This window comes from Neisseria sp. HMSC065C04 (genome assembly GCF_001815375.1).
GTDB lineage: Bacteria > Pseudomonadota > Gammaproteobacteria > Burkholderiales > Neisseriaceae > Neisseria > Neisseria flavescens_D.
This window is the reverse complement of sequence record NZ_KV820381.1, coordinates 1-43,802: the sequence shown is the minus strand read 5'-3', so window position 1 is coordinate 43,802 and position 43,802 is coordinate 1. Positions and strand designations below refer to the sequence as shown.

Here is a 43,802-nt window from a genome sequence, read left to right as displayed (position 1 = left end):
TTATACCACCCAACTGCCAACGTTCACGCAAATCCATTTGGGCGGCAACGATAATGTGTTCAACCTGATGTTGGCGCTGTTCTCCATCGGCATCGCCATCGGCTCGGGATTATGCGCCAAACTCAGCCATGAGCGCCTGATTTTGGGCTTGGTTACCATCGGCACGCTGGGGCTGACGGTCTGTGGATTATTGCTGGTGTGGCTGACCCAAGGCCAACGCTTTACCGAATTAAACGGCATTATTTGGTTTTTATCGCAAGCAAAGGCGTATCCGATTATGCTCGTGATGTCGGCCATCGGCTTTTTCGGCGGTTTCTTCTCCGTACCGCTCTACACTTGGCTGCAAACTGCCAGCAGCGAAACCTTCCGCGCCCACGCTGTTGCTGCCAACAACATCATCAACGGCATATTTATGGTGTCGGCCGCCATTTTGAGCGCGGTTTTGCTGATGTTGTTTGACAGCATCACGCTGCTGTATTTGATTGTTGCCGTGGGTAATCTTCCGTTGATTGTTTACCTCATCAAACGGGAACCAAAATTTATCGGGGATTTGACCGCTTTATTGAAAATCAGCAAATAAGGCCGTCTGAAATATATCCCCACCATGCACATTTTCACTGTTCAATCGCGTGGACAGCTTGTGCATAAATCAGATTACTGTCTGATTTAACATTAAAAAACACATCTGCCTAAATTTTAAGCACAACTTTACTCCCAAACAAAATGCACATTTTCCCCAAACAAGCGTGTGCAAAGGCTGTTAATAAGTAAGCTTAATAATTGATATTTCAAAGTAAAAAAATATTTGATTAATTTTTAGGCAGTTTATTAAAGGCCGTCTGAAACCTTTTTCAGACGGCCTGAGAGTATAATAACTACCTACCTAATAGTTCCCAAACGATATGATTTACCCATGGCATGAAACCCAATGGCAACAGCTCGCCGCCCATTGGCAAAACCGTCCCAACGCCTGGCTGTTTACCGGCAAAGAAAATACCGGCAAAACCGAGTTTGCCCGCTTTGTCGCGCAGGCATTGCTGTGCGAATCGCCCAAGTCCGGCCATGAGCCATGCGGCGAATGCGCTTCGTGCCATTTGTTCAGCCAAAACACCCATCCCGACTTTTACGAACTCACGCCGGAAATTCCCGAAGGCGAGGCAACAGGACGCAAACTCCTGCAAATCAAAATCGATGCCGTGCGCGATATTGTGGAAAACATTTACCTGACCGCTGTCCGTGGCGGCCTGCGCGTGGTATTGGTACACCCGGCAGAAAGCATGAATACACAGGCTGCAAACGGCTTGTTGAAAGCTCTGGAAGAGCCGCCGCAACACGTCGTTTTCCTACTCGTTACCCATGCGCGCGACAAACTCCTGCCTACCATCAAAAGCCGTTGCCGCCAGATGGTGCTGCCCTCGCCTACCCATGAGCAGGCTGCGGCATACCTGCGCCAACAGGGCGTAGAAAATGCAGAAGCCTTGTTGGCATTCCACAGTGGCGCGCCTTTATTCACACCGACTCCCGAATTGGACGCATTGCGTGAAGAGTTACTGACGCTGCTGGCCGCCCCGCGCCTGTTGGCCATACTTGACTATGCCGCCGCGTTCGACAAACAAAAGCAACCGCTGGCCGTTTTCATCGACTGGCTGCAAAAGTGGCTGATGGATGTCGGCTTGGCACAACAAAATATGGCGCCGCTTTATTATCCGCACCATGCCCAAGCCCTGCTTCAGACGGCCTCTAAAACCGATTCACGCAAGCTGTTTGCCCTATTGGGCCGTCTGAACGCGCTCAACCCTTACGGATACCATACCTTGAGTGTTAAAATGCAGCTTGAGTATCTGCTTATCGAATATTTAGATTTTTGGCAAAACAAACCCTAACAGGTAATAAATGATGAATAAAAAAGACATTCCGGCGAAGATGTTGGCCTTGCAACTCAAAGACCCCAATCTGTTGTACAACTGCTATATGCCGTTTTTAGAACACGGCGGCCTGTTCGTACCGACAGATGACGTGTTCTCCCTAGGCGAAGACATCCTCTTGGCCGTAGAAATCGCCGACTATCCCAAACGCTTCCTGCCAACCAAAGTTGTTTGGATCAATCCGGCGCGCACTTCAGCCCACCGTCCCAAAGGCGTAGGCCTTGCATTCTCCGAACACGAAAGCTGCCTACAGGCAAAAAACCTGATCGAAGCCGAACTTGGTCCGCGCCTGCGCAGCGACCGCACTACTTTTACCCTATAATACTATGTATTTAATCGATTCACATTGCCATCTCAACTTTGACGGCTTAAAAGACCGCCTACCCGAAGTCTTTGCCAATATGGAAGCGCAAAGCGTCAAACAGGCGCTTGCCATCAGCGTCAGCAAACAAAGTTTTGCCGAAGTCTTCGACATTGCTCAGGCAAACGACTACATTTACTGCACCATCGGCATACATCCCGACAGCCAAGAAGCGGAAGAATTTACCATTGCCGAAATGGTAGAAGCGGCCAAACACCCCAAAATCGTCGGTATCGGCGAAACCGGTTTGGACTATTACTGGTGCAAAGGCGATTTGTCATGGCAACATCAACGCTTTGCCGACCATATCCAAGCCGCCAACGAAAGCAGCCTGCCCGTTATCGTCCACACGCGCGATGCGGCCGAAGACACGTTGCGGATTTTGAAAGAGTGCCACACTAATTCCGGCGTGATTCACTGCTTCTCTGAAGACGTCGCCTTTGCCAAAGCTGCTTTGGATTTAGGCATGTACATCTCCTTCTCCGGCATTGTGACGTTTAAAAATGCGCCGCTGATTCAGGAAGCCGCCAAATACGTCCCTGCCGATAGAATCTTGGTAGAAACCGATGCGCCCTTCCTCGCGCCGGTTCCCAAACGCGGCAAACAAAACGAGCCGTCCTACGTCCGCTATACGGCTGAGTTCTTAGCCAATCTGCGCGGCGAGAGCTTGGAAACATTGGCACAAAACACCAGCGACAATTTCTATCGCCTGTTTAAGAAAGTACCCGATGGCCGTCTGAACAATGGCTAGGTCTCAAAGTCTCTAAACATTGGCTCTGCCAATCCGTCATCAGGATTCTGCCTCAAACTCAACGGTAAACTCGAAATGGCTTGAGACAGAAACGCAATCGGCTTGCGCTATCTTCCGAACGGCAGACTTTTGAAGAATGGGAATTTTCCCATCAACACAATAAATAAGTTTAAATTCAAAATATTGCTTTCCTAAGCCCAACAAAACTCAAGGCCGTCTGAAAGTATTTTCAGACGGCCTCTTGCTTATTTTACCGATAGGATGTAAAACCTATCCTTCGAAATAAACGGTTCATCGAAACCGTACATCAATCGACACAATATGGACACAAACTCCGAAATGCACACCCACCCTAATTTTTACGCTATGCTGACTGCAGCCTGCCAAAAAAACGGTAAAGGCACGGTCATTTTCAACGACAAAGAAAAAATCAGCTATTCCTCCCTCAAACGTGAAGTAGAAACCGTCGCCGCCTATCTGCAACACCAAGGCGTACAATATGGCGACAGGGTTGCCCTTGTCGTTTCCAACTCTCCCGAATTTATTGCCGCCTATTTCGCCATTACCTCTATCGGCGCGGTAGCCGTCCCACTCAACGTCTTTTTGAAAAGCGAAGAATTTTCCTACATCCTCAATGACTGCGGCGCACGCTTTATGTTCGCCTCCGCACCGTTGGCCAAAGAACTCAAAAACATTAAAGCCAAAACCAAAGTCAATAAAATCATCTGGATTGGTGAAACCAACGCCGCCAGTGGCGATGACAGCTATTTCGATGCCGCGCGTACATTCCCCGGCAAGCCGAATCTGAGCCGTCAGCCGTCCGTCAACGATTTGGCGCACATTATCTACACCTCCGGCACAACCGGCCACCCCAAAGGCGCATTAATCAGTTACAGCAACCTGTTTTCCAATCTTTCGGGCATCGAACAAATTTTCCAAATTTCGCAAAAAGACCGCTTCGTCGTCTTCTTGCCCATGTTCCACAGCTTTACGCTGACCGCCATGGTTTTGCTGCCGATATCTCAAGCCTGCTCGATTATTTTGGTCAAATCCGTCTTCCCGTTCTCCAACGTGTTGAAACAGGTTTTGCTCAAACGCGCTACCATTTTCCTCGGCGTACCGGCTATTTACACTGCCATGAGCAAAGCCAAAATTCCTTGGTATTTCAGATGGTTCAACCGCGTCCGTCTGTTTATCAGCGGCGGTGCGCCTCTGGCCGGACAAACCATTGACGACTTCAAAGCCAAATTCCCGCGTGCCAAATTGCTGGAAGGCTACGGCTTGAGCGAATGCTCGCCCGTCGTGGCCGTCAATACGCCCGAACGCCAAAAAACCGCCAGCGTCGGCGTCGCCCTGCCCGGCCTGACCGTGAAGGCCGTCGATGACGAATTGGTCGAAGTGCCGCGCGGCGAAGTGGGCGAACTCATCATCAAAGGCGGATCGGTCATGCAAGGCTACCTCAATATGCCTGACGCCACAGATGAAACCATCGTCAACGGTTGGCTGAAAACCGGCGACTTCGTCACCATAGACGAAGACGGCTTCATCTTTATCGTCGACCGCAAAAAAGACCTGATTATCTCCAAAGGCCAAAACGTCTATCCGCGCGAAATCGAAGAAGCCATTTACAAACTCGATGCCGTGGAAGCCGCCGCCGTCATCGGTGTGAAAGACCAATACGCCGATGAAGAAATCATTGCCTTTATCCAACTCAAAGAAGGCATGAAGCTGGAAGAAGCCGAAGTCCGCAGCCACCTGCGCGGCCTGTTGGCAAACTTTAAAATCCCCAAACAAATCATCTTCCAAGACGAGCTGCCACGCAATGCCACCGGCAAAGTGTTAAAACGCAAACTCAAAGAACAGTTTCAAGACTAAACCGCTGTTTCAGACGGCCTCTTGATTCATGCAGGCCGTCTGAAAACAACCTGTATTCCACAAACCTTTTCAGACGGCCACGACCATGACGACACCTATACTCGAAATCGAAAACCTAAACGGCTCCTTTCCGAGCAAGCAAGTCCTGCACAATATCAACCTGACCTTGCAACCCGGCCGCAAGCTGGCATTGGTCGGCGAGAGCGGCAGCGGCAAAACCGTATTGTCGCAAGGCATCATGCGCCTCAACCCGATGGTTAGCTTTGAAGGCCGTCTGAAATATTGCGGAACCGACCTGCTGACCCAGCCCGAACGCGCCCTGCAAAAACTGCGCGGCCGCGAAATCGGCATGGTGTTTCAAGAACCCATGACCGCCCTCAACCCCGTGATGCGCGTCGGCGAACAAATCGCCGAAGTCCTGACCCTGCATTTGGGTTTGGATAAAAAACAGGCATGGGCACGCGCCATCGAACTTCTAGACGAAACCGGCATCCACCAGCCCGAGCAAAAAGCCCAGGCTTATCCGTTCCAACTTTCCGGCGGCCAACGCCAGCGTGCCATGATTGCCATGGCCGTATCCGCCCAACCCAAGCTCCTGATTGCCGACGAACCGACCACCGCATTAGATGTTGCCGTTCAAGCCCAAATCCTCGACCTGCTCTCACGCCTGCAGGAAGAACACGGCATGACCATGCTCTACATTACGCACGACTTAAACCTCGTGCGCCGTTTTGCCGACGATGTCGCCGTTATGCGTAACGGCCGCATCCTTGAAACCGGCAAAGCAGCCGAAGTCTTCGCCAATCCGCAACACGAATACACCAAAATGCTGCTCAACGCCGGCACAACGCGCCGAGTGGCTCCATTGCCTGAAAACCCTGCCACCGTCCTTAAGGCCGAACAAATCGCCTTTTCCGTCAAAGAATCAGACGGCTGGTTTAAAAAACGCGACAAAACCATTCTCAACCCCGTTTCTTTCGACCTCAAATCCGGCGAAACATTGGGCATCATCGGCGAAAGTGGCTGCGGCAAAACCACGCTGGCCAAAGCCGTTATGCACCTTATCGATTCCGAAGGCAGCCTGAACATCAACGGCGAGCCATGGCGACATGAATTGCGCCGCGAAATCCAAATGGTGTTCCAAGACCCGTTCGGCGCATTCAATCCGCGCATGAACGTCTTCGATACCGTTTCCGAAGCCTTACGCGTGCACGAACCTGAAATGCCGCGCGAAGAAATGCGCCGCCGCGTTCAAGAAGTCCTCAAACAAGTCGGTCTGCCCAAAGACGCACTCGAACGCTATCCGCACGCATTCTCCGGCGGCCAACGCCAACGCCTCGCCATCGCACGCGCCATCATTGTCCGCCCGAAAATCCTCGTATTGGACGAACCAACCAGTGCGCTCGATGTCCAATGGCAGCAACAAATCCTTGAATTGCTCAGCGGCCTGCAAAAAGAATACGGTCTCGCCTTCATCATCATCAGCCACGACCTCGCCGTCATCCGCGCCATTTCCCACCGCGTAATGGTATTGAAAGACGGTCAAGTCGTTGAAGAGGGCGAATGCGAAAGCGTGTTTGCCAATCCGGCCAGCGACTACACGCGCCATTTGATTGCCCACTCCGGCCACATGGTTCAAGAGGCCGTCTGAATCTTTAAGGATTACGATAGGCGCATTTCAAAAAAACTATTACCTAGTGGCGGCACTTGAAATTTTCCCTGTCTGCCACTATTCTGAACAACATATTTTTAATCTCGATTCAAAAGGAAACAAACATGAGCAGCGAATTGATTATCCACGCCAGCGATGCCAGCTTTGAACAAGACGTTTTGAAATCCGACGTACCTGTATTGCTGGACTTCTGGGCACCATGGTGCGGCCCTTGCAAAATGATTGCCCCAATCTTGGACGACATTGCCTCCGAATTCCAAGGCCGTCTGAAAGTCGTTAAAATCAACATCGACGACAATGAAGCCACTCCTGCCAAATTCGGCGTTCGCGGCATCCCTACCCTGATGGTGTTCAAAAACGGCGAAAACGTTGCCACTAAAGTCGGTGCATTGGCTAAAGGCCAACTGACTGCATTCGTTGAAGCTTCTATCGCTTAAGTCTTAAAGCATATAAAAAGGCCGTCTGAAAATTGTTTTCAGACGGCCTTTTTTGTATTCATTAAGCAGCCAATGGTTTCAAAGTCAGGCTGGCATTTTCAGCCCTCACTTTAAACAGCAAATCAATATTCGGATGTTTGCCCGGATTGACTTCGGCATCGGCAACATGTTCGGCAAACCAGGCCAGGCCGCGTTCCGCCGCCGCTGCGTCCAGCTTGCCGTCAAACTCTTGCGCCAAAGCATGGTAAAGCTTGAGCGAGCCTTGTTTGCCGGGTGCATTGGGAATGTGATGAACCACATTGCCCTCTTTGTCGAGAATATCCAAGCCGCTTAAATGATCGATGGCAGGCATGGCGGCCAGATTGTCTTGGAAGCTCATGATTGTCCTTTCTGATGTGGGTTTTAAAGCAAACCATATAACAAGGCCGTCTGAAAGTTTAGGTTTGACACTTTTCAGACGGCCTTAAACATTTCAATTAACGTGTACCGAAAATCTTATCGCCGGCATCGCCCAAACCGGGAATGATGTAGCCGTGTTCGTTCAAGTGGCTGTCGAGCGCGGCAGTGTAAATGGTTACATCAGGATGCGCTTCGTTGACAGCTTTCACGCCTTCCGGCGCGGCAACCAATACCAATGCTTTGATGTTACGGCAACCTTTGGCTTTCAAAAGGTCGATGGTGGCAACCATAGAGCCGCCGGTCGCCAACATCGGGTCGATAATCAGCGCGGGACGTTCGTCCATGCTGTCGACAAATTTTTCAAAATAAGAAACCGGTTTCAAAGTTTCTTCATCGCGCTGCAATCCGACAACGCTGATTTTGGCAGTCGGAATCAGGTCGAGTACGCCGTCGAGCATACCCAAACCGGCACGCAAAATCGGGACGACGGTCAGCGTTTTGCCTTTGATGCGGTCGCCTTCGATAGAGCCGCACCAGCCGTCAATAATATATTTTTCAATTTCAAAGTCACGGCTGGCTTCATATGCCATCAGACGTGCCAACTCGGTGGTAAGCGTGCGGAATTTGTAAGTGCTGCAATCCGCTTCACGCATCAGCGTGAGTTTGTGGCGGACTAAAGGGTGGTTGATAACGGTAACGTTCATGTTGATTTTCCGAATTGCGTTGATGGAGGGGGATTATACTTTTTTTCGCATGGCGCGCAAAGTGCGTATTCATGCGAAAGGCCGTCTGAATCAGGGTTTCAGACGGCCTTTGTCAACAATTTTACATTGCGTGAATATTTAAAATGCTTAAGCTTTCAACAATTCTTGCAATTCGCCGGCTTCGTACATTTCCATCAAAATGTCGGAGCCGCCGACAAATTCGCCGTTAACGTACAGTTGAGGAATGGTCGGCCAGTCGCTGTATTCTTTAATGCCTTGGCGTACGGCATCGTTTTCCAATACGTTGACGGTTACATAGTCGGTGCAACCTGCCGCATTCAGGATTTGTACGGCACGGGAAGAGAAGCCGCATTGCGGGAATTGCTTCGTGCCTTTCATGAACAATACGACGCGGTGTGTGGTAACGACTTCTTTGATTTGATCGTGGATAGAGGACATGGTGTGTTCCTTTTTACTAAATCGGTTGTTCGGGAAAAATCAAATTTCCCGCCATTATACGCAAATTGATGAAGTTGAGGGGCGTTTATCAACGTCGGATCTGACCGTTGCCGTTGATGTAGAACTTGGTCGAAGTCAGCGCTTCCAAACCCATCGGGCCGCGGGCGTGCATTTTTTGGGTGGAAATCCCGATTTCTGCGCCCAATCCGAACACAAAGCCGTCGGTAAACCGAGTGGACGCATTGACATAAACCGCCGCCGCATCAATGCTTTCTTGGAAAAACTCGGCATGGGCAATGCTTTGGGTCACAATCGCTTCCGAATGATGCGTCGTATGGCCGTTAATCCAATCAACGGCTTCTTCCACTGATTTCACTATTTTGACCGACATAATATAGTCAAGAAACTCGGTACTGTAATCTTCCTCGGTCGCCAAAACAGCATTTTTAAACATACGCAATGCTTCTTGATCGGCTCTAAATTCGACCGGATGCACTTTGGCAACTGCTTCTTCCAGTTTGGGCAAAAACGCTTCCGCTATCTTTTCGTGGACAACCAAAGACTCCGCAGCATTGCACACGCTCGGACGCTGCGTTTTCGCATTGACGACGATATCGACCGCCATCTCCAAATCGGCACTGTCATCCACATAAATATGGCAATTACCGACTCCGGTTTCAATGACGGGGACTTTCGATTTCTCTTTCACCGTCTGAATCAAGCGCGCGCCACCGCGCGGAATCAGTACATCAATATAATCAACTGCCTGCATCAATTCCTCGGCAGCAGCATGACTGGTATCTTCAACCAGCTGCACTACATCGGCATCCATTCCCGCTTTTACCAAAGTCTGCCTGATCACGGCAATCAATGCGGTATTGGAATAAATGGCATCGCGACCGCCGCGCAAAATAATGGCATTGCCGGTTTTAAAGGCCAGAGAAAACGCATCGACCGAAACATTGGGGCGGCTTTCAAAAATCATGGCGACCACGCCCAAAGGCACGCGTTTTTGAACAATCTTCAAACCGTCCAAATTGGTATAGCCGCGGACAACCTGCCCAATCGGGTCCTGCAAATCGGCAACCTGCCCAACGCCTTCCGCAATGCCTTTAATGCGTTCGTGATTCAAACGCAGCCTGTCGAGCATAATGTCCGAAATGCCGTTTTCTTTTGCAGCGGCCAAATCGCGGGCATTTTCCGCCAAAATCATCTCAGTCTGTTCAACCAACGCCGTTGCAACCTGACGCAGCAGATTGTTTTTTTCCATGCTTCCCAAGCTGATCAACGTTTTACTGGCTTTTTGGGCATTCTTGCCCAACTGTTCGATATAGCTCATCAAACCTCCCTATTTCTCTTGTGCAAACCACGTTCCGATAGGCACGCCATCTAAAACCTGAAGAATATCGCGCGGATTGGCGCTGTTCATCAACACCATCTGGCCGTGATGTTCAAACATCATCTGCGCGCTCTTAATCTTACTGAGCATGCCGCCCGTACCAAACTTACTGCCCGATCCGCCGGCAGAAGCAATAATTTCTTCGGTAATATCAGCCACATGGCTGCGCAGCTTGGCATCGGCGTGAACAGCCGGATTTTTATCAAACAAACCGTCTATATCGGACAACATAATCAGCAAATCGGCTTTAACGATTTTCGCCACGACTGCCGACAAACGGTCGTTATCGCCAAATTTGGTCGCATGGTCCATCTCGTCCACGCTGACCGCATCGTTCTCATTGACAATAGGGATGACGCCGATGGAAAGCAGGGATTCAAAAGCATTGGTAACGTTTGCCAAACTTTCCGGATATTCGACCACATCACGCGTCAGCAGGATTTGCGATACCGTCATCCGATAATGGGAAAAAATCTGCGAATAAAGGCTCATCATGGCCACTTGGCCGACGCTGGAAACAGCCTGCTGCTGCGCCATTTCCGCCGGACGTTTTTCCATGTTGAGGACATTCAGCCCAAAGCCCATCGCGCCGGAAGACACCAGCACAATTTCTTTGCCCTTACTGACCAAGCTGGAAATGACAAAGGCCAGTTGGTCGATTTTTGCCAAATTGATTTTGCCATTTGGCAACACCAAAGAACTGGTTCCAATCTTAATGACAATGCGTTTTACTGCTTCAAAATTTCGTTTCATTATTCTCCTCTGCTTTCTATTTTTATGATTGCACGCGGCATTATTTCAGCCAAACGTATCCACATCATAACTGCGAAGCAATAGAAAATACAGACAAAATTAAAAACGCTTCCTTTAAAAGCCGTATTTCAGCTTTTATCCGAACCCGTTAACAACAAAACAAAAGGCCGTCTGAAACCCTATTTCAGGTTTCAGACGGCCTTTTACCGATTGTTGAGAATCCGGCCTGCCACGATAAATACAGACCGTTCCCTACAAACGCTTATTGGTGTTCAGAAATAATTTTCAGCATTTGCGCCAATACTTTAGGATTGGCCGCAACGATATCGCCGCTTTCCAACCAGCCTTCATCACCGGACATATCGGTAACGATACCGCCTGCTTCTTGGACAATCAATGCACCGGCTGCAATATCCCAAGGTTTGAGGTTGAACTCGAAGAAACCGTCCAAACGGCCGGCCGCAACGGCACACAAATCCAAAGAAGCCGCGCCTTCACGACGGCCGCCGGCGGTTTTGGCCAAGAAATCTTTCAAAATCGCCAAATACTTGTCCATCATGCTTTGATCGACAACAGGGAAACCGGTACCGATCAGGCAGCGGTTCAATTCGATGCGGTTGGAAACGCGGATGCGGCGGTCGTTGAGCAACGCGCCTTTGCCGCGGGAAGCCATGTATACGTCGTTGCGCTCAGGTGCGTACACCAAAGCTTCTTGCAACACGCCTTTGTGCAAAAGAGCCATAGAGATGGCGTATTGAGGATGGCCGTGGAGGAAGTTGGTTGTGCCGTCGAGCGGATCGATAATCCATTCGTACTCGGCGGTGGCTTTACCGTGGGAGCCGCCTTCTTCGCAAGTGATTTTGTGGTGAGGATAGGCCTCTTTGAGCGCGTCCACCAAAATCATCTCGGAGCTGCGGTCAACATCGGAAACGAAGTCGTTGAATGCTTTGCTGTCTACTTTGACGGCATCCAGATTGCCGGCGGCGCGAATCATCATTTGCCCTGCTTTACGGGCGGCTTTGAAAGCGGTATTTAAAAACGGATTCATGGTTTTCTTTCTAATTCAGGTAAAATACGCCCTAATGCGCCAAACAAGGCACACAAGAGGCTGTTAATCGTTTCCGATGCTGTTAAAGAACATTTCAGACGGCATGGAAAAAGGCCGTCTGAAAACAAAAAGATGGCGCATTATACCTGATTCCCGTACAAACAGAAAACAAAACATGACTTCCGAAAAACCCGCCCTGCCCGCTTATCTGGACAACATCCGCATCATCCTCACGCGCACCAGCCATCCCGCCAATATCGGCTCCGCCGCCCGCGCCATGAAAACAATGGGCCTGCACAAACTGACCATCGTCGCCCCCAATCTGATGGCAACTCCGATGACGGAAAATCCGCCCGTATTCGATCCGGAGCATCCGCAATCGTTTAAATTACCGGAAGAAAGTTTCATCCTCGCTTCCGGTGCGGCAGACGTTTTGGAAAATGCCACCATTGCTGCCTCTTTGGACGAAGCCCTTGCCGACACCACCATCGCCTGCGCCCTGACCAGTCGCCGCCGCGAAATCACCGCGCCGCTGCAAACCCCGCGCGATTTGGTGCCCGAATTACTGCAGGCCGCCAACCGAGGCGAGAAAGTGGCGCTGGTTTTCGGCAACGAGACTTTCGGCTTGAGCATCGAAGAAGTCCAAGCCTGCAACCGACTGATGACCATCAACGGCAATCCCGACTATTTCTCGCTCAACCTCGCCCAAGCCGTGCAGGTCGTGTGCTACGAAATCTTCAGCCAAACCGATTCGCCCATGACCCATCTTCAACAGGAAGACCACGCTGCGACCCATGAGCAAATCAAAGGCATGGTCGCCCACATGGAAAGCGTGATGAACGACATCGGCTTTTTCAACCGCCGCAACGGCGAGCGCCTGATGCGCCGTATGCAGAGCCTGTTCGGACGCGCCAACACGCAAACCGAAGACATCGACATCCTGCGCGGTTTTTTCAATACCGTCAGCCACCGTATCCATAAAAAAGACTGATTTAAGGCCGTCTGAAAACATTACAAGCTTTTTCAGACAGCATGACTGATATTCGGATAAGCATGAATTACGCCCTAGACGCATTATGGTGGAAACTCACCAGCCAACCCGTCCGTGACCTCGCCTCGCTGCTGACTGCGCCGCCTTTGTGGCAAAGCGGCTGCGAATTGAGCGTGCGCGAACTATTGGGGGAACACGGTTTCCGTTACCTTTTGGCATTGGATGCCGATCCCACGCTGCTGAAGGATTACCTCGCCCAACGCGCCCCATTCGGACACCGTCTCGGCATTTATGCCGAAGAGCTGCTGGCTTTCTGGTTTGCCAACGCGCCGCACGCCAAACTGCACGCATACAATCTGCCCGTTTTTTCAGACGGCCAAACCTTAGGCGCCGCGGATTTTGTCGTTTCCCTCAACCAACAGCCCTACCATATCGAGCTGGCGTGTAAATACTACGGCGGAGACCAAGCGCAAAACCTGCGCGGCCTCAACCCTAAAGACACGCTGACGGACAAAACCGCCAAACTGGTGCAGCAATCCCAGCTGCTGCATACGCCGCAAGGCAAAGCAACCTTAGCCGCACAAGGTCTGCCTGAAAATCCGCTCCCCGTTTCTATCGTGCGCGGCATCGGATTTTTTCCACAAGGTTTCCATGCTTTTGAGCCGCCACTTAATCCATACGGCTGGCGCGGCGTCTATATACAAGACTGGGCGGAATATAAGTTTGAACGCCAAGAAGCCCGCTACCATCTGCTCGACCGTATGGCCTACCTTGCACCTGCGCGTGTCGCCGAAACCGAAACATTGAACGAAACCGAAATCCGCCGTATCGACCAAGGCTTGATTGCTGTTTTGGAATTACGGCCGGACGGCTTTTGGCACGAAATCGAACGCATCATGAAGGCCGTCTGAAACCATTTACTAACTTTAAGAGAACCCATTACATTATGAACGCCGCACAACTTGACCATACCGCCAAAGTTTTGGCTGAAATGCTGACTTTCAAACAGCCTTCCGATGCCGTCCTCTCTGCCTATTTCCGCGAACACAAAAAGCTCGGCCGCCAAGACCGCCACGAAATCGCCGAAACCGCCTTTGCCGCGCTGCGCCACTATCAAAAAATCAGTACCGCCCTGCGCCGTCCGCACGCGCAGCCGCGTAAAGCCGCTCTCGCCGCACTGATTCTCGGCAGAAGCACCAACATCAGCCAAATCAAAGACTTGCTTGATGAAGAAGAAACAGAGTTTCTCGGCAATTTGAAAGCCCGTAAAACCGAGTTTTCAGACGGCCTGAATACCGCCGCAGAATTGCCGCAATGGCTGGTGGAACAACTGCAACAGCATTGGAGCGAAGAAGAAATCCTCGCCTTCGGCCGCAGCATCAACCAACCTGCCCCGCTTGACATCCGCGTCAATACCTTAAAAGGCAAACGCGACAAAGTATTGCCATTGTTGCAAGCCGAAAGTGCCGATGCGGAGGCAACACCTTATTCGCCTTGGGGCATCCGCCTGAAAAACAAAATCGCGCTTAACAAACATGAGCTGTTTTTGGACGGCACGTTGGAAGTCCAAGACGAAGGCAGCCAGCTGCTTGCCTTATTGGTGGGCGCAAAACGCGGCGAAATCATTGTCGATTTCTGTGCCGGCGCCGGCGGTAAAACTTTGGCTGTCGGCGCACAAATGGCCAACAAAGGCAGAATCTACGCCTTCGACATCGCCGAAAAACGCCTTGCCAACCTCAAACCGCGCATGACCCGCGCCGGACTGACCAACATCCACCCCGAACGCATCAGCAGCGAACACGATACCCGTATAGCCCGACTGGCAGGCAAAGCCGACCGCGTATTGGTGGACGCGCCCTGCTCCGGCTTAGGCACGCTGCGCCGCAATCCCGACCTCAAATACCGCCAATCCGCCGAAACCGTGGCCAACCTTTTGGAACAGCAACACAACATCCTCAATGCCGCCTCCAAACTGGTGAAACCGCAAGGCCGCTTGGTGTACGCCACCTGCAGCGTGTTGCCGGAAGAAAACGAGCAGCAGGTCGAACGTTTCCTGTCCGAACACCCCGAATTTGAACTCGTCAACTGTGCCGAACTTCTGCAAAGCCTAAAGGTCGATTTGGATACCGGAAAATACCTGCGCCTCAACTCCGGAGAACACCAAACCGACGGCTTCTTTGCCGCTGTATTGCAACGTAAGGATTAAGGTTGAAAAAAGGCCGTCTGAAATCCTTTCAGACGGCCTTTTTGATAGATTTTTTACATTAAAATCATTAGATACGATAGTCGCGCTCTGCAATAATATACTTTAAGGCATGTATCTCGACCTTTTATCAGAATATTGTGAAAAGCTGGAAAAAATGCTTTATGCTTTGTAAATGTATGTGTTCTCGTTCAAAATTCGCCCGGTCATGCCTCAGGCGATACCCGATACAGACAACGATAATATATAAATCATTTGGTTAAAAATCATGTCGCATATTTATTCTTTCCCCACAAAGCCCCGTTTCTTGTCATCGGCCATTGCCGTCGCCTGCTGTCTGCTACCGTTTCAGACGGCCTCTGCATACAGCCTGCAAGACATCCTCAGGGACGCTTTAATCAGCGACCCGATTGTGCGTGAAGCCAAAGCCACTCAAGAAGCAGCGCAAAGTACAACCAAAGCCACGCGTGCGCGCCATTATCCTGTCGTTACCCTGACCGGCACGAAAGTGCTGGCGCAACACAATAAATACAACAGCAACGACATGGATGACGGTATCGGCGTGCGCGGCAGCGTAAACATCTACTCATGGGGTGCGATTGAAGCCGCCGTCCGCCGCGACCGCAGCCGCGAAGAATACTATCAACACAAATACACCGAAAGCCAAGAGCAGCTGGGCAGTGATATCGGCCGCCTCTACCTGAGCGCATTGCGTGCAAAAGAAACCCTGATTCTCAACGAACAGACTTTGGCGCGCCACAACAACCTCTTAAAAGACTTGGACACCATCGTCAAATATGATGCCGGCCGCCGTTCCGAGCTGATTGAAGCGCGCGCGCGCCAACTACAAGTGGCAAACATCATTGCCCAACAACGCCGCACCATGGATTTGGCCCTGAGCCGCCTGTCCCGCTATACCTCGCGCCAACTGACCGCCAACGATTTGGAAGATCCGTTTAAAAACGACACAGCAAAATCCATCAGCGAACGCTTCAACAACCCCAACCGCAATAATAATCCGTCCTATCAGGCGCAATTGGCCGAGCGCGACAGCGTCCGTGCCGATTTGGACGCTTCCAAAGCCGAACGCCTGCCTGCCCTCAATTTGGAAGGCAGTGCAACGCGCAACACCAGACAGCTTTATTTAAACGTTGCATGGAATGTGCTGGATATTGCCGCACGACACAATGTGGAACGCAATGCCAAATCATTGATTGCCGCAGAAGCCAAGTCCGAACAAATCCTGCGCGACATGAACGAACGCGTTCAAACTTCCGCCATCGATATGCAGGAAAGCGAACAGCGTACCGCGCTGACGGCGCAACACATCGCCGCCCAAAAAGAAGTCATCAAAGTGTACGAATTGCAGTTTAAAATCGCCCGACGTACGCTGACCGACGTTTTGAGCGCATACAGCGAGTTATCCTCCATCGAACAGGATTACGTTGCCGCACGCAACGATTTCCGCGATGCGGCACTCGACTATTTAAATACCCAGGCCAAAATCTCCGCTTGGGTCGGTTTGGCGCAAAAATAAAGCCATATCCGCCGGTTAAACCAAAAACATTACGCGAAAAAATATGAAAGCCATCATTGAACACATCGTTTTAGTGACCCGCCTTTTGGGTGCGCCCGTATCCGAAGCCGCTTTGTCCGCCGAAGTCGTGCGCGACAAAAAGCTCAAGGTCAACTATCACTCACTGGTCGAAGTCCTGCGCAGCCACGGCTTTGAAAACACCTTATCCAAACGCAATCTGGAAGACATCCCCTCGCTCGCCGTGCCGGTCATGATTATCCTGCACAACGAAGAAGCAGCGGTCATCACCCAAATCGAAGGCTCCGGCCAAGAGCGCAAATACCATATCCGCCAGGTTGACGGTTTGGAACAAGAACTCAGCCACGAGCAGCTCTCCGGCCTGTATTTGGGCTACTGCTGGTTTATCAAACCCAAAATGGCTACCGATATGCGCTCGGAGCTGCCTGAATACCATTTGCCCAAAGCATGGTTTTGGAAAGTCATTTGGCGCTTCCGCAGCTACTACTACCAAGTCATCTTGGCCACCATCATCATTAACTTCCTTGCACTCGTCAGCTCCCTATATGTGATGAACGTGTACGACCGCGTGATTCCCAACCAAGCCTATGAAACCTTGTGGGTATTGAGTATCGGCGTGGTCTTGGCGATTTTGTTTGAGTTTGCCGCCAAGATGATTCGCGGCCACTTGACCGATATTGCCGGCAAAAAAGCCGACCTGATCATCAGTTCCGCCCTGTTCCGCCGCGTGATGGCATTGCGTCTGGCAGACCGTCCTGCATCTTCCGGTTCATACGCCAGCAACCTGCGCGAATTTGAAGCCGTGCGCGAGTTCATGACCAGTGCCAGCTTGTTGACCATTGTCGACTTGCCTTTCCTGTTGCTATTTATCTTCGTAATTTCCATGGTCGGCGGCAAACTGGCACTCGTTCCCCTAACCATCATTCCGATTGTCGTGATTGTCGGTTTTGTCGTACAACGCCCGCTCTCTCGCCACATCAACGAATCAATGAAAGAAGGTTCGCAACGCTCCGGCCTTGCCGTTGAAGCCATCGAAGGCATCGAAACCCTGAAAACCAACAACGCCACATCTTGGGCGCAACAACGTTGGGATGAATACACCGCCAAAACTTCTGCTTCTTCCATCAAAGTCAAGGACACCAGCAACTTCATGGTCAACTTCGCCGTTGCCATGCAGCAGCTCAATACTGTCTTTTTGGTCGTTGTCGGTACCTATCTAATTCATGCCGACAACCATGCGGAACGAATTACCATGGGTGCTTTGATTGCCTCCGTGATTCTGTCCGGCCGCGCCTTGGCGCCGTTGGCACAAATCGCTGGTTTGGCCACCCGCTTCCAACAGGCCAAACTTGCCCTCAAAGGCGTAAACGACATCGTTACCCGCCCTATCGAGCGCAATCCGGAACGCAAATACATTACTTTGGACAACGTTCAAGGCAGCATTACCTTTGAAAACGTATCGTTCAAATATCAAGCCGACAACAACAGCGCCGTCGAAGATTTGCGCCTGACCATCAAACCGGGTGAAAAAGTCGGTATTTTGGGCCGTATCGGCAGCGGTAAAAGCACCATGCTCAAACTGGCCAGCGGCCTGTACGATACCGAAAAAGGCAACGTTACCCTTGACGGCGTCGATATGCGCCAGCTTGACCCCAACTTCCTGCGCGACCAAGTCCTACTGTTGAGCCAATCGCCACGCCTGTTCCTTGGTACATTGCGCGAAAACATGGACTTGGCGCGTACCGGCAGTTATTCTACCGACCAAGACCTGCTGATTGCGCTCAACCGCTTCGGCCTTGACAAAATCATCCGCAACCATCCGCGCGGTTTGGATATGCCTTTGGGTGAAGACGGCTTGGGCTTGTCCGGCGGTCAAAAACAAATCATCGCCCTAGCACGCATGACCTTGCGCAATCCGAAAGTCGTCCTGCTGGACGAGCCGACCACCAGCCTGGACCAGGCTACCGAACGCATGGCGCTCAATGCCATCGCCCAATGGGGTCGCAACCGCACCATGCTTTTGGTAACCCACCGTCCGCAAGTACTGCAAATCGTCAACCGCATCATTGTGATGGACAATGGTAAAGTCGTGATGGACGGCCCGCGCGACCTGGTATTGCAAAAACTCATGCAAAACGAACAGGCCAAAGCAGCCAACGTCAAACAACAGCAACAAGCTGTCAACGCCAAACAGCAACAACAAGCCGCCGCCCCTCAATCGGCAGCACAATAAAGCAAAAGGCCGTCTGAAAACCTACTTACCCTTTCAGACGGCCTGCCCTAATGGTTAAAATCCACCAAACACAATAAAGACACACGATTATGAGCCGCGAAAACAACGTCAAATCCAAAGACCTACATCTCATCAACGACCTCAACGCCGCCCTTCAAAAAGAAAAACACAGCGGTCAATTTTGGGTCATCATCCTTTTCTTCATTTTCCTGGTTGTCTTCGTTATTTGGGCTTACAACAGCCCGGTCGAAGAAGTGACCCGCGGCAATGGCAATATCATTCCCAGCAGCCGTGAGCAAGTGATTCAAAGCCTCGACCCCGGCATCGTAACCGAAATCATGGTTAAAGAAGGCGATATGGTCGAGAAAGATCAGATTCTGATGAAACTCGACGACACGCGCAGCTCCGCCGTTTTGCGTGAAAGCGAAGCCAAAGTCGAAAACCTCGAAGCCACTGTTGCCCGCCTGAAAGCCGAAGCCTACGGCACCAAGCTCTCCTTCCCTGACAGCGTGGGTCCCGAGCTTCGCCATCGCGAAATCGCCGCCTACAAAGCACGCCGTCAAGCCATGACCGACGCCGTCAGCGGCCTTTCCCAAAGCAAGGCCGCACTTGACCGCGAAATCACCATTACCGCCCCCATGGTTGCCGAAGGCGTGGTTTCCGAAGTCGAACTTTTAAGAATGCGCCGTGAGTCTGCCGACTTGGCCACCCAAATTTCCGAGCGCCGCAACCGCTACAAAGCTGATGCCAACAACGAACTTTTGCAAGCCGAATCCGAGCTGGCGCAATCCAAAGAAAACGTTGCCATGCGTGCCGACCCGGTTGAACGCTCGCAAATCCGCGCACCTATGCGCGGCATCGTCAAAGGCATAAAAGTCACCACCATCGGTGGCGTTGTGAACGCAGGCGAAGACATCATGCAAATCGTCCCGGTTGACGACAAACTGCTGGTCGAAGCCTATATCCGCCCGCAAGACATCGCCTTTATCCGCACAGGCCAACCTGCATTGGTTAAAGTCAGTGCCTACGACTACTCCATCTACGGCGGTTTGGAAGGCAAAGTTACCCTCGTTGGTGCAGATACCGTCAGCAATTCCATGCAAAACCGTGCCAATGACTTGAAACTCGACCCGAACCAAGTCTATTACCGTGTTCTCGTCCAAACCGAAAACAACTCCCTGAAAGACAAAAACGGCAAACCTATGCCGATTATTCCGGGCATGGTTGCAACGGTGGACATCAAAACCGGCGAAAAAACCATCTTCCAATACCTGATCAAACCGATCACGCGCATGAAACAAGCGTTAAGCGAACGCTAATCGATAAAACGATAAAAGGCCGTCTGAACGTTTTCAGACGGCCTTTGATTTATGTTTTCACTATGCCTGTTTATCCGGCAGATAAATTACTTCTCCTTAAAAACAGCTCCGACAAACGTCCTTTTCGGATTGCCGCGCTCAACTTGATAGAGTTGCGCGTGCTGCTCCTGCGCAAAACTTCCAGCTTGTCCGGCATGATGCTCCGCCAGCTTTTGCGCCAATAACATGACCGCCAATTTTTTATTGGCGTGCTGGCTGCGTTCGCTCTCGACCCGCACGGAAATGCCGCTTTCTTTATGGGTGGCGCGGACGGCGCTTTCGGTTTTATTGACGTGTTGCCCGCCCTTGCCACCTGAGCGGCAGGTTTGAAACTCGATTCCGTTTTCAGACGGCATCTCATACATCTGCGGCATATCGGGCAAGCGAAAAACGCCTATATACCAATTTTTACGCGGATGTTTCGGACGGACAGGGCTAGGACATATCCATTGGAGCGTCCCCTGCCAAGTTTGCGCCAAGCTTTCGGCTTGCTGCCCTTCCAATTTGAGCGTTGCCGACAAAATGCCGTGCTTATCGGCGGTTTCGGTAACAAGTTCGGCATCAATGTCTTTTGCTTGGGCTTCGGCAAGCAGCTTGCCCAAGACGAAACGGGCAAATATACGGCACTCTGCCGGCCCTTGCGCAGTGGAAATTTGCAGATAAATCACTGGTGTATTCTGTTTCATCTTTACGCCCCACACTCGCCGCCGGTTTTATAAGTCAAAACAGGCTTGAACCGCGCGACCAATTCAATCAAACCTGCGTTTTTCATGGCGGCAATAACGCTGTCAATACTTTTATAAGCCTGTGGCGCTTCTTCAAAAATCAGGGCCTTATCCTGACAAACGACTACGCTGCCAAACTCGGTCTGACGCAGGCTGTCGGCAGTATATTTGTGCGACAGCCTGCCTTTGCATTCGCCGCGCTGCCACTTCCGACCTGCGCCGTGAGCCAAGGTGTTCAACGAAATTTGGCAATCTTCGGCAGGTCGGACCAGATAGCTGTAATCGCCGCGCGAGCCCGGTATCATGACTAAGCCTTTATCGGTGGGCGTTGCACCTTTTCGGTGCAGCCAACCGGTTATGCCGTCAATCTCGGTTTGCTCCAAAAAATTATGGTGGACATCGAGCAGGCATGTTCCTTCTGCACGCCAACGGTCAAGCATTCTGGCCGCAATCAAACGGCGGTTAAGGCTGGCAAATTCAAGGGCTGCTTGGTGTTCGGCAAAATAGGCTGCCGCCGCTTCGCCCTCTTCCGCCAAACCTTGATGTCCAAAGGCGGCAATATGGCGTTGCAAAATCTGCTGGCCCAATCCGCGCGAACCGCTATGCACCAACAGTTGCAGATGGTTTTCATCAAAATCAGGCGGAAGCAAATCGGCGCGATAAACTGTATCAACGGTTTGCAACTCGGCAAAATGGTTGCCGCCGCCAATCGTACCTACGGCAAGGCCGTCTGAAAATTGGCGCGTATCGACAGCGTCGCCTAACAAATCAACCTGTTCGTCTTTGTCCAACGGCGTATCGATATTGCCCAGCTGTTTGGCGAGTTTGGCCGGTTTGAGTTTGGCTGCGCGTAAATCGGTCTGCCAAAACGCCATGCCGCAACCGATGTCGTTCCCAATCAGGGCAGGATAAAAATGACGGTCGCTGAAAAATGCCGCGCCAACCGGATAACCGCGCCCTGCGTGTAAATCCGGCATTCCGGCAACGCGCAGCATATGCGGTAATCGGGCGGTGGTTTTGAGCTGTGCGACAGCGTTGCCTTCAATCCATGTATTTGAATCGGCAATAATTTGAATATGATGGGGATAATTGCCCATGTGTTTATGCTTTCTTTAAAACGGATAGAAACCGACAACAGATGGCAATAAATATCCATCGTCTGTGAAATGTTCAGACGGCATGGTTTCTAGCCGATAATCGTAGGGAAAGCAGCCCGAAGCGGGCGACATGGAATGCGAAAAGCGTTATCCGAAAGTCAGACCGACGCTTGGGCTGCAAAGAATGTGATTGAGCGGATTGAAGTATTGCGTGTCATGACTTGCTCCTTTCTTTGCATGAAAATATTAAAAACGTTCGGATTATAGAGTGTTCATTTCCAATCATGCAAACTTACTGACATCAATCTGCCAATAATGTTGCATAAATGGCAACTATTGAGAACATAATTTAGGCCGTCTGAAAACTTTTCAGACGGCCTTTGATACCCAATAATCCTTACAAAACAACGGTCGGATAAGAGCCGACAACTTTCACGAAGGAAGCGCGTTCGCCCAAAAGCTGCAAGGCTTTTTGGACATTTTCATCGCTTTGGTGACCTTCGATATCGATGAAGAACAGGTATTCCCACAAAACCGATTTGCTTGGGCGGCTTTCAAATTTGGTCATGGAAATGCCTAATTCGGTAAAAGGTTGCAACAACGAAGTAACGGCACCGGCACGGTTGGGTGCGGAGACGACCAAAGAGGTTTTATCGTTGCCGCTGCGGCCGGTTTCTTGATGGCCCATCACTAAGAAGCGCGTGGTGTTGTTCGGTTCGTCTTCGATACACTCGGCGGCAAAGCTCAACTGATAAATTTCCGCGGCGATACGTCCAGCAATGGCGGCTACATTCGGGCTGTCAGATTCAGCAACCAAACGCGCTGCTTCGGCATTGCTGGCTACGGCGATACGTTCGGCATTGGGCAGATTGCGGCCGAGCCAGTCGTTGCATTGCGCCAAGGCTTGGGCATGGGCGAAAACTTTGGTAATGCCGCCGATTTCGTGGCTGTCTTTACGCAACAGGTTGTGATGAATGCGGACAACCACTTCGCCGCAGGCTTTTAACGCGGTTACGGCCAGCAAGTCCAAAGTTCGGCCCACCGAACCTTCGGTCGAATTTTCTACCGGTGCCACCAAATAATCGGCTTGGCGCGTTTCAACTTGTTTGAAGCAGTTGTCGATGGTGGTACACGCCATGGTGTGTGCGGCGTGGCCGAAATGTTTGATGGCAGCTTGCTGGGTAAATGTTCCCTTCGGGCCCAAATAGGCAATCGTCAGCGGACGCTCCACCGCCAAACATTCGCTCATAATCTCGCGAAACAGCCGGGTGACCGATTCATCCGGCAAAGGGCCGTGGTTCAAATCCTGAATCCGGCGCAAAACGGCCACTTCCCGTTCAGGACGGTACACCGCGCCTGTCCCTTTCAATTCTCCGATAGCATGCGCATGACCAGCTCGCTCATTGAGCAAACGGAGGATTTCCGCATCGATGCTGTCGATGGCATTGCGGTGCGGTAATAATTGTTCGTCTATGGATAAAGGCATAAGCTGTCTCACAATTTTGTGGGGGATATTTTCATTTTAACATTAAAGGCCGTCTGAATTCCGTTTTCAGACGGCCTCAACACTATCTTTATCTAACTTTATCGTCTATTAGGTTTGCAAACGCCGCCAATTCCATCATAATTAAGCCTTTTGAACGACAAGGCCTATTCCATGCACTCAAACGGACTGTACACCCGTTTTCTGCCCGATGAAGAAGCAACCCTGCAACTGGGTGAAGAATGGAGCAAGCAGCTTTCCGCTCCGCTGACCATCTATCTTGAAGGTGGGCTGGGTGCAGGCAAAACCACGCTGACACGCGGGATTTTGCGCGGACTGAGGCATACGGGCGTAGTCAAAAGCCCGACTTACACCATTGTCGAATCTTATCCGCTGGATACATTCACCCTCCACCATTTCGACCTCTACCGCTTTACCATGCCCGAGGAATGGGAAGATGCAGGTTTGGACGAATTGTTTGCGCCCGACAGCGTCTGCCTCATCGAATGGCCGCAGCAAGGTGGGGAATTCACGCCTCCGGCAGACATTACCATTACATTGACGTACACCGATAAGGGCAGAACCTGCACCTTTTCCGCCCACACAAACCAAGGCCGAAAAAGTTTAGAATCATGGTCAAATTAACTAGAAGACACATTCTCCGTCAAGGCACAGGACTATTTCTCACCCTCACGCCCGTTGGTGCCGCATTGGCCAAACCGGCCTCTCCTGCGCAATTCCTTGCCGTCCGCATTTGGCCGGCGAACGCCTACACACGCGTTACCCTTGAGAGCAACCACTCGATGAAATACCAACATTTTATGTTGGACAACCCCAGCCGGTTGGTTGTAGATATTCAAGGAGCGGAAATCAACAGCGTCCTGCAAGGCATTTCCAGCAAAGTGCTGTCTAACGACCCTTTTATCCGCAGCATTCGCGCCGGTCAAAATACGCCCAATACCGTGCGTATCGTTATCGACCTTAAACAAAGCACCCATCCGCAAGTCTTCGCACTCGCCCCCGTCGGCAACTTCAGAAACCGCTTGGTTATCGACCTCTATCCGCACGGCACAGATGCCAACGACCCGATGATGGCCTTGCTCAACGGCAATGTTCCCAAACAACGTCAAAATACTAATATCGCATACGACACCCCTGCCCCTAAAAACAATCGCGGCAGCGGTGGCAACCGCCGTCCCGTGATTATGATCGATCCCGGTCACGGTGGCGAAGACCCTGGAGCAATAGGCCCAAGCGGACTTAAAGAAAAAAACGTCGTACTCTCCATCGCCCGCGAAACCAAAAAACGCCTTGAAGCCTTGGGTTACAACGTATTCATGACGCGCAACGAAGACATCTTTATCCCATTGGGCGTACGCGTTGCCAAAGGCCGTGCGCGCAATGCCGACGTATTCGTGTCCATCCACGCCGATGCCTTTACCAGCCCTTCCGCTCGCGGTACCGGCGTATATATGCTCAATACCAAAGGCGCAACCAGCTCGGCAGCAAAATTCCTTGCCCAAACCCAAAACAACGCCGACGCCATCGGCGGTGTACAATCCAGCGGCAACCGCAACGTCGACAACACGATTTTGGACATGACCCAAACCGCAACCTTGCGCGACAGCCGCAAGCTCGGCCATTCCGTCTTGACCGAATTGGGCAAACTCAACCAACTGCACAAAGGCCGCGTTGACGAGGCCAACTTTGCTGTCCTCCGCGCGCCGGATGTTCCGTCCATTTTGGTGGAAACCGCCTTCCTCTCCAACCCTACCGAAGAGCGGCTACTCGGCAGCGAATCCTTCCGCCAACAATGCGCCCAAGCCATTGCCACCGGCATTCAAAAATACATCAATACCGCCGTTTTACGCCGCGGTTAATGGCTACAAGAAACAAAGGCCGTCTGAAAATTTTTCAGACGGCCTTATCTTTTCAAGCAATCTATTTAACCGCATTTCCCTACCGCGGCCGGATAGACGGATACCTTCGTTTGAGTCAATGCAAACAGGTTTTCCAACTGCATTTGCGCCTGACGGTTGGCATGTTCCAAAATCTCAGCCTTACATGCGCTTTGCAATACCTGCCGTTTCGCTTCTTCCTGCACCGTCTTAAATACAGACTTATCCATAGGCAGCAAATTAAACGAGCCGGTCTGAATATCGTACACTTCGATATTTTCCAAATCCACGCTCAAGATTTCCACCGCCGGCAGGCTAATCAATACCTTGTCGTCCACAATATTGACATTGTCCGCGCCTAACTTGTCCAAATCCAAACCGGCCAACACCTTACCGCGCACAATAAAAATACCGCTTTGAGAATCCTGCCAAAGCCTGCGCCAATCCCCTTTTTTCTCCGTACGGATAATCGTATCGATATAAAATGCCGTACTTTCCAAGCGGTTCATCTGCTTAATCTGCATCAAAACCCCCTCACGGGACAAAACCTGATGTTCTTCGTTCTGACCATGCAGGGCATAAAACCAGCCGCCTGCAGCCGTCAACACACACAACACCAGCACGACCAATCCGCGCCCAAACATTTTCATTTCAAATATCCCCCGTTAAAATAATCATCAAAACATTCCCCATATTCTCCCAAAACCGTCAATTTCAAGCCATACCCAGGCCGTCTGAAACATTAAAACTTATTACCAAAAAGTAATAAAAAATCCCAATAAACAAAGTTTGCCTTTTGGTAAAGACAAGACTACAATCCATTACACACAATTCAATTTCATCTCATCATGAATACCACCAACCTGCGCCGCCACAACCTGCGGCAATGGATAACACAACACCACAACGGCCAGCAGACCAAGTTTGCCCAAGCCATCGCCATCAACCAAGGCGAGCTGTCCGCACTGCTGAAAAACAAATCTTTCGGCGAGAAAAAAGCCCGAAAAATCGAGCAGGCAGCCAATATGCCTGACATGTGGCTGGATCAAGACCACCAAGACCGCCACACCCCCACCATCAGCCAAGAAAGAAATACCATGTCCCACATCTCCACCATCCCCGAAATCCTAGCAGACATCAAAGCCGGCAAAATGGTCATCATCACCGATGCCGAAGACCGCGAAAACGAAGGCGACTTGCTGATGGCCGCCCAATTCGTTACCCCAGAAGCCATCAACTTCATGATCAAAAACGCACGCGGCTTGGTCTGCCTGCCGATGGACGGCGAAATGGTCGAAAAACTCGGCCTGCCCATGATGACCCAGAAAAACGGCGCACAATACGGCACCAACTTTACCGTCTCCATCGAAGCCGCCCTCGGCATTACCACCGGCATTTCCGCCGCCGACCGCGCCCTGACCATTCAAACCGCCGTTTCCCCATCCGCCAAACCAGAAGACATCGTCCAACCCGGCCACATCTTCCCACTGCGCGCCCAAAAAGGCGGCGTACTCGTCCGCGCCGGACACACAGAAGCCGGCGTTGACCTGGCACAAATGAACGGTCTGATTCCTGCCGCTGTCATCTGCGAAATCATCAACGACGACGGCACCATGGCGCGTATGCCCGAACTGATGAGGTTCGCCGAAGAACACAATCTCAAAATCGGCACCATTACCGACCTCATCGAATATCGCAGCCGTACCGAAAGCCTGCTTGAAGACATGGGCAACGCACCCGTACAAACCCCATGGGGCGAGTTCCAACAACACGTTTACGTCGACAAACTCTCCGGCGAAACCCACCTCGCCCTCGTCAAAGGCACACCAACCGCCGACGAAGAAACCCTCGTCCGCGTCCACGAACCCTTCAGCGTCATGGACTTCATCCAAGCCAATCCGCGCCATTCATGGTCGCTGCCCAAAGCCCTTGAGCGCATCCAACAAGCCGAAAGCGGCGTAGTCATCCTCCTACACCGTACCGAAGACGGCGCCACCCTGCTCGACCGCACCCTGCCCAAAGGCGCAAACCAAGCCTACAAATGGGACAGCAAAAGTTACGGCATAGGCGCACAAATCCTCGCCGGCCTCAACGTCAAAAAACTGCGCGTCCTCGGCCAGCCATCATCCTTCACCGGCCTCACCGGCTTCGGCTTAGAAGTCGTCGGTTTTGAAGAAGCTGAAAAATAATCTTGCTTGATTGATTCTCAAAGTAAATGAAACAAAAGGCCGTCTGAACATTTTCAGACGGCCTTTTCATATTTCTATTTATCTGAATATTATCCAAATAAAATTATGATAAAAACGACTATTTATTAGATTATTTCAATAATGATAAGAATAATCAATTATGATATAAATATTAATAATATTTAAAAATTTTATATTTTTTATATAAAAGAGTATTTTAACCTCTTATATTAAGTTCTTAACAAAGAGAAACTATGTCTACTTTTACTCCCAAACCCAAAATAATTATTCTCAGCCTTGCCAGCGCATTCAGTACATTAACCGTTGCCAATGCCATCGAAACCTCAGCTCGACCAGAACAATACCAGGAATTGGATACCGTTGTTGTCAGTGGCAAACGTACCAACGACCAAAAAGGCGCGGACGACGTGTATTACAAAAACGTCTCCAACGCCTATGTCGGCAAAGAATACCTCGAACGCTACCGCGTCCAATCCGCCGGCGACGTGCTCAAAGGCCTAAACGGCGTGTACAACATGAACACCCGCACCGCCGGCGGCGCGATTACGCCCAACATACGCGGCATCACCGGCAAGGGCCGCATCCCCGTAACGTTGGATGGCACGGAGCAAACGGTCGATGTCTGGCTCAACAACTACGGCGTGGGCGACCGCAACTACCTCGACCCCGCCCTGTTCCGCAGCATCGCGGTGGAAAAAAGCCCCGCCATGACGCGCGGCGTGAAATCGGGCGTGGGCGGCGCGATGTCCATCCGCACCATCGAACCTTCCGACATCATCCCCGAAGGAAGAAACTGGGGGATCGAAGTCAAAACCGAGTTTTCCGGCAACACCGTGGCGCAGAAAAACGACCTGCGCCAATTCTTAGGCCGCGACTACCGCACCCTCTCGCCCATAGGCGCGACGGCGGACGGGGTATCGGGTATGCCCGATGTATTAACCGGCTATACCGGCAAACCTTCCCCCACCGCCCTGTTGTTGGACGAAGGCATAGCGGGTACGAAGTATGCGGGTGGCAAAAGCCACACCAACTTCAAAGACGACAGGCAGCTGATGTTGTCCGCCGCCTTCAAAACCGACATTACAGACGGCCTTGCCGCATATAGCCACCGCCAAAAAGGTAACTACTACGCGGGCAAACGCGGTTATCAAAGCTACCTCAACAACCCCATTTACGGTGCAGATGCCTGTTACGATCAGTATCCCGACAAATCGCAACTGGAAAAAGACATACTCTGCAAATCGTCTTCCAGTCTAGTACCCAATATGGCCGTCCTGTTCAGGCCGGGCGAAGAAATCATGAACAGCCACACCGACACCAAAACCCTGCTGCTGAAAAACAACTGGTATCTGCCAAGCAACCAAAAAATCAGCCTGCAATATATGGACAACAAAATCGGCTTCGGCGAAATCAATCCCCTGATAACGGCATGGATACTCGGTTTCGCCGAGCAATCCCTAGACGAACCCGCGCAGCAGGCTCCGGGCATAGGCACGAAAATTGACAGCAAAACCTACAAAATCGGCTAAGAATGGAAGCCGCAGTACAACAAATGGATAGATTTTCAGGCCGATATGTGGCGGGTGAAGACCGACAGCAACCGCCATCAGAGCGGCGGCCCCGTCGTCGGCGTCATTACGCCTGACACGGACTACGACATCTGGTACTGGTGCAACATACGCAAACAGCCCTCGCCCAACCTGCGGGGGGAAAGCTGCGAAGACGCGATGACGTGGAACGCCTACGGCTCGGCGCGAACCCATGAAGAAGTGCTGCGCATGATAGAAGATACGCCCGACAAAATCGCCCGCAAGCTGGCAGAATACGATGAAAACAACCGTGCAATTACAGACCGTTGGATGGGACATACAGGCGGCTACTACGCCATCACTCCTGCCGACAAAAATGTGATGACCGACCAGACCAACCAAATCGGCAAGATGATGAATCTAGCGGAGCTGAAGCAAAAACTAAACCAGGAACGCTACTACATCGAACACCCGGACCGCATCATCGTTCCCGGCGCGCGGCAGCGTACCGACGTCGTCCGCAACGGCTTCAACCTCAGCAACCGCTTCCGCCTTTCCGACAAACTCAGCCTCACCCTTGCCGCCGACTACCAGCGCGAAACGCTGGAAGAGCGCACCGATACCGCCGACAGCAATGATTTGATGAATACTTTCGGCGTACTGACCCGCATGGCGGCCTTGGGCGGCCCTCAGTCGGCGAAAAAGCGCGAATGGGGCGCGAACCTGGTCTTCGACTGGAAACCAACTTCCCGCCTGAACATACAGGCGGGCGTTCGCTATCAGAACTATAAGGGGAACAATATCGAACTGGCGCGGCAGCGTGCCGCACGCAACCCCTGGTATCAGTACGGCCTGGGTTCGGACAGCTATGTTACCGGCCTGATGATGCCGTATTTTGAATTGGCGGATGAAGAAGATATTGCCAACCAGCAGCGGATGTTGCAGCTTTATGATCCCGATAGGATCGGGGGTCAGGTTGCAGAATATCAAGACCTTAACCGCCGTTTTAAGGAAAAAAATGGTTACGATTTTGATCCGCATGATACTCTCGTTGGTCAGGATACTCGGTTTTACGCCAAATCTGATGGAAATTTTGTTCAGTATACGGACGGTAATAAAAATACCGATGTACTATATGTACTGCGCCGCAAACAGATCATTCCAATGAATGTAGGAAAATTTGCCCCCGACAAAGTACAAATTACGCCGGAAATGTACCGCGAGAGAGTAAACAACCCGCAAGGAAAACGCGGCAGCTACCGCCGTTATATTCCCGGATCACATATAGGCATAACACCCGGTTCGGTAAGCGAAACAACGGACCGTATGGCCAATGAAAACCAACTACCATCAAAAACCGGCAATGATCAAGCACTGGAATTCAATAGCGACCTAAACCGTACCGCTTGGATCCGGCATCAATTCAGCGAAGCCGAACGCTGGCGCATGCCGCAGGAGCAGCACGCGTATTCCTGGTCGCCCATGCTGTCGGTCAGCTACGATATTGCCGACAACCACCGCCTCTTCGCCCGCTATGCCCGCATGAGCCGCTTCCCCAGCCTCTACGAACTGACCGCCGCCACCGGCAGCGGCGGGCTGTACGGCAGCCAAACCGTGGCCGAATACAGCCTGAAGCCGGAAAAAAGCACCAACTGGGAAGTCGGCTACAACTTCAATTTCGCCCCGCATTTCGCCAAACTGCGCCAAGGCGACCTCCGCCTCACCTACTACAGCAATAAAATCAAAAACCAAATCGACACCTCGAATATGGACGGCGGCATGATCCAATACGACAAGGCAATCAGCAAGGGGGTGGAGCTGCAAAGCCGCCTCGACAACGGCCGCTTCTTCGCCTCTCTCGGCGGCACTTACCGCTTGAAACATATGGTGTGCGACAAGGGCATCGCCTTCAAATTCGACTATTACCTGCAACGCGTACCCGAATGTCTTGAAGGCGGCTTCGGCCTCAGCCGCTTCTTCCAGTCCCTGCAGCCGAAATATTCGCTTACCCTCGATGTCGGTACACGCTTCTTTAATGAAAAACTGGAATTGGGCATGCGTGCCATCCATCACAGCAAAGCGGAGCGGAAAAACTACGACAAGCTGATTGCCGACGGAGCGGGGCAGGTGTATGAGCGCAACGGCAAACCCTACGGCTGGCACGCCGCCACCCTTTTGGATGCCTATGCCCGCTACCGCATAGGGAAACATATAGACTTGAATTTCGGCGTTACCAACCTTGCCAACCGCTATTATCTAGACCCGATGTCCAGCACCCCTGTCCCCGGCCCGGGCAGGACAATTACCTTCGGCATCAAGGGCAGGTTTTAGGGTTTGAATACATCGTACTCAGCAATACAGCACATTACCGCTACCGTCAGAATGAATGGCTACTAAATTTTAAATACCGATTTTAAATTGAGTCATTTAGCAATACACTAAAACAGCGATACAACCATACTGTTTTACTCGTTTCTATATCATGCCGTCTGAAAAAAAGCCGATACACCTTCCTGATGTATCGGCTTTCGCTATCTGCTCAACGCTTAATTTCTGCTGGGCAGTTCTTCTTCGCTCAATGGTTTGATGTACCAAATATCGCGGCAGTAGTCGGCGATGGAGCGGTCGGATGAGAAGAAGCCCATGTTGGCGATGTTGATCAAGGCTGATTTGCGCCATGCGGATACGTTGCGGTAGTGCTCGTCCGCTTTGTATTGCGTGTCGATGTAGCTGCGGAAATCGGCCATCAGTTGATAGAAGTCGCCGTATGGTTGCAACACGTCGTTGTAGCGGTTTGGCTCTTCCGGAGAGAAAGTGCCTTGGCTGATTTGGTTGACGACGCGGCGCAGGTCGCTGTCTCGCTCGATATAGCTCAATGGGTCGTAACCGTTGCGGCGGATTTCTTCGACTTGCTCGACGGTGTTACCGAAGATATAGCAGTTGTCCGCGCCGACTTTTTCCAAAATCTCAACGTTCGCGCCGTCCAGTGTACCCATACAGATTGCGCCGTTGAGGGCAAATTTCATGTTGCTGGTACCGGATGCTTCTGTACCTGCCAGTGAAATCTGTTCGTGCAAATCGGCGGCTGGGATGATGATTTGGGCAAGGCTGACGCTGTAATTCGGGATGTAAACGACTTTAATCAGGTTACGGATACGGGTGTCATTGTTGATGACTTTGGCAACATCATTAATCAGACGGATGATTTTCTTCGCCATGTAATAAGCGGAAGCGGCTTTACCGGCAAAGATGAACACACGCGGCTGCCAATCGAAATCCGGATTTTCCAGGATTTTGTTGTAACGGTCGACGATGTGCATCACGTTCAATGCTTGACGTTTGTACTCGTGGATACGTTTGATTTGGATGTCGAAAAGTGCATCGGTGTTAACTTTGATGCCCAGCTCGGTTTCGATGTATTTGGCAAGGCGCTCTTTGGCGGCTTTTTTCACTTCGCCGAATTCTGCCTGTACGGAGGCATCGTCCACTTTGTCGTTGAGCTTGGTCAGGTTATCCAAATGCAGACGCCAGTCTTCGTCGCCCAGATGTTTGTCCAAGAATTTGGTCAAGCCCGGGTTGGCGATGTTGATCCAGCGGCGCGGAGTTACGCCGTTGGTCACGTTGGTAAAGCGTTCCGGGAACACTTTGGCAAAGTCGGCGAAGATGGATGTGGTCATCAAATCGGAGTGGATTTTTGCCACGCCGTTGACTTTGTGCGAACCGATCACGGCAAGCCATGCCATGCGGACACGACGGCCGTGGGTTTCGTCAATGATGGATACGCGGCGGACAAAGTCGTCGTCGAAGTTGCCGATGGCGCGTAAGGCATTGAGGAAGTAGGCGTTGATTTCAAAGATGATGTCCAAGTGGCGCGGCAGCAGACGGCCCATCAGGTCAACCTGCCAAGTTTCCAAGGCTTCGCTCATCAATGTGTGGTTGGTGTAAGAGAAAATCTTACAGCACATATTCCATGCTTCAGTCCATGCGATGCCCTCTTCATCAATCAGGATGCGCATCAATTCAGGAATAGCGAGCACCGGATGGGTGTCGTTCAAGTGGATGGCGACTTCGTCTGCCAAAGTGTGGATGCTTGGGAAACGGCATTTGTGGCGGGCAACAATGTCTTGAACAGAAGCGGAAACCAAGAAGTATTCTTGCTTCAGGCGCAATTCGCGGCCGGAATCGGTAGAGTCGTTCGGATACAGAACGCGTGAGATGTTTTCGTCACTGTTTTGTGCGCGAACGGCAGAGGCATAATCGCCTCGGTTGAAGTCGGCAAGGTCGAACAGGTTGCCTGCGTGTGCAGTCCACAAGCGCAATGGGTTGGCACATTCGCCGCCATAGCCCGGAATAATTTCATCGTATGCCCAAGCGGAGATTTCTTCGCTCGGCTGCCATTCTTTTTTGTTGCCCAAGTTCAATACTTGGCCGCCGAAACGGACGGAATATTGTTTGTTCGGACGGGCAAATTGCCATGCCAAATCTTGGTCGAGCCACAAATCGGGTTTTTCAACTTGTTGGCCATCCACGATTTCTTGTTTGAACATACCGTATTGGTAACGGATACCGTAGCCCATGGCCGGAATGCGCAGGGTTGCCAAAGAGTCGAGGAAGCAGGCGGCCAGACGGCCCAAACCGCCGTTACCCAAACCTGGATCTTCTTCTTGTTCGCAGACATCGGCAAATTCTTTGCCCAGTTGCTTGAAGGCTTCTTCAAACTCGGCGTAAACGCCTTCGTTAATCAGCGCGTTGACAAACGAACGGCCGAGCAGGAATTCCATAGACAGGTAATAAACCATGCGTTTGCTGTTGTCGATGTGGGCACGGCGTGTTTTAAGGAAATCTTCTGCAATCAGGTCACGCGCGGCAAGCATGGCGGCGTTGAGCCATTGGTGTGAAGTTGCCTCCTTCGGATCTACGCCCAAGATGAAAATCAGCTTGTAAACGATGGATTTACGGATGGTTTCGGCATCCGGTTTAGGCATTACATAATCATAACCGGAGATGGGGAGTTTTTTCTTAGCCATGGAAGCCTTTCTCTAGCGTGAGGCACTGGACAACGCGCCTGATGGTTTTATTAAAAACAACGAAACTCGGTTTTCAGACGGCCTGACAACGGCAACAGGCCGTCTGAAAGGAATGGTGCGTAGATTTGTTACAAAATAAGGGGATTATAGCGGAAAGATTTAAAAAAAGGATATATTTTTCTTTATAAAACATTCAATTAACAATTAAACCATTCATCATCTTATCGGCATTTTCGATTTATACCACGAAGCCAAAAATGAACAAATACCAACAAAATATCAAAGAGTTAATCAACCAATAGTTTAATTCTCATTTAATTTGTTTTATGTAAAATCCAAATCCCCATATGCTCAACAACACATTTTCCTGATTCTTCGTAATTAAATTTCTCAGATGGTACGCAAGAAATTTCCCAATTGCCTTGAGGCAGGTTAAATAACTGACGACTACGTTTGGCATTGACCAACAGCAGCCACTCGTCGTCCAAAACAACCTGAATCGCCTTGCTGCCCCTGTTGTGCCAACAATATTCGGTCATCGGGCTGCTATCGGCATTGAGCCATTGCACACGCTCTTTTTCCCACCAGCAATCATCTGTCAGCAGCTTGATTCGGCTGCGTACGCGTATCAGCTCTTGAGTGTAATTTTGCAACTCATGAGGCTCATTTTGCCAATCCAACCATGTAATCGGATTATCTTGGCAGTAGCTGTTGTTGTTGCCTTGCTGACTGTTGCCGAACTCATCGCCCGCCAAAAGCATGGGCGTACCGTTGGATAAAAACAAGGAGGCAAGCAGCGCTTTGGAAGTGTATTCGCGGTTGAGCAAAACCTCTTCATCATCGGTTTCACCTTCTACGCCGTGGTTGTAGCTGATGTTTTCATTATGCCCGTCACGGTTGTTTTCGCCGTTGGCTTCGTTGTGTTTTTCGTTGTAGCTGACCAAATCGCGCAGAGTGAAGCCGTCGTGTGCAGTGATGAAGTTGATGCTAGCAGAAGGGTGGCGGCCGCTGTGGTTGAAAATATCGGACGACCCGGCCAAACGTTCGGCAAATGCACCCAAATTACCGCTTTCCCACGACCAAAACGCGCGCATATCATCGCGGAAACGGCCGTTCCATTCGGCAAAAGGTTGCGGGAAATTGCCCAAGTGATAGCCACCCTCGCCGATGTCCCATGCTTCGACAATCAGTTTCAAACCGGCCAAAACCGGGTCTTGATACAAGACTTGGAAAAAACGGCCATACGATTGGAAATCGGGCTCGCGTCCCAATACGGTTCCCAAATCGAAACGGAAGCCGTCGATATGAAACTCTTCAGCCCAATAGCGCAGGCTGTCTGCCGCCCAACGGGTAACGTCGCGCCGGACAATATTGAGCGTATTGCCGCAACCCGACCAGTTTTCATAATTGCCGTAAGGGGTGTGCCAATACCATAAGGTGTTGTCGATACCGCGCTGACACAGCATCGGGCCTTTGTCGTCCTGCTCTGCCGTGTGGTTGTACACGACATCCAAAATCACTTCCAAACCTGCCTGATGCAGGGCTTTGACCGCCTGTTTAAACTCCGACGCCGCACGCTCGGGATTATCGGCATAAGACGGCTCAACGGCAAAATGGGAATAAGTGTTGTAGCCCCAATAATTGCTCAAGCCCATCTGCTGAAGATGGTATTCGTCCAAATGATAATGAATCGGCAGCAGCTCGACCGTCGTTACCCCAAATTCTTGCAAATAGGCCAAAATCCGTTTATCGCACAATGCTTTATAAGTTCCTGCATATTTCAAATCGGGGAATTGCTTGGTAAACCCTTTGACATGGGCTTCATAAATAACGGTTTTGCCCCACGGTATTTCCGGACGGCAATCTTTGGCCCAATTAAATCGGCTGCGTCCAATCACGACGCTTTTCGGCGCAACGGCGGCATTGTCGCGTTCATCTTCCGGCCTGAACCATGCCATTTCTTCGGCGGTACGGTAGCTTGGTTTGCCGTCAATTTTTTTAGAATACGGGTCAATCAGCAATTTGTTGGGATTAAAACATGAGCCGTATTCTGCATTTTCACGTCCATACACGCGAAAACCGTATCGCTGCCCTGCCTTAACATCCGGCACAAATCCATAAAATACCGAACCACGCCGCGAAGGCATCTCCAAACGAGTTTCTTTATCCTTATCAAACAGACACAATTCGACCTTTTCGGCATTGATGGAAAACAAGGTGAAATTCGCGCCCTTGCTTGTCAGGGTCGCGCCCATGGGATAAGGCTTACCTTCCTCGATATGCCATGATTTGGCAGTCATAGAATGATTCCTTGGTATGTATTTGGTTTCGTGTCCAATATAAGGCCGTCTGAAAATCCTTCAGACGGCCTTGAGTCATATTGATGTCACTATCTTTTAATTTTCAGCTGATTGGGCAGGCATGATGCCCACCCTCAAAGTTGATTTACGCTTCTTCTTTGACTGCCGCCTGATACAGGTAAACGGTTGCCAACGGCGGTACGGTAACAGACAGGGAATTTGGTTTGCCATGCGACCAAACTTCTTCTGTCTCCACCGTTGCGCCGGCAGAAACGCCGCTGCCTTTGTAATGCAGGTCGTCTGAATTGAGGATTTCGCGGTATTCGCCGGCAGAATTCACACCGAAGCGGTAGCCTTCGCGCACCACAGGCGTGAAGTTGCTGATGACGATAACGCGGTTGCCTTCGCGGTCGCGTCGCTCGAAGACGAATACGGAATTGTCGCCGTCATCGGCAACCAGCCACTCAAAGCCTTCAGGCCATTGGTCTAATTGGTAAAGCGGCGTGTTGTCTTTATAGACATGGTTCAATTCGCGCACGAAGTCTTGTACGCCTTTGTGCCAGCCGCCCTCTTGCTCCAGCAGGAACCAATCCAGTCCTTCGTTGTAGTTCCACTCGCGGCCTTGCGCAAACTCACTGCCCATAAACAAAAGTTTTTTACCGGGGAAGCCGTACATAAAGCCGTAGTAGGCGCGCAGGTTGGCGAATTGTTGCCAGCAGTCGCCGGGCATCCGTCCGAGTAGCGAGCGTTTGCCGTGCACGACTTCATCGTGTGAAAGCGGCAGCACAAAGTTTTCGCTGTACTGGTACATCATGCCGAAGGTCATTTTGTTGTGGTGATATTTGCGGTTGATGGGGTCTTCCATCATGTAACGCAAGGTATCGTTCATCCAGCCCATATTCCATTTGAAGCTGAAGTTCAAACCTTCTTGACGGGTTACATTGGCGAATGAAGTAGACTCTTCAGCAATTTCAGTCGCAGCCGGAACTTCCTCTTTCAACATGGTGTTGGTATCGCGCAGGAAAGCGATGGCTTCAAGGTTTTCATGGCCGCCGTATTGGTTCGGAATCCACTCGCCATCTTTGCGCGAATAGTTGCGGTAAATCATCGAAGCCACCGCGTCAACGCGGATACCGTCAAAGCCAAAACGTTCTATCCAATACAAAGCATTGCCTTGCAGGAAGTTTTTCACTTCGTTTCTGCCGAAGTTGTAAATCAAAGTGTTCCAGTCTTGATGATAGCCTTCGCGCGGATCGGCGTGTTCGTACAGCGCGGTACCATCAAACTTGGCCAGGCCGTGATCATCGGTTGGGAAGTGTCCGACCACCCAGTCGAGGATAACGCTGATACCCTCGTCGTGCGCGGCTTTAATCAGGGCGCGCAATTCTTCCGGAGAACCGAAACGGCTGGTCGGCGCATACAAACCGGTTGCCTGATAGCCCCATGAGCCGTCAAACGGATATTCGGAAACAGGCAGAAATTCAATATGGGTAAAGTCCATGTCTTTGACGTATGCGACCAATTCTTTGGCAAGCTCTTCGTAAGTCAGCCAAAAGTTGTTTTCCGGATTGCGTTTCCACGAACCCAAATGCACTTCATAAATGCTGATCGGCGCATCAATGGCGTTGGCACGGGCGCGGAAGGCCGGTTCTTCCACTTCGTCAGGCAAACCACGCACGATAGATGCCGTGGTCGGACGCAGTTCCGCACCGAAAGCATACGGGTCGGCTTTTTCACGTACATTACCATTGGCATCGCGGATTTCAAATTTGTAGAGGGCATTGAGTTTGACAGCAGGAATAAAGATGTCCCAAATGCCGTTGTCACGGTGGAAACGCATCACATGGCGGCGGCCGTCCCAGTTGTTAAATTCGCCGATAACGGAAACGCGTTGCGCATTTGGCGCCCAGACGGCAAAGCGTACGCCCTTCACGCCGTCCAACTCGGCAAAATGCGCGCCTAAAGTCTCATAAGGACGCAGGTGTTTGCCTTCGGCCAACAGCCAGGAATCCATGTCTTGCAACGCAGAGCTGAAATGATAAGGGTCTTCTTCAATCACTGGCTCGGTGTTTTCGGTGTAACGGATACGCAAAGCGTAATCGGGCGCATCATCGGGCAAAACGGCCACAAAGAAACCGCGTTCATCAATTTTTTCAGACGGCACGATGAGTTCGCCGCTGCGGCGGTTCACGATATCCACGCTTACTGCGCCGGGAATCAAAACGCGTACCACTTCATCGCCCTCTGCAAGGCGGTGTCGTCCCAAATAAGCGAACACATCGCTATGGGTGGCAAGAAACAGGCTTTCGACCGTATCGCGCTCGATTTGGTCAAGTTCATGATAAGTCTTGATTTGGCTGTTTGTTTTCATGCGTACCTCGTCAATAATGGCAAGTTGGCCGCCCATGAGGCGGTGTTGTAGGAAATCTTCCAAAGAAACCGGCATTTTTTGCGCCCAGTTCGGATAGCCTTCGGTTACACCCGGGACATTCAGATTGTCGATGACGCCCAGCAGGTTTTCCAACTGTACGGCGTAAAGTTTGCTGCGACTCAATGCGCCGTATTTATGCAAAGCCGCCAGCAAGGTTTCATCGGCTTTTGCCGGCATTTGTATGTCCGCACCCAGACAGCTGGTTTCTTTCAATTTGTCCAGTAAATCGGCTTTATCGTGTTCGCGCTCGTCCAAAGCCGTCTGAAAAGCGGCTGCATCTGGCAAAGTACCGAGTTTGAACATCGTATCCAAATCTTTGCCTATCCAATAACCTGCCAAGGGCGCGACATCGTGGGTACTGATGACCGTAATCGCCTGCTCGGGGTATTCTTCTGGCAATTGGAAACCGTTCCAGCCCTTGCTGAAATACATCACTTTGTAGGAGAACACTTGATAGCGGTTGAGCAGATAACGCGCTTGATCGGGTACCGTACCCAAATCCTCGCCGATAATGACGCAACGGTTGCGCCGGCTTTCCAATGCCAAAATAGCAAACATCACTTCGGCATCGTAATGCACATACGCGCCGAAATCTGCTGTTTTACCGTTTAACACCCACCACAAACGACACAATGCCATCACATGGTCAATCCGCAACACGCCATACAGGCGCATGTTTTCGCGCAACAAATGGGCAAACTTCTCATAGCCCGTATGCTTCAACATCGACGGATTAAGCGGCGGCAAATCCCAATTCTGCCCTGTCGGCCCCAAAGGATCGGGCGGCGCGCCGACTGACAAGTCCATACAATAATCTTGGCGGTTCAACCAAGTATCCGCGCTGCCGCGCGCCACGCCGACTGCCAAATCGCCGTAAATGCCGAGTTTGACACCGTATTCGGCAGCGGCTTGGTTGACTTCGTGTAACTGCTCCGCGCAAAGCCATTGCAACCACATATAAAAACGGATTTCCCGCTCATGGCTGCGCGCGAATTTTTCTACCGCTTCGCCATCAGGCTGATGAAATTCAGACGGCCATGACTGCCAACCCACTTGTCCGGGACGGCTGTAATACTGGTCCAAAGCCTCAAACAAACCGAAGCCCTGCAAAGCCTTGCCTTTTTCTAATACAAATGCTTCAAATGCAGCCCGTTCATTTGCCGCAGCTTCGCAAGTATCTTGTTCAAACGCGTTAAACGCCATGTGCAACGCATCACGCTTGCATGCCCAAACCGCTGTATAAGTCACCGTTTCCGTAATACGTAAAGCGGCAATGCGCTGACGGATTTTCGGTTGGGCCAGCCAGTTTTTCAGTTGCTCGTTATAAGTAAACGCGCCGACTTTCTCGATATCCAAATAAATCGGATTAAGCCATTCGCGCGAAGAAGGGCTATACGGGCTGGCAAAGGCAGGCTTGCTGGTAAACAAGGCGTGTAAAGGGTTGATACCGACAAAATCCAGCTTTTTCTCCGCCGCATATTTCATCAGGTTCAGCAAATCGGTAAAGTCGCCTATACCCCAGTTGCGCTCGGAACGCAGGCTGTACAAATGCATGGTCAAACCATTCATCCGTCCGCCATTGGCAAGCAGTTTGGGTTGGTAAACCGATTCAGGCGCAACAATCAGGCGTACAAGGCAACATTTGCCACCGGTCTCGGCCGACAAGGTGTAATAACCGCAAGCCAGTTGGGGCAGCTTAATCCAAAGCGTATCGTTGTCGCCCGGATACAAAGTCAAGGTCTGGCACTCATTCGCCTCATCAATCAATACGACCGCTTCCGCACCATGAAATTCAGACGGCATCTGTAAAGATTCTTCGCCGTTTTCATGCGCAACCATCGTATTCAGATAAAGGCCGTCTGAATCCGGTTTGCTTTTGTCCAAAACAGCAACGATCGATTCCAAAACTTCAGGTTTGGTCGCATGATATGTACCGTTGATGTCGTGGTAGCCTAAATCAATACCGGCCTCTACAGCCTGCTGCTCCAATGTTTCACTCATTGCATTCTGCCTGTTTTACCAATATCTGAATCTTAATACAGATTTTGTCGCACCGTTATATGTAATTCATTGTAGTCTCTAACAAAATCCATATTTCCCCGCTTGATTTGACCTGAGCCAAAATTTCCTATTTATCTGTCTTGTAAAAACTTAAAGGCCGTCTGAAAAGGAAGGTTTCATTCCTTTTCAGACGGCCTTTATCATGCTTCAAGCCTGATTAGTGGTGGTGATGACCGTGCGGACCGTGTACGTGACCGTGGGCAATTTCTTCCTCAGTCGCATCGCGCACGCCCTCAACAGTCGCTTTGAACAATACTTTCATACCGGCCAAAGGATGGTTGCCGTCCACCACGGCTTTGCCGTCGGCAACATCGGTTACACGATAAATCAATACATCGCCGGTTTCCGGATCATCGGCTTCAAACATCATGCCGACTTCAACTTCAACAGGGAACACGCTGACATCTTCAATGCGCACCAGCTCAGGATCTTGCTCGCCGAAAGCATCATCAGGCGACAAAGCCACTTCAACGGTATCGCCTACATTTTTGCCGTGCAACGCTTCTTCCACCAAAGGGAAAATACCGTCATAACCGCCATGCAGGTAAGCAATCGGCTCTTCGGTTTTGTCCAACAGCTGGTTGTTGGCATCGTACATTTCATAATGCAGGGAAACTACGGAATTTTTAACAATAGACATCATGCCGTCCTTAATCAATATTTAAAAGTTACGCTACGGTTATTCTATCACAGCCACAACCAAACAATCGGCTTGCTTTAATAAATACCTTGTGCAAATACGACAAAAAGATAAAAGCCTATATAAAAAAGCAAAATCAAATGATTTCAATACGCAAAAGTTGCTTTTTCACAACACAAAGTTGCTAAATTACAAAAATTTCCCTAAACGCAAAAACATTCCAAACCCTTAAAACTATAACAAATAAAAATACACAACTCATTGAATACAATGTATTTTTAAAATCTTCATTAATAATGAATATTTTCAGATGATTTTTCGCGCGCCAATATGATTTACATTATTTTCACTATTTTCGTATTGATTTTAGCCAACAAACGGTTACGCAACGTTGCATTGACCTATCCCGTGGGGCATAATATTAAAAAATTCAGCAATGAATTTCTACTGTACAGGCCGTTTGACGGCTATTTTTAGTTTAAATCGATTTAAAAAAGGTTCTTAAAAATGAAAAAATCTCTGTTCGCTGCTGCTTTGTTGTCTTTAGCTTTGGCCGCTTGTGGCGGTGCTGATAAAGCTGCTGAAACTGCTGCTTCTGCCGCTTCTGCTGCTTCCGAAGCCGCTGCATCTGCTACTGAAGCTGCTGCATCTGCTACTGAAGCTACCGCTTCTGCTGCTACCGAAGCTACTGAAGCTGCTGCATCTGCTACTGAAGCTGCTGCTTCTGCTACTGAAGCCGCTGCTTCTGCCGCTTCTGAAGCTGCTAAATAATATTCTTTTGAATATAAGAAAAGCAGGATACCATTGCGTATCCTGCTTTTTTACATTCCTCACATTCCCCTTCCCGACTTTTCCTCCTGACTGCCATGCACCTTCACGACCGTTTTGCAGCGTTTCTTTCCGCCTCTGAAATCATCGAAGCCACTCCGGCCTTGTTAAACGACCAACGCCGCCGTTTTGTTTCTTCGCCGGATATTGTCTTACAGCCGAACTCTGTCGAGAGCGTGCAGAAAATCATGCGTTTCTGTTTTGAAAACCGCATCCGTGTAACCCCACAAGGCGGCAATACCGGATTATGCGGCGCAACGGTAACCACCGAGGGCGTACTGCTAAATCTCTCCAAGCTCAACCGCATCCGCGATATCAACCTTGCCGACAACAGCATGACGGTTGAAGCTGGCGTGATTTTGCAAAATGCTCAAAAGGCGGCAGCCGAAGCCGGACGACTGTTTCCGCTCAGCCTTGCCAGCGAAGGCTCTTGCCAAATCGGCGGCAATATCGCCTGTAATGCCGGCGGTTTGAATGTCTTGCGTTACGGCAGCATGCGTGATTTGGTATTGGGTTTGGAAGTCGTTTTACCAAACGGCGAACTGATTTCCCACCTTCAGCCCCTGCACAAAAACACGACCGGCTACGATTTGCGCCATCTTTTTATCGGCAGCGAAGGAACATTGGGCATCATTACCGCCGCCACACTCAAACTCTTTGCCCAGCCCAAAACCAAAGCGACAGCATGGGTAGGTTTAGACGATATTGAATCCGCCGTCTCGCTTTTAACTGCGGTACAAGGCCATTTTGCCGAACGCTTGACCAGCTTCGAGCTGATCAGCCGCTTTGCCCTCGATTTATCTTCAGAATTCAGCCAACTCAAAAAGCCTACCGATGCGGAATGGCATATTCTGATTGAACTTGCCGACTCCGTTCCCGACGCAGGTTTGGATGAAAAACTTGCCGAATTTCTCTATCAAAACGGATGGGAAAACAGCATCTTGGCGCAATCCGAGCAAGAGCGCTCCGACTTATGGACCTTGCGTGAAAATATTTCCGCTTCCCAACGCAAACTCGGCACCAGCATCAAACACGACATCGCCGTCCCTATCGCCCAAGTGGCCGCCTTTGTCCGCCAATGCGCCCCTGCCTTGGAAACCCGCTTTCCCGGCATACAAATTGTTTGCTTCGGACATTTAGGCGACGGCAGCCTGCATTACAATACATTCCTGCCCAATGTATTGAGCAATGAAGCCTACCAATACGAAGACGCCGTCAATACCATTGTTTATGAAAACATCCTTACCTGCCACGGTACGATTGCCGCAGAACACGGCGTAGGCATCATCAAAAAACATTGGCTGCCCCGCGTGCGTACACAGGCCGAACTCGTTCTGATGCATGCCATCAAAAATCAGCTTGATCCTTACGGCATAATGAATCCGGACAAACTCCTGCCTTCTTTGGATTAACCAATACAAAAGATGGTATATAGCATTGTCAAATATGA

Annotated in this window: 31 protein-coding genes and 2 pseudogenes; 19 read left to right on the top strand and 14 right to left on the bottom strand. The window is 50.8% G+C overall.

Features of this window, described 5'->3' with window-relative positions; all coding sequences use genetic code 11:
• The 7 genes and pseudogenes from HMPREF3022_RS00250 to trxA form a co-directional block, all read left to right on the top strand.
• A pseudogene (locus HMPREF3022_RS00250) lies at positions 1–580 on the top strand (MFS transporter); the annotation flags it as partial.
• A gap of 322 nt (positions 581–902) precedes the next feature.
• Positions 903–1,883 (top strand): DNA polymerase III subunit delta', encoded by a 981-nt coding sequence (locus HMPREF3022_RS00245; RefSeq protein WP_070764937.1) that lies wholly within the window; start codon positions 903–905, stop codon positions 1,881–1,883.
• A gap of 10 nt (positions 1,884–1,893) precedes the next feature.
• Complete coding sequence (locus tag HMPREF3022_RS00240) at positions 1,894–2,247, top strand: PilZ domain-containing protein (protein WP_003682949.1); 354 nt, start codon at positions 1,894–1,896, stop codon at positions 2,245–2,247.
• A 4-nt stretch (positions 2,248–2,251) separates the two neighbouring features.
• On the top strand, positions 2,252–3,037 hold the full coding sequence (locus HMPREF3022_RS00235) for a TatD family hydrolase (protein ID WP_049333232.1): 786 nt from the start codon (positions 2,252–2,254) through the stop codon (positions 3,035–3,037).
• A gap of 321 nt (positions 3,038–3,358) precedes the next feature.
• Positions 3,359–4,912, top strand: a complete 1,554-nt coding sequence (locus tag HMPREF3022_RS00230) for a fatty acid--CoA ligase (RefSeq protein WP_070764936.1) — start codon at positions 3,359–3,361, stop codon at positions 4,910–4,912.
• Between the two features lie 85 nt (positions 4,913–4,997).
• A complete protein-coding gene (locus tag HMPREF3022_RS00225) occupies positions 4,998–6,563 on the top strand; it encodes an ABC transporter ATP-binding protein (RefSeq protein ID WP_070764935.1) in 1,566 nt (521 codons plus the stop codon).
• Between the two features lie 125 nt (positions 6,564–6,688).
• A complete protein-coding gene (gene trxA, locus HMPREF3022_RS00220) occupies positions 6,689–7,021 on the top strand; it encodes a thioredoxin TrxA (RefSeq protein ID WP_003681479.1) in 333 nt (110 codons plus the stop codon).
• Positions 7,022–7,082: 61 nt separating this feature from the next.
• Here trxA and HMPREF3022_RS00215 read toward each other — a convergent pair whose 3' ends face one another.
• The 6 genes from HMPREF3022_RS00215 to HMPREF3022_RS00190 all read right to left on the bottom strand — a co-directional run bounded on the left by HMPREF3022_RS00215 (position 7,083) and on the right by HMPREF3022_RS00190 (position 11,783).
• The gene (locus tag HMPREF3022_RS00215) at positions 7,083–7,400 is read right to left on the bottom strand and encodes a DUF2322 family protein (protein ID WP_070764934.1); all 318 of its coding nucleotides are present in this window, start codon (positions 7,398–7,400) and stop codon (positions 7,083–7,085) included.
• A gap of 97 nt (positions 7,401–7,497) precedes the next feature.
• Positions 7,498–8,124, bottom strand: coding sequence for a uracil phosphoribosyltransferase (upp, locus tag HMPREF3022_RS00210; RefSeq protein WP_003746048.1), 627 nt, complete (start codon positions 8,122–8,124; stop codon positions 7,498–7,500).
• 147 nt (positions 8,125–8,271) lie between these two features.
• Positions 8,272–8,583 (bottom strand): Grx4 family monothiol glutaredoxin, encoded by a 312-nt coding sequence (grxD, locus tag HMPREF3022_RS00205; RefSeq protein ID WP_003681608.1) that lies wholly within the window; start codon positions 8,581–8,583, stop codon positions 8,272–8,274.
• A gap of 88 nt (positions 8,584–8,671) precedes the next feature.
• Positions 8,672–9,922 (bottom strand): glutamate-5-semialdehyde dehydrogenase, encoded by a 1,251-nt coding sequence (locus HMPREF3022_RS00200; RefSeq protein WP_070764933.1) that lies wholly within the window; start codon positions 9,920–9,922, stop codon positions 8,672–8,674.
• 9 nt (positions 9,923–9,931) lie between these two features.
• On the bottom strand, positions 9,932–10,735 hold the full coding sequence (gene proB, locus HMPREF3022_RS00195; protein WP_070764932.1) for a glutamate 5-kinase: 804 nt from the start codon (positions 10,733–10,735) through the stop codon (positions 9,932–9,934).
• A 262-nt stretch (positions 10,736–10,997) separates the two neighbouring features.
• Positions 10,998–11,783, bottom strand: coding sequence for an inositol monophosphatase family protein (locus HMPREF3022_RS00190; RefSeq protein WP_070764931.1), 786 nt, complete (start codon positions 11,781–11,783; stop codon positions 10,998–11,000).
• A gap of 175 nt (positions 11,784–11,958) precedes the next feature.
• Here HMPREF3022_RS00190 and HMPREF3022_RS00185 point away from each other — a divergent pair, with 175 nt between their 5' ends.
• The 6 genes from HMPREF3022_RS00185 to HMPREF3022_RS00160 all read left to right on the top strand — a co-directional run bounded on the left by HMPREF3022_RS00185 (position 11,959) and on the right by HMPREF3022_RS00160 (position 20,084).
• Positions 11,959–12,774 carry an RNA methyltransferase gene (locus tag HMPREF3022_RS00185; RefSeq protein ID WP_049335615.1) on the top strand — a complete coding sequence of 272 codons (816 nt, stop codon included), beginning with the start codon at positions 11,959–11,961 and terminating at the stop codon, positions 12,772–12,774.
• Between the two features lie 62 nt (positions 12,775–12,836).
• Positions 12,837–13,685 carry a DUF1853 family protein gene (locus HMPREF3022_RS00180; protein ID WP_210399646.1) on the top strand — a complete coding sequence of 283 codons (849 nt, stop codon included), beginning with the start codon at positions 12,837–12,839 and terminating at the stop codon, positions 13,683–13,685.
• A gap of 35 nt (positions 13,686–13,720) precedes the next feature.
• The gene (locus HMPREF3022_RS00175) at positions 13,721–14,980 is read left to right on the top strand and encodes an RsmB/NOP family class I SAM-dependent RNA methyltransferase (RefSeq protein ID WP_070764929.1); all 1,260 of its coding nucleotides are present in this window, start codon (positions 13,721–13,723) and stop codon (positions 14,978–14,980) included.
• A 304-nt stretch (positions 14,981–15,284) separates the two neighbouring features.
• Complete coding sequence (locus tag HMPREF3022_RS00170; RefSeq protein ID WP_070765028.1) at positions 15,285–16,514, top strand: TolC family protein; 1,230 nt, start codon at positions 15,285–15,287, stop codon at positions 16,512–16,514.
• 43 nt (positions 16,515–16,557) lie between these two features.
• Positions 16,558–18,765: a type I secretion system permease/ATPase gene (locus HMPREF3022_RS00165; RefSeq protein ID WP_049333212.1), complete on the top strand. Its 2,208-nt coding sequence runs from the start codon at positions 16,558–16,560 to the stop codon at positions 18,763–18,765.
• Between the two features lie 89 nt (positions 18,766–18,854).
• A complete protein-coding gene (locus HMPREF3022_RS00160) occupies positions 18,855–20,084 on the top strand; it encodes an HlyD family type I secretion periplasmic adaptor subunit (RefSeq protein ID WP_049333210.1) in 1,230 nt (409 codons plus the stop codon).
• A gap of 86 nt (positions 20,085–20,170) precedes the next feature.
• Here HMPREF3022_RS00160 and prfH read toward each other — a convergent pair whose 3' ends face one another.
• The 3 genes from prfH to pheA all read right to left on the bottom strand — a co-directional run bounded on the left by prfH (position 20,171) and on the right by pheA (position 23,431).
• Entirely contained in the window at positions 20,171–20,809 is a 639-nt protein-coding gene (prfH, locus tag HMPREF3022_RS00155; RefSeq protein WP_053091039.1) for a peptide chain release factor H, read from the bottom strand.
• Between the two features lie 2 nt (positions 20,810–20,811).
• Positions 20,812–21,945 carry an RNA ligase RtcB family protein gene (locus HMPREF3022_RS00150; RefSeq protein WP_049333208.1) on the bottom strand — a complete coding sequence of 378 codons (1,134 nt, stop codon included), beginning with the start codon at positions 21,943–21,945 and terminating at the stop codon, positions 20,812–20,814.
• A gap of 397 nt (positions 21,946–22,342) precedes the next feature.
• A complete protein-coding gene (pheA, locus tag HMPREF3022_RS00145; protein WP_049333206.1) occupies positions 22,343–23,431 on the bottom strand; it encodes a prephenate dehydratase in 1,089 nt (362 codons plus the stop codon).
• Between the two features lie 171 nt (positions 23,432–23,602).
• Here pheA and tsaE point away from each other — a divergent pair, with 171 nt between their 5' ends.
• Together tsaE and HMPREF3022_RS00135 are read left to right on the top strand one after the other, a co-directional pair.
• Entirely contained in the window at positions 23,603–24,073 is a 471-nt protein-coding gene (gene tsaE, locus HMPREF3022_RS00140) for a tRNA (adenosine(37)-N6)-threonylcarbamoyltransferase complex ATPase subunit type 1 TsaE (RefSeq protein WP_049333205.1), read from the top strand.
• Positions 24,061–25,308: an N-acetylmuramoyl-L-alanine amidase gene (locus HMPREF3022_RS00135; protein ID WP_049333202.1), complete on the top strand. Its 1,248-nt coding sequence runs from the start codon at positions 24,061–24,063 to the stop codon at positions 25,306–25,308. Before tsaE ends, HMPREF3022_RS00135 begins: the two co-directional genes overlap by 13 nt.
• A gap of 65 nt (positions 25,309–25,373) precedes the next feature.
• Here HMPREF3022_RS00135 and HMPREF3022_RS00130 read toward each other — a convergent pair whose 3' ends face one another.
• Positions 25,374–25,976: a DUF4230 domain-containing protein gene (locus tag HMPREF3022_RS00130; RefSeq protein WP_070764928.1), complete on the bottom strand. Its 603-nt coding sequence runs from the start codon at positions 25,974–25,976 to the stop codon at positions 25,374–25,376.
• 195 nt (positions 25,977–26,171) lie between these two features.
• Between HMPREF3022_RS00130 and ribBA the strand changes: the two genes are divergently transcribed.
• Positions 26,172–27,515 (top strand): bifunctional 3,4-dihydroxy-2-butanone-4-phosphate synthase/GTP cyclohydrolase II, encoded by a 1,344-nt coding sequence (gene ribBA / locus HMPREF3022_RS00125; protein WP_210399647.1) that lies wholly within the window; start codon positions 26,172–26,174, stop codon positions 27,513–27,515.
• Between the two features lie 254 nt (positions 27,516–27,769).
• Positions 27,770–31,396 (top strand): annotated as a pseudogene (tdfG, locus tag HMPREF3022_RS00120) (TonB-dependent receptor TdfG).
• Positions 31,397–31,611: 215 nt separating this feature from the next.
• Here the strand turns inward: tdfG and HMPREF3022_RS00115 are convergent.
• From HMPREF3022_RS00115 to HMPREF3022_RS00100, 4 genes are all read right to left on the bottom strand, one after another.
• Positions 31,612–34,092 carry a glycogen/starch/alpha-glucan phosphorylase gene (locus HMPREF3022_RS00115; RefSeq protein ID WP_070764926.1) on the bottom strand — a complete coding sequence of 827 codons (2,481 nt, stop codon included), beginning with the start codon at positions 34,090–34,092 and terminating at the stop codon, positions 31,612–31,614.
• A 314-nt stretch (positions 34,093–34,406) separates the two neighbouring features.
• Positions 34,407–36,392 (bottom strand): glycogen debranching protein GlgX, encoded by a 1,986-nt coding sequence (gene glgX, locus HMPREF3022_RS00110; RefSeq protein ID WP_070764925.1) that lies wholly within the window; start codon positions 36,390–36,392, stop codon positions 34,407–34,409.
• 145 nt (positions 36,393–36,537) lie between these two features.
• A complete protein-coding gene (glgB, locus tag HMPREF3022_RS00105) occupies positions 36,538–40,824 on the bottom strand; it encodes a 1,4-alpha-glucan branching protein GlgB (protein WP_049333185.1) in 4,287 nt (1,428 codons plus the stop codon).
• Positions 40,825–41,041: 217 nt separating this feature from the next.
• A complete protein-coding gene (locus HMPREF3022_RS00100; RefSeq protein ID WP_003683125.1) occupies positions 41,042–41,524 on the bottom strand; it encodes an FKBP-type peptidyl-prolyl cis-trans isomerase in 483 nt (160 codons plus the stop codon).
• Positions 41,525–42,031: 507 nt separating this feature from the next.
• Between HMPREF3022_RS00100 and HMPREF3022_RS00095 the strand changes: the two genes are divergently transcribed.
• Together HMPREF3022_RS00095 and HMPREF3022_RS00090 are read left to right on the top strand one after the other, a co-directional pair.
• Entirely contained in the window at positions 42,032–42,295 is a 264-nt protein-coding gene (locus HMPREF3022_RS00095) for a hypothetical protein (protein ID WP_049333183.1), read from the top strand.
• A gap of 95 nt (positions 42,296–42,390) precedes the next feature.
• Positions 42,391–43,764: an FAD-binding oxidoreductase gene (locus HMPREF3022_RS00090; RefSeq protein ID WP_070764924.1), complete on the top strand. Its 1,374-nt coding sequence runs from the start codon at positions 42,391–42,393 to the stop codon at positions 43,762–43,764.
• Positions 43,765–43,802 lie beyond the last annotated feature (38 nt).

What these genes read in the sequence shown, in the direction of transcription:
- HMPREF3022_RS00100 (WP_003683125.1), bottom strand. Translation starts at nt 41,524, where the DNA reads ATGTCTATTGTTAAAAATTCCGTAGTTTCCCTGCATTATGAAATGTAC.
- HMPREF3022_RS00135 (WP_049333202.1), top strand. Translation starts at nt 24,061, where the DNA reads ATGGTCAAATTAACTAGAAGACACATTCTCCGTCAAGGCACAGGACTA.
- HMPREF3022_RS00190 (WP_070764931.1), bottom strand. Translation starts at nt 11,783, where the DNA reads ATGAATCCGTTTTTAAATACCGCTTTCAAAGCCGCCCGTAAAGCAGGG.
- HMPREF3022_RS00160 (WP_049333210.1), top strand. Translation starts at nt 18,855, where the DNA reads ATGAGCCGCGAAAACAACGTCAAATCCAAAGACCTACATCTCATCAAC.
- HMPREF3022_RS00215 (WP_070764934.1), bottom strand. Translation starts at nt 7,400, where the DNA reads ATGAGCTTCCAAGACAATCTGGCCGCCATGCCTGCCATCGATCATTTA.
- HMPREF3022_RS00230 (WP_070764936.1), top strand. Translation starts at nt 3,359, where the DNA reads ATGGACACAAACTCCGAAATGCACACCCACCCTAATTTTTACGCTATG.
- HMPREF3022_RS00150 (WP_049333208.1), bottom strand. Translation starts at nt 21,945, where the DNA reads ATGGGCAATTATCCCCATCATATTCAAATTATTGCCGATTCAAATACA.
- HMPREF3022_RS00185 (WP_049335615.1), top strand. Translation starts at nt 11,959, where the DNA reads ATGACTTCCGAAAAACCCGCCCTGCCCGCTTATCTGGACAACATCCGC.
- HMPREF3022_RS00180 (WP_210399646.1), top strand. Translation starts at nt 12,837, where the DNA reads ATGAATTACGCCCTAGACGCATTATGGTGGAAACTCACCAGCCAACCC.
- prfH (WP_053091039.1), bottom strand. Translation starts at nt 20,809, where the DNA reads ATGAAACAGAATACACCAGTGATTTATCTGCAAATTTCCACTGCGCAA.
- upp (WP_003746048.1), bottom strand. Translation starts at nt 8,124, where the DNA reads ATGAACGTTACCGTTATCAACCACCCTTTAGTCCGCCACAAACTCACG.
- HMPREF3022_RS00225 (WP_070764935.1), top strand. Translation starts at nt 4,998, where the DNA reads ATGACGACACCTATACTCGAAATCGAAAACCTAAACGGCTCCTTTCCG.
- glgX (WP_070764925.1), bottom strand. Translation starts at nt 36,392, where the DNA reads ATGACTGCCAAATCATGGCATATCGAGGAAGGTAAGCCTTATCCCATG.
- tsaE (WP_049333205.1), top strand. Translation starts at nt 23,603, where the DNA reads ATGCACTCAAACGGACTGTACACCCGTTTTCTGCCCGATGAAGAAGCA.
- HMPREF3022_RS00175 (WP_070764929.1), top strand. Translation starts at nt 13,721, where the DNA reads ATGAACGCCGCACAACTTGACCATACCGCCAAAGTTTTGGCTGAAATG.
- HMPREF3022_RS00130 (WP_070764928.1), bottom strand. Translation starts at nt 25,976, where the DNA reads ATGAAAATGTTTGGGCGCGGATTGGTCGTGCTGGTGTTGTGTGTGTTG.
- proB (WP_070764932.1), bottom strand. Translation starts at nt 10,735, where the DNA reads ATGAAACGAAATTTTGAAGCAGTAAAACGCATTGTCATTAAGATTGGA.
- HMPREF3022_RS00165 (WP_049333212.1), top strand. Translation starts at nt 16,558, where the DNA reads ATGAAAGCCATCATTGAACACATCGTTTTAGTGACCCGCCTTTTGGGT.
- grxD (WP_003681608.1), bottom strand. Translation starts at nt 8,583, where the DNA reads ATGTCCTCTATCCACGATCAAATCAAAGAAGTCGTTACCACACACCGC.
- glgB (WP_049333185.1), bottom strand. Translation starts at nt 40,824, where the DNA reads ATGAGTGAAACATTGGAGCAGCAGGCTGTAGAGGCCGGTATTGATTTA.
- HMPREF3022_RS00245 (WP_070764937.1), top strand. Translation starts at nt 903, where the DNA reads ATGATTTACCCATGGCATGAAACCCAATGGCAACAGCTCGCCGCCCAT.
- HMPREF3022_RS00115 (WP_070764926.1), bottom strand. Translation starts at nt 34,092, where the DNA reads ATGGCTAAGAAAAAACTCCCCATCTCCGGTTATGATTATGTAATGCCT.
- HMPREF3022_RS00095 (WP_049333183.1), top strand. Translation starts at nt 42,032, where the DNA reads ATGAAAAAATCTCTGTTCGCTGCTGCTTTGTTGTCTTTAGCTTTGGCC.
- pheA (WP_049333206.1), bottom strand. Translation starts at nt 23,431, where the DNA reads ATGCCTTTATCCATAGACGAACAATTATTACCGCACCGCAATGCCATC.
- trxA (WP_003681479.1), top strand. Translation starts at nt 6,689, where the DNA reads ATGAGCAGCGAATTGATTATCCACGCCAGCGATGCCAGCTTTGAACAA.
- HMPREF3022_RS00200 (WP_070764933.1), bottom strand. Translation starts at nt 9,922, where the DNA reads ATGAGCTATATCGAACAGTTGGGCAAGAATGCCCAAAAAGCCAGTAAA.
- HMPREF3022_RS00235 (WP_049333232.1), top strand. Translation starts at nt 2,252, where the DNA reads ATGTATTTAATCGATTCACATTGCCATCTCAACTTTGACGGCTTAAAA.
- HMPREF3022_RS00090 (WP_070764924.1), top strand. Translation starts at nt 42,391, where the DNA reads ATGCACCTTCACGACCGTTTTGCAGCGTTTCTTTCCGCCTCTGAAATC.
- HMPREF3022_RS00240 (WP_003682949.1), top strand. Translation starts at nt 1,894, where the DNA reads ATGATGAATAAAAAAGACATTCCGGCGAAGATGTTGGCCTTGCAACTC.